The 55,191-nt window shown below is 69.7% G+C and carries 57 protein-coding genes, 1 tRNA gene and 1 pseudogene (1 of these 59 only partly in view); 27 read left to right on the forward strand and 32 right to left on the reverse strand.

From position 1 onward, the window contains the following. Positions 1-434 carry the 5' portion of a diguanylate cyclase CdgB gene (gene cdgB, locus ACIG36_RS25025; protein WP_399931880.1) on the reverse strand. It extends 1,321 nt beyond the left edge of the window, so the window shows 434 of its 1,755 coding nt (coding positions 1-434); its start codon is at positions 432-434; the stop codon falls past the left edge of the window. 450 nt (positions 435-884) lie between these two features. Here cdgB and ACIG36_RS25030 point away from each other — a divergent pair, with 450 nt between their 5' ends. Beyond that, a complete protein-coding gene (locus ACIG36_RS25030) occupies positions 885-1,385 on the forward strand; it encodes a flavin reductase family protein (protein WP_399931883.1) in 501 nt (166 codons plus the stop codon). 16 nt (positions 1,386-1,401) lie between these two features. Here the strand turns inward: ACIG36_RS25030 and ACIG36_RS25035 are convergent, their stop codons facing one another. Together ACIG36_RS25035 and arfB are read right to left on the reverse strand one after the other, a co-directional pair. After that, complete coding sequence (locus ACIG36_RS25035; protein ID WP_399931886.1) at positions 1,402-1,959, reverse strand: class I SAM-dependent methyltransferase; 558 nt, start codon at positions 1,957-1,959, stop codon at positions 1,402-1,404. A gap of 121 nt (positions 1,960-2,080) precedes the next feature. Beyond that, complete coding sequence (gene arfB, locus ACIG36_RS25040) at positions 2,081-2,509, reverse strand: alternative ribosome rescue aminoacyl-tRNA hydrolase ArfB (RefSeq protein ID WP_399931889.1); 429 nt, start codon at positions 2,507-2,509, stop codon at positions 2,081-2,083. A gap of 258 nt (positions 2,510-2,767) precedes the next feature. Between arfB and ACIG36_RS25045 the strand changes: the two genes are divergently transcribed. Beyond that, entirely contained in the window at positions 2,768-3,343 is a 576-nt protein-coding gene (locus ACIG36_RS25045) for a TerD family protein (RefSeq protein ID WP_399931891.1), read from the forward strand. A gap of 51 nt (positions 3,344-3,394) precedes the next feature. On the opposite strand, the gene ACIG36_RS25050 is transcribed toward ACIG36_RS25045, so the two are convergent. From ACIG36_RS25050 to ACIG36_RS25110, 13 genes are read right to left on the reverse strand one after another with little or no spacing between them, the layout of a single operon-like run. After that, complete coding sequence (locus ACIG36_RS25050; RefSeq protein WP_399931894.1) at positions 3,395-4,459, reverse strand: C45 family autoproteolytic acyltransferase/hydolase; 1,065 nt, start codon at positions 4,457-4,459, stop codon at positions 3,395-3,397. Further along, on the reverse strand, positions 4,456-5,070 hold the full coding sequence (locus ACIG36_RS25055; protein WP_399931897.1) for a GNAT family N-acetyltransferase: 615 nt from the start codon (positions 5,068-5,070) through the stop codon (positions 4,456-4,458). Before ACIG36_RS25055 ends, ACIG36_RS25050 begins: the two co-directional genes overlap by 4 nt. 1 nt (position 5,071) lies before the next feature. Next, the gene (locus ACIG36_RS25060) at positions 5,072-5,332 is read right to left on the reverse strand and encodes a phosphopantetheine-binding protein (RefSeq protein ID WP_399931900.1); all 261 of its coding nucleotides are present in this window, start codon (positions 5,330-5,332) and stop codon (positions 5,072-5,074) included. Further along, positions 5,325-6,866, reverse strand: coding sequence for an AMP-binding protein (locus ACIG36_RS25065; RefSeq protein WP_399931903.1), 1,542 nt, complete (start codon positions 6,864-6,866; stop codon positions 5,325-5,327). The genes ACIG36_RS25060 and ACIG36_RS25065 overlap by 8 nt, the downstream gene beginning before the upstream one ends. Beyond that, complete coding sequence (locus ACIG36_RS25070; RefSeq protein ID WP_399931905.1) at positions 6,863-8,863, reverse strand: class I tRNA ligase family protein; 2,001 nt, start codon at positions 8,861-8,863, stop codon at positions 6,863-6,865. Before ACIG36_RS25070 ends, ACIG36_RS25065 begins: the two co-directional genes overlap by 4 nt. Continuing rightward, complete coding sequence (locus ACIG36_RS25075; RefSeq protein WP_399931908.1) at positions 8,850-9,938, reverse strand: NAD(P)/FAD-dependent oxidoreductase; 1,089 nt, start codon at positions 9,936-9,938, stop codon at positions 8,850-8,852. Before ACIG36_RS25075 ends, ACIG36_RS25070 begins: the two co-directional genes overlap by 14 nt. Beyond that, positions 9,935-11,257, reverse strand: a complete 1,323-nt coding sequence (locus tag ACIG36_RS25080; protein WP_399931910.1) for a lysine N(6)-hydroxylase/L-ornithine N(5)-oxygenase family protein — start codon at positions 11,255-11,257, stop codon at positions 9,935-9,937. Before ACIG36_RS25080 ends, ACIG36_RS25075 begins: the two co-directional genes overlap by 4 nt. A 36-nt stretch (positions 11,258-11,293) precedes the next feature. Further along, on the reverse strand, positions 11,294-12,484 hold the full coding sequence (locus ACIG36_RS25085; RefSeq protein WP_399931913.1) for an acyl-CoA dehydrogenase family protein: 1,191 nt from the start codon (positions 12,482-12,484) through the stop codon (positions 11,294-11,296). Next, on the reverse strand, positions 12,474-13,268 hold the full coding sequence (locus ACIG36_RS25090) for a thioesterase II family protein (RefSeq protein ID WP_399931916.1): 795 nt from the start codon (positions 13,266-13,268) through the stop codon (positions 12,474-12,476). The genes ACIG36_RS25085 and ACIG36_RS25090 overlap by 11 nt, the downstream gene beginning before the upstream one ends. Continuing rightward, complete coding sequence (locus ACIG36_RS25095) at positions 13,265-14,212, reverse strand: 3-oxoacyl-ACP synthase (protein WP_399931918.1); 948 nt, start codon at positions 14,210-14,212, stop codon at positions 13,265-13,267. The genes ACIG36_RS25090 and ACIG36_RS25095 overlap by 4 nt, the downstream gene beginning before the upstream one ends. A gap of 26 nt (positions 14,213-14,238) precedes the next feature. Then, a complete protein-coding gene (locus ACIG36_RS25100; protein WP_399931921.1) occupies positions 14,239-15,330 on the reverse strand; it encodes a beta-ketoacyl synthase N-terminal-like domain-containing protein in 1,092 nt (363 codons plus the stop codon). Positions 15,331-15,335: 5 nt separating this feature from the next. Next, entirely contained in the window at positions 15,336-16,613 is a 1,278-nt protein-coding gene (locus ACIG36_RS25105) for a beta-ketoacyl-[acyl-carrier-protein] synthase family protein (protein WP_399931923.1), read from the reverse strand. Between the two features lie 9 nt (positions 16,614-16,622). Beyond that, on the reverse strand, positions 16,623-16,931 hold the full coding sequence (locus tag ACIG36_RS25110) for an acyl carrier protein (protein WP_399931925.1): 309 nt from the start codon (positions 16,929-16,931) through the stop codon (positions 16,623-16,625). Positions 16,932-17,219: 288 nt separating this feature from the next. Here ACIG36_RS25110 and ACIG36_RS25115 point away from each other — a divergent pair, with 288 nt between their 5' ends. From ACIG36_RS25115 to ACIG36_RS25135, 5 genes are all read left to right on the forward strand, one after another. Further along, entirely contained in the window at positions 17,220-18,209 is a 990-nt protein-coding gene (locus ACIG36_RS25115) for a diiron oxygenase (RefSeq protein WP_399931928.1), read from the forward strand. Positions 18,210-18,278: 69 nt separating this feature from the next. Further along, positions 18,279-19,250 carry a ScbA/BarX family gamma-butyrolactone biosynthesis protein gene (locus ACIG36_RS25120; protein ID WP_399931931.1) on the forward strand — a complete coding sequence of 324 codons (972 nt, stop codon included), beginning with the start codon at positions 18,279-18,281 and terminating at the stop codon, positions 19,248-19,250. A 24-nt stretch (positions 19,251-19,274) separates the two neighbouring features. After that, a complete protein-coding gene (locus tag ACIG36_RS25125) occupies positions 19,275-19,958 on the forward strand; it encodes an HAD family hydrolase (RefSeq protein WP_399931934.1) in 684 nt (227 codons plus the stop codon). A 28-nt stretch (positions 19,959-19,986) separates the two neighbouring features. Beyond that, positions 19,987-20,940 carry an NAD-dependent epimerase/dehydratase family protein gene (locus ACIG36_RS25130; protein WP_399931937.1) on the forward strand — a complete coding sequence of 318 codons (954 nt, stop codon included), beginning with the start codon at positions 19,987-19,989 and terminating at the stop codon, positions 20,938-20,940. Then, positions 20,941-22,095: an acyltransferase family protein gene (locus ACIG36_RS25135; RefSeq protein WP_399931940.1), complete on the forward strand. Its 1,155-nt coding sequence runs from the start codon at positions 20,941-20,943 to the stop codon at positions 22,093-22,095. Here the strand turns inward: ACIG36_RS25135 and nadD are convergent. Beyond that, a complete protein-coding gene (gene nadD / locus ACIG36_RS25140; RefSeq protein WP_399932312.1) occupies positions 22,077-22,646 on the reverse strand; it encodes a nicotinate-nucleotide adenylyltransferase in 570 nt (189 codons plus the stop codon). The two genes, ACIG36_RS25135 and nadD, sit on opposite strands and share 19 nt — an antisense overlap. A 40-nt stretch (positions 22,647-22,686) precedes the next feature. Continuing rightward, a complete protein-coding gene (locus ACIG36_RS25145) occupies positions 22,687-23,481 on the reverse strand; it encodes a BTAD domain-containing putative transcriptional regulator (protein ID WP_399931944.1) in 795 nt (264 codons plus the stop codon). A gap of 363 nt (positions 23,482-23,844) precedes the next feature. Here ACIG36_RS25145 and ACIG36_RS25150 point away from each other — a divergent pair, with 363 nt between their 5' ends. Together ACIG36_RS25150 and ACIG36_RS25155 are read left to right on the forward strand one after the other, a co-directional pair. Further along, positions 23,845-24,192 (forward strand): hypothetical protein, encoded by a 348-nt coding sequence (locus ACIG36_RS25150; RefSeq protein WP_399931947.1) that lies wholly within the window; start codon positions 23,845-23,847, stop codon positions 24,190-24,192. 173 nt (positions 24,193-24,365) lie between these two features. Continuing rightward, positions 24,366-24,791, forward strand: coding sequence for a MarR family winged helix-turn-helix transcriptional regulator (locus ACIG36_RS25155; protein ID WP_399931950.1), 426 nt, complete (start codon positions 24,366-24,368; stop codon positions 24,789-24,791). Between the two features lie 33 nt (positions 24,792-24,824). On the opposite strand, the gene ACIG36_RS25160 is transcribed toward ACIG36_RS25155, so the two are convergent. Continuing rightward, entirely contained in the window at positions 24,825-25,013 is a 189-nt protein-coding gene (locus tag ACIG36_RS25160; RefSeq protein WP_399931953.1) for a DUF397 domain-containing protein, read from the reverse strand. Next, positions 24,943-25,929 (reverse strand): Scr1 family TA system antitoxin-like transcriptional regulator, encoded by a 987-nt coding sequence (locus tag ACIG36_RS25165; RefSeq protein WP_399931956.1) that lies wholly within the window; start codon positions 25,927-25,929, stop codon positions 24,943-24,945. Before ACIG36_RS25165 ends, ACIG36_RS25160 begins: the two co-directional genes overlap by 71 nt. Positions 25,930-26,048: 119 nt before the next feature. On the opposite strand from ACIG36_RS25165, the gene ACIG36_RS25170 reads away from it, so the two are divergent. Next, on the forward strand, positions 26,049-26,423 hold the full coding sequence (locus ACIG36_RS25170; protein ID WP_399931959.1) for a hypothetical protein: 375 nt from the start codon (positions 26,049-26,051) through the stop codon (positions 26,421-26,423). After that, positions 26,420-26,530: pseudogene (locus ACIG36_RS25175) on the forward strand (DUF6255 family natural product biosynthesis protein); the annotation flags it as partial. The gene ACIG36_RS25170 and the pseudogene ACIG36_RS25175, both read left to right, overlap by 4 nt. A 48-nt stretch (positions 26,531-26,578) precedes the next feature. On the opposite strand, the gene ACIG36_RS25180 reads toward ACIG36_RS25175, so the two are convergent. After that, positions 26,579-26,917, reverse strand: coding sequence for a hypothetical protein (locus tag ACIG36_RS25180; RefSeq protein WP_399932348.1), 339 nt, complete (start codon positions 26,915-26,917; stop codon positions 26,579-26,581). A 140-nt stretch (positions 26,918-27,057) separates the two neighbouring features. Then, positions 27,058-27,531, reverse strand: a complete 474-nt coding sequence (locus ACIG36_RS25185; protein WP_399931962.1) for a carboxymuconolactone decarboxylase family protein — start codon at positions 27,529-27,531, stop codon at positions 27,058-27,060. A 118-nt stretch (positions 27,532-27,649) separates the two neighbouring features. Here ACIG36_RS25185 and ACIG36_RS25190 point away from each other — a divergent pair, with 118 nt between their 5' ends. From ACIG36_RS25190 to ACIG36_RS25200, 3 genes are all read left to right on the forward strand, one after another. Beyond that, complete coding sequence (locus ACIG36_RS25190; protein ID WP_399931965.1) at positions 27,650-28,294, forward strand: hypothetical protein; 645 nt, start codon at positions 27,650-27,652, stop codon at positions 28,292-28,294. An 86-nt stretch (positions 28,295-28,380) separates the two neighbouring features. Further along, a complete protein-coding gene (locus ACIG36_RS25195) occupies positions 28,381-29,898 on the forward strand; it encodes a DUF6301 family protein (protein WP_399931968.1) in 1,518 nt (505 codons plus the stop codon). Positions 29,899-30,050: 152 nt separating this feature from the next. After that, positions 30,051-30,242 carry an antitoxin gene (locus ACIG36_RS25200; RefSeq protein ID WP_399931971.1) on the forward strand — a complete coding sequence of 64 codons (192 nt, stop codon included), beginning with the start codon at positions 30,051-30,053 and terminating at the stop codon, positions 30,240-30,242. A 55-nt stretch (positions 30,243-30,297) separates the two neighbouring features. Here the strand turns inward: ACIG36_RS25200 and ACIG36_RS25205 are convergent, their stop codons facing one another. Beyond that, the gene (locus ACIG36_RS25205; RefSeq protein WP_399931974.1) at positions 30,298-30,777 is read right to left on the reverse strand and encodes a GNAT family N-acetyltransferase; all 480 of its coding nucleotides are present in this window, start codon (positions 30,775-30,777) and stop codon (positions 30,298-30,300) included. A 535-nt stretch (positions 30,778-31,312) separates the two neighbouring features. Here ACIG36_RS25205 and ACIG36_RS25210 point away from each other — a divergent pair. Both ACIG36_RS25210 and ACIG36_RS25215 read left to right on the forward strand, forming a co-directional pair. Then, positions 31,313-32,932, forward strand: a complete 1,620-nt coding sequence (locus ACIG36_RS25210; protein WP_399931977.1) for a M4 family metallopeptidase — start codon at positions 31,313-31,315, stop codon at positions 32,930-32,932. Positions 32,933-33,011: 79 nt separating this feature from the next. Beyond that, positions 33,012-33,506, forward strand: coding sequence for a hypothetical protein (locus tag ACIG36_RS25215; RefSeq protein ID WP_399931980.1), 495 nt, complete (start codon positions 33,012-33,014; stop codon positions 33,504-33,506). A 69-nt stretch (positions 33,507-33,575) separates the two neighbouring features. On the opposite strand, the gene ACIG36_RS25220 is transcribed toward ACIG36_RS25215, so the two are convergent. Beyond that, positions 33,576-34,292, reverse strand: a complete 717-nt coding sequence (locus tag ACIG36_RS25220; RefSeq protein WP_399931983.1) for a pentapeptide repeat-containing protein — start codon at positions 34,290-34,292, stop codon at positions 33,576-33,578. 221 nt (positions 34,293-34,513) lie between these two features. Between ACIG36_RS25220 and ACIG36_RS25225 the strand changes: the two genes are divergently transcribed. The 3 genes from ACIG36_RS25225 (at position 34,514) to ACIG36_RS25235 (ending at position 37,770) form a co-directional block, all read left to right on the forward strand. Further along, the gene (locus tag ACIG36_RS25225) at positions 34,514-35,524 is read left to right on the forward strand and encodes a zinc-binding dehydrogenase (RefSeq protein WP_399932315.1); all 1,011 of its coding nucleotides are present in this window, start codon (positions 34,514-34,516) and stop codon (positions 35,522-35,524) included. 88 nt (positions 35,525-35,612) lie between these two features. Then, positions 35,613-37,178, forward strand: coding sequence for a DHA2 family efflux MFS transporter permease subunit (locus tag ACIG36_RS25230; RefSeq protein ID WP_399932317.1), 1,566 nt, complete (start codon positions 35,613-35,615; stop codon positions 37,176-37,178). Between the two features lie 103 nt (positions 37,179-37,281). After that, a complete protein-coding gene (locus ACIG36_RS25235; RefSeq protein ID WP_399931986.1) occupies positions 37,282-37,770 on the forward strand; it encodes a GNAT family N-acetyltransferase in 489 nt (162 codons plus the stop codon). A 26-nt stretch (positions 37,771-37,796) separates the two neighbouring features. Here the strand turns inward: ACIG36_RS25235 and ACIG36_RS25240 are convergent, their stop codons facing one another. After that, positions 37,797-38,903 carry an aminopeptidase P family protein gene (locus tag ACIG36_RS25240; protein WP_399931989.1) on the reverse strand — a complete coding sequence of 369 codons (1,107 nt, stop codon included), beginning with the start codon at positions 38,901-38,903 and terminating at the stop codon, positions 37,797-37,799. A 310-nt stretch (positions 38,904-39,213) separates the two neighbouring features. On the opposite strand from ACIG36_RS25240, the gene ACIG36_RS25245 reads away from it, so the two are divergent. The 3 genes from ACIG36_RS25245 to ACIG36_RS25255 all read left to right on the forward strand — a co-directional run bounded on the left by ACIG36_RS25245 (position 39,214) and on the right by ACIG36_RS25255 (position 43,384). Beyond that, positions 39,214-41,379, forward strand: a complete 2,166-nt coding sequence (locus ACIG36_RS25245) for an MMPL family transporter (RefSeq protein ID WP_399931991.1) — start codon at positions 39,214-39,216, stop codon at positions 41,377-41,379. Between the two features lie 145 nt (positions 41,380-41,524). Next, positions 41,525-42,679, forward strand: a complete 1,155-nt coding sequence (locus tag ACIG36_RS25250) for a DUF262 domain-containing protein (protein WP_399931994.1) — start codon at positions 41,525-41,527, stop codon at positions 42,677-42,679. 48 nt (positions 42,680-42,727) lie between these two features. Then, a complete protein-coding gene (locus ACIG36_RS25255; RefSeq protein WP_399931997.1) occupies positions 42,728-43,384 on the forward strand; it encodes a HEPN domain-containing protein in 657 nt (218 codons plus the stop codon). A 40-nt stretch (positions 43,385-43,424) separates the two neighbouring features. On the opposite strand, the gene ACIG36_RS25260 is transcribed toward ACIG36_RS25255, so the two are convergent. Further along, a tRNA-Thr gene (locus tag ACIG36_RS25260) sits at positions 43,425-43,497 on the reverse strand. Positions 43,498-43,658: 161 nt separating this feature from the next. On the opposite strand from ACIG36_RS25260, the gene ACIG36_RS25265 reads away from it, so the two are divergent. The 3 genes from ACIG36_RS25265 (at position 43,659) to ACIG36_RS25275 (ending at position 46,202) form a co-directional block, all read left to right on the forward strand. Continuing rightward, the gene (locus tag ACIG36_RS25265; protein WP_399932000.1) at positions 43,659-44,783 is read left to right on the forward strand and encodes an ABC transporter ATP-binding protein; all 1,125 of its coding nucleotides are present in this window, start codon (positions 43,659-43,661) and stop codon (positions 44,781-44,783) included. Positions 44,784-44,985: 202 nt separating this feature from the next. Beyond that, a complete protein-coding gene (locus ACIG36_RS25270; RefSeq protein WP_399932003.1) occupies positions 44,986-45,399 on the forward strand; it encodes a hypothetical protein in 414 nt (137 codons plus the stop codon). Positions 45,400-45,479: 80 nt separating this feature from the next. Next, positions 45,480-46,202, forward strand: coding sequence for an NDP-sugar synthase (locus tag ACIG36_RS25275; RefSeq protein ID WP_399932006.1), 723 nt, complete (start codon positions 45,480-45,482; stop codon positions 46,200-46,202). 127 nt (positions 46,203-46,329) lie between these two features. On the opposite strand, the gene ACIG36_RS25280 is transcribed toward ACIG36_RS25275, so the two are convergent. The 3 genes from ACIG36_RS25280 to cysS all read right to left on the reverse strand — a co-directional run bounded on the left by ACIG36_RS25280 (position 46,330) and on the right by cysS (position 50,517). Continuing rightward, on the reverse strand, positions 46,330-47,937 hold the full coding sequence (locus ACIG36_RS25280) for a DoxX family membrane protein (protein ID WP_399932009.1): 1,608 nt from the start codon (positions 47,935-47,937) through the stop codon (positions 46,330-46,332). 160 nt (positions 47,938-48,097) lie between these two features. Then, the gene (gene rlmB / locus ACIG36_RS25285) at positions 48,098-49,048 is read right to left on the reverse strand and encodes a 23S rRNA (guanosine(2251)-2'-O)-methyltransferase RlmB (RefSeq protein WP_399932012.1); all 951 of its coding nucleotides are present in this window, start codon (positions 49,046-49,048) and stop codon (positions 48,098-48,100) included. Positions 49,049-49,122: 74 nt separating this feature from the next. Further along, positions 49,123-50,517 carry a cysteine--tRNA ligase gene (gene cysS, locus ACIG36_RS25290; RefSeq protein WP_399932014.1) on the reverse strand — a complete coding sequence of 465 codons (1,395 nt, stop codon included), beginning with the start codon at positions 50,515-50,517 and terminating at the stop codon, positions 49,123-49,125. Positions 50,518-50,729: 212 nt separating this feature from the next. Between cysS and ACIG36_RS25295 the strand changes: the two genes are divergently transcribed. After that, positions 50,730-51,863 (forward strand): acyltransferase family protein, encoded by a 1,134-nt coding sequence (locus ACIG36_RS25295; RefSeq protein WP_399932016.1) that lies wholly within the window; start codon positions 50,730-50,732, stop codon positions 51,861-51,863. A 118-nt stretch (positions 51,864-51,981) separates the two neighbouring features. Beyond that, the gene (locus tag ACIG36_RS25300) at positions 51,982-53,241 is read left to right on the forward strand and encodes an acyltransferase family protein (protein ID WP_399932018.1); all 1,260 of its coding nucleotides are present in this window, start codon (positions 51,982-51,984) and stop codon (positions 53,239-53,241) included. Between the two features lie 43 nt (positions 53,242-53,284). Here the strand turns inward: ACIG36_RS25300 and ACIG36_RS25305 are convergent, their stop codons facing one another. The 3 genes from ACIG36_RS25305 to ispD form a co-directional block, all read right to left on the reverse strand. Beyond that, entirely contained in the window at positions 53,285-53,692 is a 408-nt protein-coding gene (locus ACIG36_RS25305; RefSeq protein WP_399932021.1) for a PPOX class F420-dependent oxidoreductase, read from the reverse strand. Positions 53,693-53,828: 136 nt separating this feature from the next. Next, positions 53,829-54,326, reverse strand: a complete 498-nt coding sequence (ispF, locus tag ACIG36_RS25310) for a 2-C-methyl-D-erythritol 2,4-cyclodiphosphate synthase (protein WP_399932024.1) — start codon at positions 54,324-54,326, stop codon at positions 53,829-53,831. Then, a complete protein-coding gene (ispD, locus tag ACIG36_RS25315; protein WP_399932026.1) occupies positions 54,316-55,101 on the reverse strand; it encodes a 2-C-methyl-D-erythritol 4-phosphate cytidylyltransferase in 786 nt (261 codons plus the stop codon). Before ispD ends, ispF begins: the two co-directional genes overlap by 11 nt. Positions 55,102-55,191 lie beyond the last annotated feature (90 nt).

A 55,191-nucleotide genomic window follows, 5' to 3' on the forward strand; every position in this document is an offset into this window, starting at 1 on the left:
CCGGTCGTGTACATCGGGGCGAAGAGCCGGTCCATCGGGTGCCACTCGTCGGCGAAGCGCGGGGCGGGCCCACCGGTGTGCCACTGGGGGACGTCGTCGTCGTCGAGGACCCAGCCCTCGGTGTACGGGATGAAGCGCAGATCGCCCCAGTGGTCGCCCATCGCCAGCCGGCGCTCCCACGAGACGCGCGAGCCGACGCGGCCCGCCATCAGGGCCTCGGCGCTGGCACTTCCGGCGACGGCGGCCACGACGAGATCACCGTCCGGGCGTACGAGGTTGACGGCGGAGAGCTCGTAGCCGAGCCCGGTGACGATGCCGTCGGCGACGGTCTGCAGGGTGTCGGCGAGGCTGCGCGCGGTGTTCAGCTCCGCGATCGCCCGATGGACCTGTCGCAAGGTCGCCAGGCGGACATACGGCTCCGACTCGGTCTCCATAGCTCGCTCTCCCCCGAGACCTCGACAGCAACTCCAGGCTTCTTGTTCGTCCGTTTACCGGGCCACTGAATCACAGCGAGCTGACCACTCGGTACACAGGGTCAACAATTACTGCCATCTGTGACTCATGTCACATGATGTGATGGTGTTGCGATACTGGCGTTCGACTGCGCCTCTATGCTTCCTGAACGCAAATCCGAAGACCTGCGGGCGCGATGACGAACACTGCAACGGATGGCCGACCGACGTTGTCGCGAATGTCGATTCGAGGACTTTTCCCTGGCTTGTTCGCAGCGCTTTGAAAGCGCTGTCGATCATTTCCCGGCGCTTTCGTCCTAGGACCCGTCTGGTCCCCCAGCCCGATGCGGCCCCTCCCCCGGGGCGACTAGCGTGCTGGGCGTGTTGCAGACGACTTCGGCCACAGAGACCGGCATAGCTCATCCTGAAGGGGTGACCGCCGACGAATTCCGCGCCGCCCTCGCCCGCCTGGCCGCGGGCGTCGTGCTGGTGACCGCGCACGACCCCGAGGACGGTCCGCGCGGCGAGGACGTCGGCATGACGGCCACCTCGTTCCTCTCCGTCTCCCTCGACCCGCCCCTGGTGATGGTCAGCGTCCGCAACGGCTCCCGCATGGACGACCTCCTCGAGCGTCAGCCGCTGTGGGGCGTCTCCGTGCTCGCCGAGAGCCAGCGCCACATCGCGGGCCGCTTCGCCATGAAGGGCCGCATCAGCGACCGCCTGCTGTTCGAGGACATCCCCTACGAGCGCGGCAAGGAGACCGACGCACCGCTGGTGCGCGGCGCCCTGGCCGTACTGGAGTGCCGGACCGAGCAGCGGGTGCCTGCGGGGGACCACACGCTCGTCATCGGCCGTGTCCTGCGCACGGACACCCCGGCCACGGAGAGCGGCCCTCTGACGTACTTCCGGGGCCGGTACCGCCAGCTGGGCTGAGCCCCGGCCGTCGAGGTCAGCGCTTCCGGTAGGCCAGGCGCAGATTCTGCAACCCACGGCGGGCCCGGACGAGGACAAAGGCGCCGGGCCGCCCGTCATCCCCTGTCAGGGCGGCGAGCGCGGACCGGATGCGGCGGCGCGTCAGGGGACGCCACACGAACAGCACGAGCTGCCCGCCCGGCCGCAGCACCCGCCCGGCTTCCGCCAGCACCACGTCAGGGCCGGACATCTCCTCCAGGCTGTAGCTGAACAGCAGCGCGTCGAGGCTCGCGGACGCGAACGGCAGGGCGCGGCCGTCACCGGTCACGTGGACGGTCGTGGCGCCCGGCCCCACGGCGCGCCGGGCGCGGGGGTCGTGGGCGGCGGGGTCCAGGGCGACGAGGAGGCTGCCGGATCCCAGGTGGGCGGCGAGGTCGGCGGTGTAGAAGCCGCCACCGCTGCCGATCTCGGCGCAGCGCGTCCCCCCGGCGACCGGGGCGATCCAGTGGACGTCGCGCGACGGCCTGTCGCCCAGGGCGGCCCTGATGAGGGGGTGTCCGATGAAGGCGTAGCAGCTGGTGGGGGTCCTGACCACGGGGATTCCTTCCCGGCGCGGGGCCTGCCGTAACGGCGGGGCCGGCAGGAACCGTCCGACGGGGCGAGCCGACGGGGCCGGAACCGGGCCGACGGTGCCGGGGCAACCGGAACCGGGCCGGCTAACCCCAGTCGCGGCCCGACCGGCCGCGCTTGGTGTCGGCGCGCTGCTTCTTCTCCCGCAGCCGCCGCTCGTTGATGCCGCGCGGAATCTTCGTGGGCCGCCGCTGCTTGGGCGGCGGGGCGGTCGCCTCCGCCAGCAGCGCCGCCAGCCGTACGGCCGCGGCCTCGCGGTTGCGCCACTGCGAACGGTGCTCGGAGGCCCGTACGGTCACGACGCCGCCGACCAGCCGACCGGCCAGCCGCTCGAGCGCCCGTTCCTTCCATACCGGCGGCAATGCGTCGGTGGCGGCGAGATCGAATCTCAGCTCCACCTGACTGTCGCTCGTATTGACGTGCTGACCGCCCGGCCCGGAGGAACGCGAAAAACGCCACATGAGCTCCGCCTCGGGAAGGGAGACGGAACCGCGGATGACGTGTGGACCGGACATACGAGCCATGATCCCGCGCCGGGGGCGTGGCCGTCACCTCGATTTCCCGGCAGTCTTCCCGTCGGCGGTCCGGCCGCCTTCGCCGGCCCTCTTCGCCCGCTTCCCTCCGCTTTCCCCCGCCGGGCGTCAGGAAAGAGCAAAGAAAGCAAAGCGAGCTGGAACCCTTCCTCCCCCGATCGGCGTTATCGGGGGTGACTGCACACTTCGAGTGCGCGGGCCCACGAGCGGGCCCGTGAACCGACGAAAGGGACACATCCCATGGCTGTAAGCCTGTCCAAGGGCGGCAACGTCTCCCTCACCAAGGAGGCCCCGGGCCTGACGGCCGTCACGGTCGGCCTCGGCTGGGACGTGCGCACCACCACCGGCACGGACTTCGACCTCGACGCGAGCGCCATCGCGGTCAACGGCGGCGGCCGGGTCTACTCCGACTCGCACTTCGTCTTCTTCAACAACAAGTCCACCCCGGACCAGTCCATCGTCCACACCGGTGACAACGTCACCGGTGCCGGCGAGGGCGACGACGAGCAGATCAACGTCAACCTGGCCGCGCTCCCCGCGGACATCGACAAGATCGTCTTCCCGGTCTCCATCTACGACGCCACCACGCGCTCGCAGAACTTCGGCCAGGTCCGCAACGCCTACATCCGCATCATCAACCAGGCCGGCGGCGCCGAGATCGCCCGCTACGACCTGAGCGAGGACGCCGCCACCGAGACCGCCATGGTCTTCGGCGAGCTCTACCGCCACGGCGCGGAGTGGAAGTTCCGCGCGGTCGGCCAGGGCTACGCCTCGGGCCTGGCGGGCATCGCCCAGGACTTCGGCGTCAACGTCTGACGACCACCGACCGGGCCGGCCGCGGGTTCACTGCCGCGCCGGCCCGGGGGGTCAGCCCGCCTGCAGCCGGAAGACACGCGTCGTGGAGAGCGAAGGATCCCCGGGCCGCAGGTGCAGTTCGCCACGCTGGGGCAGCATCACCACGGCGGCCACGGTCCGCTCGCGCCGGATGTCCCCCGTGTCGGGCACACAGATCGGCGGGCGCGACAACAGGCCGAAGTAGTCCTCCGCGTCAGCGGTGGCGGGCAGTGCGGCCAGGCCCGCCCGCGCCGCCTCCAAGCGGCGCACCGAGGAATTGCGGGCGAATACGTTCAGTTCGTCGTGCGCCGCGAAGTCCGGGTCCAGGAAGTGGTTCGTGTGCGCGACCTCCGTCGCCCGCATGACCCTGAGGTCGTCACCCAGGCACTCCACCCAAGCGACGCGCTCGCGGTCGCACAGGACGAGCGTGCGTGAACTCGCCAGCTTCAGCCCGCGCAGCGTCTCCAGGGCCTCGGTCACATCGGACGACGTGTCGAGCAGGTGGCGAATGGCCAGGTACGGCGGCAGCCCCGGTCGCCATTCCCCTCCCAGTACGAGGTTCAGCCCGACCGCCAGCCCATCGCTGTTCACCCCCAGGTACCCCAGAAGGCCCGCGAAACTGAGGATCAGCGAACGGCGGTCCACTCCCGGTGCGGCCACCTCGAGGACACTGATGCGGTCGTCCAGGTCACCGTTGAGGTCAACGGTCTGGGCCAGGACCGGCTGCCCGTGCGCGGCGGTGCCCACTCTGGCGAAGGTCGTGCAGTCTCCCGCCGTGGGCACCTTCCGATAGCCCATGATCTCCCGGCGCAGCTGCAGCAGCCACGCCTCCTCCTCGCTGATGCCCGCTCCGGCGGCGAGGCCCTCGACCTCCTCGGCCAACCGGGGCACCGCGGCCGCGGTCTCCGCCCGGTAGGCGGAGATCAGGGGCCGCAGGCCCGCCACGCTGACGGGATCCTGCATGACCTTGTTCAGCCGGCAGACCGAGTCGTCGAGGAAGGACCGAAGGGGCGCGGCGAGGGCCTCGCCGTGGCCGCGCCCGATGGCGAAGGGGCTGCCGGACAGGCGGAGGAAGGCCACGTCCGCGTCCGTGGTCATTTCGCCGCGCCCGCCCAGGAGACCTTGGCGTTCACGGCCAGCTCGTTCTTCACCCGCGGCCACTCCGCTCGGAGGATGCTGTAGAAGACCGCGTCACGACGTCGCCCGCCCGGCATGTAGTTGAAGCTGCGCAGGGTTCCTTCCTCGGTGGCCCCGATGTTCCGCAGGCCCTGCCGCGCCTGTTCGTTGAGTTCGTCGGTCTTGAACTCCACGCGTTCGGCACCCAGCCCCTCGAAGGCATGCTCCAGCAGCAGGAACTTCGCCCAGCGGTTGACGCCCTTGCCCTGGAAGTCGAGGCCCAGCCAGGACCACCCGATCTCCAGCCGGGCGTCGCCCTCGGCCATGTTCCCGAAGCTCATGCTCCCCGCGACCCGGCCGGAGCCCTTGTCCACGATGACGAACACCGCCCGCCGGCCGGCTGCGTGGTCGGCGAGGGTCGCGTCGAAGAACTCCTCGAAATCGGCGTCGTTCTCGACCGCGGAGACGAAGTAGCGCCAGATCTCCGGCGCCATCGCGACGGCCCGCACCGGCTCCCGGTCCTCGGGAGTGACAGGCCGGAGCAGCACGTGATCGTTCTGCAGTACCACTGCCGCCTTCTGCGACCAGGTCATGTCAAACCGCCTTCGGGAGGTGCCGGGAAAGTGACTCGACGACGTCCCGCAGGGTTCGCATCCCGGCGAGATCGTGCTCGGTGAAGGAGGACAGGGGCACGCCGGTTCCGTCGCACACCGAGGTGAGGAAGAGGACCTTGTTCAGCGAGGTCAAGCCGTACCCGTCGGCCATGTCGGTGTCGAGGTCGAGGTCGGTAGGTGCGATCTCGTCCTCGAGCACCAGGGCGAGGTGCTCGCGGACGACGGATTCCGGTTCAGGCATGGATTCCCTCCTTGTTGTCATGGATCTCCCGCTCATAGGCCGCGAGGATCTGTTTGCGTTTGGGCTTGAACTGCGAGGTGAGCAGATCGTTCTCGATGCCGAACGGCTCGGGCGCCACCACCACCCGGGCGATGCGCTCGTCGGGCTCCGCCGCACGGTTGGCCAGGGCGAGCTGAGCGGCGATCGCGTCGTGGTCGGCGGGCACCGCGGCGGGTGAGACGACGGCCACGAGATCCCTCTGGCCGGGACAGAACAGCACGCACTCGGCAATGGCCGGACTGGCTTTCATGCGCTCTTCCACAGGCCTGGTGATGATCTTCCTGCCGTTGTCCAGCACGATGACGTCGTCGGCGCGGCCGTGGATGAACAGGAAGCCGTCCTCGTCGAGGTGGCCGATGTCGCCGGTGCGTACGACACCGTCGGGACCGAACACACGCTCGGAGTCGCCGGGAGCTGCGTACTCGTACCGCCAGTTGACCGGATGGTCGCTGCGCACGCTGATGACACCGTCCGCACCGATCAGCACCTGTTTGCCCGGGACGACCTTCCCCACGCTGCCCTCGCGGCCGGCGCCCGGGTGGTTCTTCGCCACGATGCACGTCTCGTTGAGCCCGTACCCCTCGTAGAGAGGCAGTCCCGCGTCGTCGAAGAAGCGCAGTACGGCGGGATTCGCCGGGGCCGAGCCCGTCCACAGGTAGCGGATGCGGTCGCCGAACAGGCGGCGGGCCTGCTCGCTCGTGTCACTGCCGGGCGTGCCGTCCCCCGCACGGCGCGCCCGGACGTCGATGTGCCGTCTGGCCGCCTCGAAAAAGGCGGGTACGCCCATGACGACGGTGGGCCGGGCCTTGGGCATCGTCGCGAAGGCGGCCTCATAGGTGCTGACGGTGACGTCGTGCCCGTGATACAGCGCCGAGTAGATCCAGTAGCGCTGCTGCAGCAGGGACAACGGCAGGAAGACGAAGATGTCGTCACCGGGCCCGTGCGCGAACATCTCCTGCACCGCGCGCAGAGAACTGTCGATGCTGCCCACGGTCGCGGCGAGTCCCTTGGGCACTCCAGTGCTGCCCGAGGTGAACTTCACGGTGGTCTCATCCTGCGGCGCGTAGCGCACCTCGGGCAGGGCGGCGTGACCGCCCGTCTGTCCGGCCAGGCGCCGGACCTCGCTCATGGGCAGGACGCCCTCGTCGCCGGACGGCCGGTCCGAGAAGAGCAACTTCACGCCGAAGCGTGCCGACAGGGCGGCGGACGGTTCGAACTTGCCGGGCTCGAAGCCGGCCGTCTGTGCCTTGAGCCTCAGGGCCGCCAGGTCCAGCAGTACCCACTCGAGGCAGTTGGCGGACAGGATCCCGATGCGGTCTCCGCGGCCCACGCCCATCTCCCGGAGTCCCGCCGCCACCAGCCCGGCCTGCTCGTAGAGTTCCCGCAGGCTCAGCGACTCCGTGCCCAGCAGCCGGGCGAAGGCGATCCGCCCGCCGTTTCCGGGCGGCGCGGAGACGATGCGGTTGATCACCGACGCAGGTGCGGGCGCGCTCACGACGAGACCTCGGCGTGGGCGTCCGCAGGCCGGAAGAAGACCGCGTCGGTCAGGCCGATGGGGGTCGCGGGCGGGACGAGTTCAACGGTCTCGGGCCACTGCGTGGGAGTGGGCAGTCCCAGGGCCCGGGCGAGCCTGTCCGCGAACCTGGGCATCAGGGGGGTGGCGCCATGGGCGAGTAGCCGGGCCGCCGCCAGCTCGAGCGCGACGGACGTACGGGCCTCGCTGTGCCAGGCCGCGGTGCGGGACAGCGGGTTCTCACGGCGGGCGAATGCGACGGCGTCGTCGACCAGTCCGTCGAGTTCGGCGGCCGCCTGCCGCAAGGAGAAGCCGTCCGGACCCAGGCTGTCGGTGAGCGCGGCGAGGCGGGTGCCCAGCCGGGCGAGAAAGGCCGACTGCTCAGGGGTCCAGGTGCCGGCGTCCGGTGCGGTGCCGCCGTAATCCTTGTCCAGCCGGGCGCCGAGGTCGTTCAGCCAGCGCTGCCAGGTACCGATCAGCCGCTCCTCCAAGGCATCCCTGTACAGCGCACGGCGGAAGTCCGTGCGCTCGCCCTCGGGCCGGGTCCGGCAGAGGAAGTAGCGCACCGCGTCCACGGTGTCGGCGGAGAGGATCTCCTTGCCCCAGATGGCGTGCCGGCGACTGGTGGAGAACTTGCTGCCTTCGAGCAGGTAGAACTCGTTGACGTGGTAGTCGATGTCGGGCTCCCACTCGGGAAAGGCCAGCCGGTACAGCACCGGGTACAGGACCGAGTGGTAGAAGCTGTTGTCGTAGCCGAAGAAGTGGACGACTTTCCAGTCCTGTCGAGGATCCCGCGCCGCCCAGTCCTCGCCGAGCCGTTCGCCCAGGCGCTGGATGCCGTGCAGGAATCCGTAGCTCATCTCGGGCCATACCCAGACGACCTGGCCCGCCCCCTCCTCCTCGGCCGGTTCGACGCCCCAGGCCGACGGGTGGGTGATGGGGACATCCAGGCGCGGCCTGCGCAGGAGCCGGTCGGCCAGCTCCCGCAAACGAGCCGGTACCCGTCCCGTGCGGTGGTGTTCCGTGATCAAGCCGCCGAATTCGTGCAGCGGGAGGGAGAAACGGGTCAGCTCCCCTTCGTGCGGCGTGGCGCCCGACCGGGCGACGGCCGGGTCGGTCAGGTCGGTGACGGTGTTGGGCTCTCCGCACTCCTCGCAGATGTTGCCGCTGGTCCCCGCGCCACAGGAGGGGCAACCGCCCTTGACGTCGACCTCGTAGAGGTACCTGCCGCTCTCCCCCTCGAACAGGGCGCTCCCGCGTGTCGGGGTCACCGCCCCGGAGGCGACCAGCCGTGAGAAGAAGGCGCGCAGGCCCTCGGGGTAGGAGTCGTCGTCGTTGCTGCTGGTGTACTGATCCGGGACGATGTCCAGCAGGCGCAGCGTCGCGGCGATCTCGGCGCTGTAGTGCGCCGCGGTTTCGGCCGGGTCACGGCCCTCTCGCCGGGCGGCCTCCACCACGTAGCTCTGGAAGTCGTCGCTCCCGGTCAGGTGCCAGGCCTGGGTGCCGTTCATGCGCTGGAACCGCACATAGGCGTCCGCCCCGAGGTACGGGCCGGACAGGTGTCCCAGGTGCAGATCACCGTTGGGCGTGGGCGGAGTGGAGAAGACGAAGACGGGACGCCGGCCGAATCCCTTGCGGTCCCCGGAGCGGGCCGACGTGAGCGCGCGGCCGGGATCGCGCCAGTACTGGGTCATGAACACCACGTCGACGTCGCCGGTGTTCTCCAGTACATGCGACTCGAAGGGCTCGAACAGGGCGACCACCCCTGGCTCGGCCGTATACCGTTCCCCGTCGACGATGAGCTCGCCACGACCGGATACGAACACGAAGAGCTCGGTCTCGTCGTGCTGGTGAACCATCGAGCGCTGCCCGGGGACGACCCGGCCCCAGCCGGCTCCCACGCCCAGTCCCTCGACGTCGCTCATGTCGATGCCGAAGGCCTCGGCCAGGACACTCTCGTCATACCTATTGAAGATCATTGCCATCCTTGTCCGAAGGCGTGGGGACGAGCAGGTCGACCGCCCGAGCCGCGATCGCGGGGGCGAGCCGGTAGCCGGAGCCGTTGGCGGCACCCGCGAAGATCAACCGGCCGTTGCCCTCGAGGAGGGTGATCAGAGGCTCGCCGGTGGGGCTGTAGGCATCGCAGAACACCTGGCCCGAGGCGCAGTGCTCGGCCAGAGCGGGCGCATAGCGTGACAGCACGTCCTGTGCCTCGTACAGATGGGCAGCCGACAGCGCGGGCGAGGAATCGTCGGGATCCACGTCCCATTCCCGGCAGGTGTAGCTGAACAGCCAGTGCCCCCGGTCGTACAAGGGCAGCAGGAAGGCGTCCTCGTCGTGGAAGACGACGGCACCGTCGCCCTCGGCCGGTGCCTTCTCGATGTGCAGGGCCACGACCCTCTTCACCCGCGCGCCCAGCGGCCGGACCAGGTCGCGCCAGGCAGGGGCGTCGAGCCATGGGCCGGGAGCCAGGACGACCCGCTCCGCTCGCACGGCTTCTCCGGTGCTCAAGCTCAGGACGACGCCGCTCGCCCCGGCATCCAGCGCCTTCACCTCCACGCCTTCCCGGAAGGCGACCTGCTCGCGCAGCTCCCGGGCCAGGTGCCGGGTGAGAGCGTGGACGTCCGCGTACTGACAGCCTTCTCCGGTCCAGGCCGTCGAGCCGGGCGGCAGCCGCACCACGTCCCCCGGTACGGCGGAGACGGGGGAAAGACGGGTGCTGCCGAGGTAGACCTCGCGCAACCGGTCCCCGGCGGCGGCGTCCGCCACCACGGTCATGCCCAGCTCATGGACCGGAATCCTGGGATGCTCCTTCTTCAGCCGCGCGTAATGGTCCTGGCTGTAGCCGGACATCGCGCGTACGCGCTCGGTCGCTCCCCGGGGGAAGTGCAGCCCCGCGGAACGCCGGGTGGCGCCACTGGCGACGGCATCCCGCTCCAGCAAGGCGACCGACGTCCCTGGAGCGCGCCGGAGGATTTCCCGTGCGGTCATGCAGCCGATCACGCCACCGCCGACGACGGCGACGTCCACCGCTGCCGGGCGGGTTCCGGTCATCGGTTCTCCCACGAGACCTCGGATTCCTCCTTCGCCGACCAGGCGACGAAGGAGGCCAGCTGATCGCCGGTGCGCGTGCCGCACAGCCGGTCCGCGATGCGACGGCTGCGCCAGGCGTTCAGGCTGAGGTTGGGGTCGGGCAGCCCTCGCTGCTGCCGGGCGGCGTTCTGGACGAAGATGTTGTGGTCGTTGGGTCCGTCCCACTGCACCGCGAAGTGCTCGTCGATCCGTAGTTCGTCGCCCTCCCGCTCGAGTCGGCCGTCCAGCGGAGCCAGGAAGTCCATGGCGGCGGGGCGGAAACCCGTGGCCCAGATGATGACGTCCGCGTCGAAGTGCACGCCATCGGCGGGACCGTCGTTGTGCCGGATCTCCAGGTCCCACGTTCCGGGACCGCTCCTGGTCACGTCGGCCACCTCACGGTTGGGATACAGCCCGACGACGTCGGACCTGCCCTCGACGAAGCGGAGGACGTAGACGCGTTGGTAGACCTCGCGCAGCGTGGACTCGGAAATGCCGTCACTGGACAGCACATGCCGGGCGTTGAAGGCCGAGCGGAGATCTGCCGGCAGGTTGTAGAAGTAGTCCGAATGGGAGGGCGTGTAAAAGTCGTTGGTGAACGGCGAGTCGTCGATCGGAAAGAAGTTGCGGCGCCGGGAGATCCAGGCGACCCGCCGGGGCAGCTCCGCGCCGCTCCTCGAGAGCAGGTCGAGCACGGCCTCCGCCCCCGACTGCCCGCCGCCCACGACCACGACGCGCTTCCCGCCTAGGTTCCCCGCCCTGGCCAGGTACTCGTTGACATGGAACTGGGTCGCGCCGAGATGACGCAGTCCGTGATCCGGTACCCACGGCCGACTGCCGACACCGACCACGATGTTGTCGGCCGTCACGGTGCGACGGTCGGTACGAACCCTGAAGACGCCGTCGAATCCGACCTCGACGACCTCCTCGCCGAAGGCGACGTTCTTGTTGCGCTCGGCTGCCCATGCCAGGTAATTGCGGAACTCCTGGCGCGGGACCTCCGAGAACTGGGCGTTGAGGAAATGATAGATACGGCCCTTGTCGTGCAAGTAGGACAGAAAGGAGAAGGGGTTGGTCGGCTCGGAGAGACTGACCAGGTCCTTGAACAGGGAGACCTGCAGCGTGGTGCCGGGAATCTGCTGCTCGTCGTGCCAGCCGAAGGACTCCTTCCGGTCGATGAAGAGATTCCGTACCTGCGGTCGTTCGTGCAGCAACGACGCCAGGCTCAGGTTCGCGGGGCCCGCTCCGACTCCGACGCAGCGGTAGTGCCCCTCGCTTCGCGGGGAATCCTCGTGCCGCATGTTCGGTCCTTCCTTTCGAGCGACGATTGGCATGGTTCAACCGGCACGGCGCCGGCCGAGCGCACCGGCGATGGTCATCAGCTGCACCTCCGAGGTGCCTTCGTAGATGCGCAGCGCCCTGATCTGGCGGTAAAGGCGCTCGGTGACGCTGTCCTTGACCAGACCGGCGGCCCCCAGCACCTGCACGGAGGCGTCGACGATCTCCTGCGCCACCTCGGTGGCGTGCAGCTTGGCGATGCTCGAATGCACGGCGAAGCGGCGGTTGCCCCGGTCGGTCTCCCAGGCGGCGCGCGCCACCAGCAGGGAAGCCGCGTTCAGCTTGACCTCCATGCCGGCCAGGGACGCCTTGACGAGCTGCAGGTCGATCAGACGGCCGCCGTAGGCGGGCCTGCTGCGGGCGCGGGCGAGTGCGGTGTCCGCCGCCCGGCGGGCGAACCCCAGGGCGGCCCCGCCCACCGTCATGCGGAACCGTTCCAGCAGGTCCATCGCGATGACGAAACCGCCTCCGGGCCTGCCCAGCACGCTGTCCGCCGGAACCCGGCAGTTCTCGAAGGCCAGGTGTGCGAACGAGCGCGGCGCCAGGGCATCGACGCTCTCCCACACCCGCACACCGGGGGTGTCGGCCGGGACGAGGAAGGCTGTCAGGCCCAGCGGACCCGGCCCCTCGCCCGTCCGGGCGATGACGCAGTACAGGCCGGCGATGCTCCCGTTCGCGACCCAGGCCTTGTGGCCGTCGAGGACATAACCGTCCGTAGCAGGCTCGGCGCGCAGCCGCACCGCGCCCAGGTCGGAGCCCGCTTCCTCCTCGGAAGCGGCGAAGGCGCCCACCAGCGTCCCCCGCGCCATTCCTGGTAGATAGCGCCTTTGCTGTTCCGGGGTTCCGAAACGCATCAGTGGCGTGGCTGCCAGCGCCTGGATGGAGAAGGCGAAGTCGGCCAGATCCTCCGTATAGGCCAACGCCTCACGGACCAGGCACAGCGAGCGGTAGTCGCCGGGGTTCACCGCCCGGTCGTCGTCACCGGGAGACAGGTACGAGAACCAGCCCGCGGCGCCCAGCTCCCGCACCAGCTCCAGCCCGGCCTTCTCCGGCGTCTCACGACGTAACGCCTCCCAGTCGTCGGAGCGTTCGCGGCACCAGGCATCGATGGCGTCGGCGAGCTCGCGGTGTGCCGTGTCGAAGAACGGAAGCTGCAGAATCTGCGGGTCGAAGCTCGTATCAGCTGGCATGACCGGCCTCCATGGGCTGTGAGGACTGTGCGGATCGGAGGGAGACCGCGCGCACGATCGGCCGCAGCACGTCCGTCACGGCGGACGGCCGCTGATCGAAGTAGAAGTGGCCGCCTTCCACCCAGTGGCACTCGGGAACGTCCGTGGACTCCAACCGCCAGGGTTCCAGGGCCGTTTCGGTGATGGTCCGGTCACCCCGGCCCGCGATCAGGGTGAGCGGCACAGCCAGGGGCGCGGACGACCGATAGATGTATGCTGCAGCCATACGGAAGTCCGCCCGCAGGCCGGCCAGCAGCAGCTCCTGGAGCCCCTCGTTGGCGATGACCTCGGGTGGCAGACCGCCGAAGACCTCCACGGCACGGGTGAAGTCCGTGCCCGTCAACCGTGCTGTTTCCCGGACCTTTTCGGACGGCAGGAGCGACGGGGCGGAGGCGGCAGAGGCGATCACGTGCCGGATCAGTGGATGGCCGTCGAGCCGCCGGGCGGTCTCGAATGCCACCACGGCACCGAGGCTGTGGCCGAACAAGAGGAACGGCTGGTCCGCCGTCGCGGCGATCTCCCTGGCGACATCGGCGGCCAGGGCCGTCAGGTCCGCGGCGGAGGATTCCCTCCCCCGATGAGCCCGTCCGGGCGGGCAGACGGCGACGATCTCGGCATCGTCCCCCATGTGATCCTGCCATTTCAGGAAGAGGCGCGGATTTCCGCCGGCGTGCGCGAAGCAGTAGACGCGGGGAACGTTCCCGGTGGCCTTGCGGGACGTCAGGAACCAGGTGGAGCCGGTCACGAAAGTCGTCCGTCCTTTCCATTCTCTGTGACCTTCCGCAGCAGAACTCCCAGGCGTGACCCGGCAACGCTCGACGCCAGCATGTAGTGGCCTCCGCCGCGGACATGGCCGGCCGCGGCCCTGTCGACCAGGTTGATGAGCGGATCCGCCGCGAAGCAGTGTCCGATGCGTTCGATGTTCTCGGTGTAGATCTGTGCCGGGGTGAAGCCGGCCAGTCGCTCCTTCATCGCGACGAGGGGCTTGAACAGGTTCGCGTGCATCAGGCCGGAGACGTCCTCCAGCGTGAGACCCAGAGGCCCGAGCAGGCGGTCGTTCACCAGCCGGGAGAGGTCGGCGCTGATCTCGTTCGCCCCGTCGAGCTCCGAAGGGGTCTGTGCCGTCGCGCAGGCAAGGACCTCGTAGGCCTCGTCGCTGTGCTCGGCTGCGACCACACAGCTCGCCGCACCATCACTGAAAAGCGCGAACTTCTCCATACGTACGGACTCGTCGGCGATGCGATCGGTGGTGACGACGAGAACGTTCCGGTACCGGCCGCTGCGCACGAAGGCATCGGCGACATGCACGGCGGACAGCAGGTTCGTGCAACGGTTCAGCGTGATACCCATGAACGCGGCATCGGCGAGTCCCATGCCGGTCATGACGGTCTCCATCATCCGTCCGTGCAGGTCCACTTCCGAGGGGAACCGGGTCGAGCAGAGGATCAGCAGGTCGATGGAGGACGGCGCGATCCCGGCGCTGCGCAGCGTCCGTGACCCGCTGGCGATCGCCATCTCCTCGAGGGTCTTCTCCGTGCGGCGTATCCTGCCCCAGCCCCAGAGACCGGCCTTCAGCGGAATGCGTAGCTCACGGGCCCGGGAGGACAGGTTCTCGATGGCTGTGTGGGCCTCTTCGATCTCTCCGAGGACATACTGCGGAGCCTTCAGGTATACGGCGTTCGGCGTCATCATCCACTCCCACTCGGCACGAACGGTCACCGGTCGCCGGGCGCGACACGCAGCAGGGCGCAGCCGACGAGCCCGTCCGCGTCGAGGGTGGTGACGAGCGCCACCCGCCCGCGGGCGTCCGGGTCCTCCTCGGCGGCCTCGAGCAGAGCCGTGATCTGGAACGTGGTGGAGGCTGCGCAGGTGTCCCCGACCAGTGGCGCACAGGACACCCGTGCGACGTCCCGGTCGCCGAGCACCGCGCGCAGGGCGACCTCCTCTTGATCGCCGCGGGCGCCCGGCTCGTCGCCGGCCGCGACGGCCCATACGTTCGCGGCGTCGGTGCCCGACTGCCGCAGTGCCCGGCGGAGGCAGCGCGCGAGTGCCTCGGCGGCATCCTCCTCGCGCGGCGCCAGACCGGTCTCCACGGCCAGCACTTCGGCCAGGGCGTTGCCGCCGGCGGACCGTCCGGCATCGAGCATGAGGACCGCACACCCCTCGCCCAGTGGTGCGACGGCTTCCTGTCCGGCCGGACGGCTGTGCCAGGCGAGCCATGCCCGCTCGGTCGAGAACTCCTCGACCCCACCGCACACGATGCGCCGGGCACGGCCGGAGCGCTGGAGCCGACGGGCGTAGTTGAGCGCGAGCAGGCCGGCTGCCCGCCCGCCCGCGACAGTGGCGTTCGGCCCCCGCAGCCCGTGCCGGATGGCCACCTGTCCAGCCGCGCAGTTCATCACCGTGTTGGGGAACCGGCCGGGATTGACGCGGTAGGGCCGATCACGGGTGAGCGCGTCCCGGGCGAAGCCCATGAAGTCGGCGACGCTGCCGGCCGAGGTGCCCAGGACCACGCCCGTCCCGGCCTCGCGACCGGTGGTTCCTGTCTCCTCCCCGATGAGGGATCCGACGGCAGACACGGCCAGTGCCGTGGCGCGGTCCATGGTTCGCGTCCCCGAGGGGCCCAGCAGCTCCCTGGCGTCGGCCACCGGTACGACGCCCGCCCGCTCCACGGGGACGTTCCACCGTTCCCGGTCCAGCGCGGTCACGGCGCTGCGGGCGTCACGAAGACCGTCGGCGAAGGCCCTCGCCCCCACGCCGAAGGCCGAGACCGCCGACCAAGCGGAGATCACGGTCGGTTCCGTCACGGTGTTCACCGCTCACCCCCGGGAGCCGTCGCGGGCACGGGACGGCTGCCCCGGCCGCTGTCGTCGGGGATGCCCAGGATCACCACGGCGTTGTTCCCTCCGAATGCCAGCGCGTTGTTCTGGACGATGCGCACGTTCATGTCGACCGCCGCATTGGGCACGCAGTCGACGGCGCACTCGGGGTCGGTCTCACGGTGATTGATGGTCGGGGGCGCGAACCCCTCGCGGATCGCCAGCGCACAGGCCACGGAGGCCAGCGCGCTGGCGGCCCCCATGGTGTGGCCGATCATCGACTTGACCGCCACGGTGGGAGGCGGGTCGCCGGCGAACACCCGGTTGATGGCGCGCGCTTCCGTCACGTCATTGGCGGGGGTGCCGGTGCCGTGCGCGGAGATGAGGTCGACGTCCCCCGGTTCGATCCCGGCATCCTCGAGTGCCAGACGCATGCAGTCCGCGAAGCTCTCCTCGTCCGGTGACACAGCGTGGGTGGCGTCGCAGTTCAACCCGTAGCCGAGCACCTCCGCGTACACCCGTGCGCCTCGGCGCCGCGCGGATTCCAGGCTTTCGAGCAGGAGCACTCCCGAGCCCTCGCCCGGCAGCATTCCTTCGCGGTCCCGGTCGAACGGCCGGCAGTGGTCGGAAGCGACCACCCCGAGGCGGGTGAACCCGGCGAGCGTCTTGAGGCACAGGGCATCCGCACCACCGCACAGCGCGAAGTCGACGTCTCCGTTCCTGATGGCGTCGAGTCCGTGTCCGACGGCGTAGTTGCCGGCCGCGCATGCGGTCGTCATGGTGACGGCCTCGACGTCGGTAAGTCCGAGCTCATATGCGACGGCGACGGACAGACGGCCCGCGGGCACCCGGCGGGCCAGGCCGGGATCCAGGTTCTCGAACCCACCGGCGATCTCGAGCCGGACGAGGTCCTCCAGGTCGCGCGACTCGCCGTCCGTGGTGCCGATGGCGACCAGCGACCGCGCGTCCCGCAGGTCATCGAGCCGCATTCCGCCGTCCTCGACCGCCATACGGGCGGCCGCGGCGGCGAAGCCGCTCGCTCGTCCGAATTCGTCACGCGGCAGGTTCCGAAGGAACCGGTCCGCCTCGAAGTCCGTTATCTCGCAGCCCTGGGCATGCACAAAGCCGGTCGTGTCGAAGGAGCGAATGGGCTTGGCGGCGTCACGACCCGCCCGCAGGCCGGCCAGAAATTCCGTCACACCGAATCCGATGCTGGTCACCGCGCCAAGGCCGGTGACGACGACCCTGCGTTCCGGTACGGGCGAGGACAATTCTTCTCCTTACTGAGAATCCACGGCGTTCGCCAGCGCGGTGTAAACGCCGTCGAGGTCGACCATGCGCGCAATGTCGTGCTGGGCGACGGTCACCTCGAACCGCTCTTCCAGGGCGGCCAGGATCTCGATGGCCCGCATGGAATCGGCGCCATGGTCCTCCTTGAATCTGTCAGTCGATTCCAGAATTCCGGGATCGATCTCAAGGATCTCCGCGACGATCTTCTTGGCCACGGCTTGCACTTCGGCATCCATCTGCATGGCATCTCTCATCCGGTGGAAAGGAATCCGGCGGTTGCCGATCTCCCACAGGAGCATCGGCGAGCGCTGCGTGAACCCCTGCCGATCAGGGCTTGCGCGGCCATCACGCTAGGGGTCTCCCGGAAGCGGGTCAACCTCGTTCCAGCTGCGGGAGAAGCGGTTCGACGCAATTCTCCAGCTCACACCGAAGCCAATCAAAGCTCAATAAAATTGATTCATCCGGAGCCGCCGACGCATGGGTTTACAGCGCTACCCGGATGACCTACGTTCCTCCCGGACGGGGGTTACGTGGAGCTTCCTCGGTGATAGTTCCCTGCCCACTGACCCGGACACTGAAGGACTGTCATGAGCAGTAATGCGGACCATTCGGCCACCCCAGCGCTTCCACCACACGATCCGAACGATCCGGTGGAGAACGCAGTCATCAGGCGGCTCGCCGGGAATTGGCACCGGAGGGCATCCGTAAAACGTGAGGAGCCGGACCTGGACGACCTGTTCCAGCACGAGCGACCGGACTATCCGGAAGCACTTCTACCCTTTCACGACCACCCTACGTACCAGGCACTCCCTCCGGAGAAACGCAACGAACTCCTCAGTTGGGGCTGGATAGCCTTCAACCGTCATACGGTCATGGTCGAGCAGAAACTGGCCAATCCCGCCTTCGCGCTCGTCGTCGAGGGCGAATATCCCGACATTCAGGGCGAGGCGATGAACACGGCCCTGGCGCAGGCAATGGTCGACGAGCAGTACCACACGCTCATGCATCTCAACGCGAGCGCGGTCACACGTCGGCAGCGCGGTGGCGGGCTGCGCGACTCCGACCTGCCGATGCCCCACCTCGTGCGCGAGCACCAGCGGCTACGGGATTCGGCCGAGGAGCGGTGGCAGCGCTCCCTGACCACCCTTGCCTTCGCGACCGTGACCGAGATCTCGATCGTCGCCTACCTGAGCCTCATCGTCGACAACCCGGACATCCAGCCGATCAACAGCACCACTGTCAAGATCCACAATCGTGATGAGTACTGCCACTCCTCCATCACGGCGGAACTGGCGGAGATGGTCCACAGCAAGCTGAACGCGGCCCAACGACGCTTCTTCCTCGACCATTTGGCCAAGGGGCTCGACGGCTTCGTCACCAACGACTACGCGAGCTGGGACCGTGTGATGGACCTTTCCCGGATCGAGGGGGGTCACGAGATGCTCGCCGACTGCCGGGCGGAGTCGAGTCGGCAGCGCCTGGTCTGTGACTACTCCGGCCTGCGCGGCCTCGCCGAGCGGCTGGACGTCGTCGAGCAGCTGGACATCGACTGGTCCCAGTCCGTCGCCACCGGCTGAACCTCGCACAGCTTCGGCGCCACGCGCCCACCCACTTCTCACCGGCCTCCGTCGACCGCCTGGAACCCCATGCCTCATTGCCCACAGCAGCCCCTCTCCTTCTCCTCGACCGTGCCTCGCGAGGCGGTGCACCGCGCCGCGGTCAGCGAGGTGTTCCTGACCGACGTGCGGCGCGTCTCCGATCAGGAGTTCCTGGCCGCCGCCCAGCTCCCGCGCAATCACGCCTACTACAGCGACCACGACACGGTCGTGCCCTCGTACGACCCCCTGCTGGTTCTCGAGGTATTCCGGCAGACCTTCCTCTACCTCGGCCACGAATTCCTGGACGTCCAGCCCAGCCACAAGTCCTTCCTCGACGGCGCGGAGCTCACCATCACCGACCCGGCCGCCCTGCGCGTCGGTCCGCACCCGGGGCACATGCTCGTCCGGCTGCACACCGGCGAGGAGCAGCGCCGCGCGGGCCGTCTCACCGGTCTCACCGTGGACATGCGCGCCACGGTCGACGACCGGGAGGCCGTCATGGGAAGGCTGGCCTTCGCCTGGACGACCGCTTCGGTCTGGAACACGTTACGCAGCCGGGGCCGGGCCGGCCTCCATCTCGATCCGGCCCGGCCGTACCTGTCCGCTCCCGGGTTCGATCCTTCGGCCGCGGGACGTCTCTCCCCCCGGAACGTGCTGCTCGCCGGCGTCCGGGTCCAGGACGAGGAGGTGGTCGGACAGGTCGCGGTCGACCGGTCCCACCCCTCTCTCTTCGATCACCCCCTCGACCACATACCGGGGGCGGTGATGGTGGAGGCGTTCCGCCAGACCGCGCTCCTGGCCGCCCACACCGTGCTCGGCCTGCCGCCGCGCGAACTGTCGGTCACCCGACTGTCCGTGGACTTCACACGTTTCGCCGAATTCGAGCTGCCGACCGATTGCCGGGCGGTCCTCCTCGACACCGCCGACAACGGCTCCACGGCCGTCTTCGCCATGGCGGTCCTGCAGGAGGGCGTGGAAACGGCCGTCGGCACGATCGTCCTCTCCCGCATCCTGCCGTGACCCCCTGCCCGTAGCACGTGACCCGTGACCGTGACCCCAGTGAAGGACGCCATGCGCGACGCCATGATCTGGTTCGACTTCGGCGGCGTTCTCTCGCCCCCGATGGACGAGCTGTACCGCTCCTACGAGGCGAAGACCGGAATCACCGGCGAGCGGCTGAAAGCCGCCATCGCCAAGGTGACCGGAGAGTCGGCAACCACCGAACATCCCCCGTTGTACCGCGGTCTGATGAGCGAGGCCGAGTGGGGCGGCAGGGTGGCCGACGCACTGCGCGCGGCAGATCCGGACACCGACCTGTCGAAAGCCCGGCTGAAGCATTTCGGGCAGCAGTGGTTCGAGGGCATCACCGCGAACCCACAGATGGTGCGGGCGGTCCAACGGATCCGGGAAGGCGGACTGCGGGTCGGCATCCTCTCCAACAACGTGGCCGAGTGGGAGCCCCACTGGCACGCGATCATCGCACCGGCCGGCGACTTCGACGTCGTCATCGACTCATCCCGGGTGGGGCACTGCAAGCCCGGTCAGGAGATCTTCGCCCTGGCGGAGCAGACGGCCGGGGTGGGCGCCGAGGACTGTGTCCTGGTCGACGACCTCCCGCGGAACTGCGAGGCCGCCCGGTCGCGGGGGTGGCGTGCCGTGCATTTCCGCGACAACGCCCAGGCCCTCGAGGAACTGGCCTCCGTCACAGGCCTGCCCGGCCTCCTGTGAACCCCGCGACCGAAAGGGAGGAAGCCGCGTGCTCCCCACCATCATGATCACTGGTGCCAGTGGTTTCATCGGCAGTCGCGTGGTCCGTGCGGCCGCGCGCGTGCCCGGTGTGCCGTCTCTGAGGCTCATGGCACACCGCCAGGCCTTGCCGGAGGACTTGTCCGGCGCGGCCCTGCGGATCGACGCCGATCTCGCCGTGCCCTCGTCCCTGCGGGGAACGTGTGACGGCGTGGACGTACTCCTGCACTGCGCGTCCGTGGTGAGCGGCCCGCCGGAACTCTGCGAGGACGTCAACGTACGCGGCACACAGGCACTGCTGGAGGAGGCACAGCGCGCGGGCGTCTCGCGCGTGGTCCATCTCAGCACCGCCTCCGTGTACGGGCGGGGCGTCTACCGGAACGCCCGTGTCGCCGATCTCGAGCCGGCCCCCCGATCGGCGGTCAGCCGGACCCGGGAACAGGCCGAGCGGCTCGTCCTGGAAGCCGGCGGGACGGTCGTCAGGCCCTACCTGGTGTACGGCGAGGGCGATGTCTGGTCCATCGCCGGCCTGCTGGACCTTCTGCGCACCCTGGGCTCCCCCACCGAGGGCTGGCATTCCCGTCTCTCCGTGATCGACGTCGACGATCTGGCCCGTGCCATGGTCCACCTGGCACTCATGCCCCGGGAGCGCCTCGGCGGTGCGGTCTACCACGCGGCCCATCCCGAGCCCGTCTTCTGCTCGGACTTGATCGAGACCCTAGCCACCATCGTGGACCTGCCGACGACCGGCCCGGCGCTCACCTATGCGGCGGCGCGGGAGCGGCTGCGGGCCGCCGGACTGTCCACGCACTTCGTGGACATGGTCGCCACCGACCACTGGTTCGACTCCGGCCCCTTGTGGAGCGACATTCACTGCGACCCGGGCCCCGGCTTCAAGAGCAACATCCATCACCACGCCCACTGGTACCGGCAGAGATACCAGTCTCCCCAAGAGGTGGCATAAATGGTCGCGCAACTGAATCCGGAGAGCCGGAAGTCCCGGCTCCCGACCCTGACCGGCATGAGGTTCATCGCCGCCCTCATGGTGTTCGCCTTCCACCTGTCGATCATGAGCCCGATCAAACGATCGGGCCCGGATCACGGCCCCTTCGTCTTCCTCGCGAAGAACGGCGGCTGGATCGGCGTGTCCTTCTTCTTCATGCTCAGCGGGTTCATCCTGACGTGGTCCGCCCGCGACCGGGACACCGTGGGAACGTTTCTCAGACGGCGCCTGGTGAAGATCTACCCCAACCACCTGGTGATGTTCGTCATCACGATGGCGCTCTACGCTGCGGCCACCGCCGGGCTCGCGCAAGCCGTGCCCAACCTCCTGCTCCTCCAGGCGTGGCTGCCCCGGGAAAGCATCGTCTTCAGCGTCAACATCCCCAGCTGGTCGCTCTCTTGCGAGCTGCTCTTCTACCTCGCCTTCCCCTTCCTGCTGCGCCTGGTGCGGCGCATTCCGGAGAACAGGCTGCGCTGGTGGACAGCGGCGGTCGCCGTAGCGATCGTGTGCGTCCCGCTTGTGGCCCGGCTGTTGCCGGAGGGCACGCCCTTCGCGCACGTGAGCGACGCCTCGTCGCTGCACGGCCAATCGGTGACGCAGGTGTGGTTCACCTATGTCTTCCCGCCGGTGCGACTGCTCGATTTCGTCCTCGGCATCCTGCTGGCCCGGCTGGTACTGACGGGCCGGTGGACCGGCCCTCGTCTGCTCCCGGCCGCCGGCCTTGTGATCGTGTTCTACCTCGTCGGCCTGTACGTACCGCTGCTGTTCCAGCTCAACGCCATCACCGTCGTCCCCCTCGCCCTGCTGATTCCCGCCGCCGCCACCGCCGACGCGGCCGGGCGGCGTACCGCGATGAGCGGCCCTCTCTGGGTGTGGCTCGGTGAAGTGTCCTTCGCCTTCTACCTCGTGCACCAAGTGCTGCTGTCCGACGCGGAGGAACGATTCCACCTCAAGCACCAGGCACCGGTCCCGACGGCGATCGGTCTTGGACTGCTCGCGCTGGCGCTGAGTCTGGTCGCCTCATGGCTGCTGCACGCGGCCGTGGAACGTCCGGCCATGGCCCGCTGGGCCCGGCGGGCGGCACAGTCGCGCCCGGTTCAGCCCTCCGCTCGGTAGAGCCTCCGCCGTTCGACGTAACGGGCCACCCCGTCCGGTACGAGGTACCAGATCGGGTGGCCCCCGGCCACTCGCTCGCGACAGCCCGTGGAGGAGATCGCCAGGGCGGGCACCTCGACCAGGGACACACCTCCCTCGGGGAGACCCGGGTCCTGCAGCTCGTGCCCCGGCCGGGTCACCCCGATGAAGTGGGCCTGGGAGAAGACCCGCTCGACGTCGACCCAGCTGAAGATCTGCGTCAGCGCGTCGGCACCGGTGATGAAGAAAAGATCGGCGTCGCTGTGCTCGGCGCGCAGATCCCGGAGGGTGTCGACGGCGTAGGTGTCGCCGCCACGGTCGATGTCGACCCGGCTCACCGAGAACTTCGGATTGGAATTGGTGGCGAGCACCGTCATCAAATAGCGATCCTCCGCCGGAGTGACCCGGCTTCCTGCCTTCTGCCACGGCCGTCCCGCGGGAACGAAGACGACCTCGTCGAGAAGGAAACGGTGCGCCACCTCACTCGCCGCCACCAAGTGGCCGTTGTGAATGGGGTCGAACGTACCCCCCATCACGCCCAGCCGCCGCTTCACGGGGCCACCTTCCGGACGGTCACGAGACACGGGAGAGATGGCGATCACCCTTCGGCAGAGAACGTGACATGAATTCCGCGACGGACGCACCGAAAGGAAGCCGGGGCACGCCCATGCCGGAAAGGATCTCCCGCTGCAATTCCTGCAGTTCCCGGCAGGGTTCCAGCCCGAGCTCGTCCCTCAGCGATCTGCGCAGGCCGTCATAGGCGAGCAGCGCGTCCGCCCGCCGGCCGCTGCGGATCAACGCGGTGATGTACTGGAAGTGCAGGGGCTCGTCCAACGTGTGCGCGGTCATCAGTCCCTGCAGCTCGACGACGACGCGGCCGTGCCTGCCGAGCCGCAGATCGGCTTGGATCCGCTGCCGGAGTGCCCGGGTCCGTATCTCCCGGAGCTGCCGGACGTGGCCCTCCAGCAGCTGGCCGCGTGCGATGTCGGTCAGGGCGTCGCCCCGCCACATGTCCAGCGCCTTGGTCAGGACCCAAGCCCCCTCGGTCAGACGTCCGACCTCCATCAGGTCCTCGCCCCGCCGCGCGAGCCTCCGGAAGGACTCCACGTCCACCTGGCCCGGCTCCGCGCGGAACACGTAGCCGACTCCTCGGGTTCCTATGAGGTCGGCGGCCGCTTTTTCGCCGATTTCCTTCCGCATGGCCTGGCGCAAGTGATAGAGATGAGTACGAATTGCCGGGAGGGCCGTCCTGGGCGGCTCATCACCCCACAGCTCCTCCATGATTTCCGCACAGGAAACCACCTGATTGGAGCGAAGGGCCAGCAATGCCAGGATCTTGCGCAGCTTGGGCCCCTCGGGCACGGTCACACTTTTCCCTCGACGCTCTAATTCAAACGCCCCAAGAAATTTGAATTGCAACACCAACACCCCCGTGTTGATTGATGTCCACAAACTCAGGGAAGGCCGCAGCGGCTCACCGTGCGAGACACTCACAGAACCACATGAAAGCTGGATAAAAGCGGGACCGGGGAGAACAGGCGGCGGACCGGCCGCCACAAACACCACCCGTCCGGATACTACGCGGAATAATATGCGGTCCGTTATTTGACCGTCGGTCTCCTCGCCCCACCGGCCTTGGCGCGAGGACGCCGCGGATCATTTCGCCGGGGGCCGGAAACTGAGTACGCGCACGGATGCGCGGCAGCCGCGCGCTCGGCGATGCTGGTGGTCATGACCCACGGAGAAGAGAGCAGAAGGCCCTACATAGTGGCCATGCTCGTCCTGGCCGCACTGTTCCTGGCCCCTTGCGTATGGGTCTGGACGCTGCAACTGCACGTCGTCCAGAACCCCTCGGGTTCCGACTGGCGGGGCAACCACGAGGCCAACGTCCACTTCGCCCAGCTCACCGGCATCATCGCCGGGGCCCCGTCGGCGGGCGCGATGGTGGGTGCGCTCGTGGCGGCGGCCCGCCGCCGTCACCCGGGAGCCGGCGCGGCGACGGGCGCGTTCCTGGGCGCGGCGGCCCTGCTCGCGTACGGGGTCTACGCCTTCCTCGTAGCCTTCGAGCTGTCGTCCTGACGCCCCTGCCGGACACCGGGCCTGCGGCGCGGCGCGGTTGCTGTATGTCAGGGCGATCACACTTGACCTGGACCACAGTTGAGGTCCTACGTTCGGACGGTGTGTCGGGCGAGGCCGACCGAGGAAGAAGGTGGCGTGACGTGATGGAGTACTCACACGAGGACCGAGAGCTGGTGAACCAGCCGATCGGGTACTGGACGTGGGCTGCGAACAAGACGCTGATGGCGTACGTCAGGGGACGGCTCGCTGCGATCGGAATCACGCAGCCCCAATGGTGGGTGCTGCACCAGGTGCTGCACAGCGAGAACGGTGTCACCCGGGGCGAGGTGATCAGTGCACAGCAAGCCAACTTGGACGTCGGCGCCGGCATAGCTCCCGACATCGATCTTCTGTTGGAGCGGATGCTGATCGTCGCGGACGCGGACGGCCGGCTTCAGATCTCTGACGAAGGCAGGGCGCTGCATCAGCGCGCTGCCGAGACGCAGCGGACCAGCCGCAACCATGTGCACGCAGGCATTCCGGACGAGGAATACCTGATCACACTGAAGGTTCTGCAGCGCATGATTCGCAACGCGGGCGGAGAGGTTTCACCGGGCTGAGTCAGCGACGATCACGCTTCAAGGAACGAGGCCTCAGCCCTTGACGTCCGCGATGAAGGCCGCCCAGGCGGGGGCGCGGAAGGTGAGGGTGGGGCCGTGGGGGTTCTTGCTGTCCCGGACGGGGACAGCACCGGGTATGTTGTCGGCGACTTCAACGCAGTCGTCGCCCCCGCCGCCCGCTCCACCACTGCTGTACGAACTCTTGCGCCACACGGCGGCCACGACGCGGTCGCCGCCCTGGCCGTTGCTGTAGCCGCTCTTGAGCCACATGCCGCTGCTCAGGTCGCGCGCCGCATTGCTCATCTGCGAATTCCTCCGCTACTGACTGGATCAAGGCCAGGGACGCATCCGGCGACATGGCGTCAGCCCTGAGGAGATCGTAGGACCGTTGGCAGATCGCAACCATTGCCGGATCGTCCATGAGACGGCCGCTCACAGCCCCTTCCGTGTACGCCACCGGAGGAGCGTCGTCGAAGGTCATCAGCTTCAGCATGGCGCCTAGGGCAGGAGCACCGACACTGATCGGCATCACTTGGAGGACGATGCGGCGCTCACGAGCGAGCATTGCAAGGTGCGTCAGCTGTTCACGCATCACCTCCGCGCCTCCGATAGGGCGGCGAATGGCGCTCTCGTCGAGAATCACCCACAGCAGGGGCTTTGTTGGTTGCTTGACAATGTGCTGGCGAGCAAGACGGGCGTCCACCCAGGCGTCGATGTTCTCGTTCGGCTCCAGCGGGAAGCCCGCCTTGAAGACCGCGCGTGCGTAAGCCTCCGTCTGGAGCAGGCCCGGTACGAAGAACGGCGCATAGGCGAGGATGGAAGCCGCCAAGCCCTCCAGGTAGGCCACTCCCACGAAGTGGTTGTCGAATGGAGCATTGTCGATCAGCTCCTTGCACATTCGTGCGAAGAACCCGTCCGTCTCCAGCTCTGCATCAATCCGCTCCGCGACATCGTGCTGCGGCTTGCGCACGCCCGTCTCGAACTGGCCGATGTACGTGCCCGAGCAGAAGACCCGTCTGCCGAGCTCTTGCTGCGTCAGCCCGGCGGCCTCTCGCCGCCGCTTCAGCTCGGAGCCGAAGAATTCCCAGCCGACCTTCGACTGTCCGTACTTACCGGCCCGCCCCGAATCCTTGGCCACGGCGTAACTCCCCCTGACAGCAACAACTTTGCGGGCACCTGCCCGCTCCCGCAGCCTAGCCCCGCACGGTCACCCTCTCTGTACAGCCAGTGAGAAACCCTCGAAGGGAACGGTCCGCCGTGCACGACACCCCCACCCCACCCGACGCCATGACCTACCGCGTCGGCGCGTACGTCATCGACACCCGCAGTGCGACGCTCGCCCAAGTCATGGGCACCGTCGACTGCCACGTGCTGGTCAGGCGCCCCGACGGCGGCCAGACATGGGACGTGCCGCCGCAGGCGCTGCGGCTGGCGTCGCGGAAGGAGTGCGCGGCGGCGGGGGTGGGCGCCGCGGTCGCCGGATGCGGGCGGTGCGCGGAGTTGCTGGCGACGCAGCGGCGGGCCGTCGACAAGGGCGAGCGGGAATTGGCGATCGCCGCGACGATCGCCGTGCGCGCCCACGTCCGTAAGGCGCACCTGTGCGGAAGCGAAAGCGGAGGCGGCGCGTCATGACCTCGTACGTCACCGGACGGCTGGTGACCAACTGCCGTCACCGAGGCGGCTGGACCCACGCCGAAGGCGTCTCGCGCTGTGACGGATGCGGCGTCCAGCGGTTCAGCGAGTACGGGGCGCTGCGGCCGCCCGGACTGCCGCAGGCCACCGCCGGTTCAGAAGACCAGCCAGTACACCAGGAAGCCGACGACCGCGATGAAGGGCGATGCCAGCAGCAGGTACCACAGCACAACGGCCGCGACCCAGAGCACCTGGGCGACGTCGCCGATCCGCTCGATCACCGTCTTGCGGTCCCGCGGGTCGTCCTTCCGCCGGACCGACGGCGTCCGTGGCGGCGCCGGCATCGCCGCCCGGCGTTCCCGCTCGCGTTCGAGCTCGTAGAGCCTGATGCCCTCGGCGACCGCCTCCTTCATCTCGCGTCTGTTGCCGCGTCGGGAACGCTTGATGCCCTCCGCGATCGCACGCTCAAGGTCACGCCGTTCGCTCCGGTCCATTCGCCGATCCCCCACTCGTGCGCCCATACGACCGTACGGGACCGCACGGTAGCGGCGCCGGCCGCCGCGTCCAACCGGAATTGTGGCTCCCGGGACCGCGCCGCCGGGGGCGCGGCGGGCCGGCGCATCGCGTGGAGTGGCTATATGTGCTGGCCGGGCTGGTAGTCGCCGGCAGGCTGCTGGGTGATGACGTTCAGGCGGTTGAAGGTGTTGATGATGGCGATGAGGGTCACCAGGGCGGCGAGCTGCTCCTCGTCGTAGTGCTTGGCGGCGTTCGCCCAGACCGCGTCGCTGACGCCGCCGGCCGCGTCGGCGATGCGGGTGCCCTCCTCCGCCAGCTCCAGGGCGGCCCGCTCGGCGTCGGTGAACACCGTGGCCTCCCGCCAGACCGCGACCAGGTTCAGGCGCACCGCGCTCTCGCCGGCGTGTGCCGCGTCCTTGGTGTGCATGTCGACGCAGTAGCCGCAGCCGTTGATCTGGCTGGCGCGGAGCAGGACCAGTTCCCGCGTCGTGGCCGGCAGGGTCGTGTCCGCGATCGCCTGGCCCACCGCGACGAAGTGCTTGATCGCCTTGGCCGCGAACGGGTTCTCGAGGAGGTTCAGACGAGCTTCCATGGTGCACTCCTTGCCGTTGTCGTTGCTTACACCCCTTGGACGGAACGGCTCGGGCACGGCGTGACATGGAGCGAATGTGACGTGCGTCTCGCCCGGGACGTCGTCGTACGCTCGCCCGATGACCAGCTTCGCGACGCATCGGCTGCGGGTGCACGACACGAGCCTCCCCGCTCACCGCCGACTCTCCGCCCTGCGCACGTGTGTCGTGAGCTTCGCTCCCTACGGTTTCCGGGCGACGTACCACCACCTGTGCCGGAGCGCCCGGATTCCGGTCCGGCTGACCGACGATCCCGCGTCGCTGGTACGGGCGGTGGAGGAGCTGCACGCGGCCCGCGGGGTCTGGCTGGTGGACGAGGCGGCGTTCGTCGAACGCCGCCGCCGGGAGAAGGCGCGCGGGCTGCGCGAGCGGCGGCCGGACGGCGGTTGGCGGGACCAGGGGCGGGGGTGGGAGGGCAGTCTCGCCTTCTGCCCCGATCCCGGGTCGCACCCGGATGAGCCGCTTCCGGTCGTGGTGGAACGTATCCTCCGCTCCTTCCTCCCGTCGTCCGCGTCGGTGTCCGCGTCCTCATCGGCGCTGGAGTGCCGTGTCTGCTCGGGCGACCACGGGACGACCGCCTGGCGATCCGCCTACGACGCTTACCGGTTGTGCGCGCGGTGCGGGGTCGCGCTCAGGCGCAGCCCAGCGGCGTTCGACCCGGCCCTCGCGGCAGCCGAACGGCGGCGCTGGAAGGCGATCTGGAAGCGGACGTGGGACCACGTTTGACTCACCCACCGGGCCTGATCAGGCCTCGCGCCTGATCGGCACCCGCGCCGACCGCCGATGTCAGTGCCCCCTGCCATGCTCTGCGCATGAACAACGGGGCCACCGCCATCACTCACTCCACCGATCCCGCCTCCGCCGCCCGGCTCGTGCGGACCCTGCACGACGTCAGCTGGGGCGATTGGAGCCGCGCGGAGATCGACGCGATCGTCGCCGCGCAGCCGGGGTGGCGAGTGCACCGCGAGTTCACCGACGGGGTGGTCATAGGAACGGACCCCGCGCGCGGCTCGGCCGGGCCGGAGCTGTACTTCCGGGCGCGGACGAACAAGGGCTCGCACTACCGGATGGTGTCCGTCGGGCTGCTCACCTACAACAGCGCCCCTGTTGCCGAGCGCCGGAAGGCGCTGCACGAACTGGTCGACGCGCTCGCCGCCGTCGGTGAGCCGACCCGTCATCAGGTCATGTCCGACGGGCCGGGCCTGCGCTGGCGCAACGCCGACCGGACGATGATCCTGCAGGGCAGCGAGCAGCGCGTGTGGCTCGCCATTCACCCCGTCCGGGAGCGTTTCCCGGCGGTCGGCGAGGTCGCGCACGTGCTCCACGACCTCGATTCCGCCGCCTGGGCGCAGGCGGACATCCGCCGGATCGTCGCCGCTCGGCCCGGATGGGACGTGCGGTTCGACGACGCCGCGGGCTGCGCCCGCGTCACCACCGACGACCCGGACGTGCCGGAGCTGACGTTCCTGGGCTTCGACGCCTCCCGGGACGCCGCCGGCCTGCCCCGGTACGACTACGTCGGGCTCACCGAGGTCCGTCCCGGCAGCGGGCTGCGCGAGCGCCGCGAGCTCGCGGCGGGGCTGCTGGGCGCGCTCGTCGACAGCATCGGCCAGCCGACCAGCTACGGAGGCTCCGGCGCGGGCCCGGACGTCCGCTGGCGCAGCGCGAACCGGGTTCTGCGGCTGCTCGGCGACGGGCGGAGGTTCTGCCTCCGGGCCGATCCGGCCGAGGAGCTGGAGGCAGACGAGATGGCGACGTTCGAGCACGGCGGCCCGTCCGGCGGCCCCGACGGGCCCTCGGACTTCCCCCGGCTGCCCTACGCGTGGCAGCTGCACCGCTACGGACCCGGCGAGGAGCCCGTCTACCTGCCGGGCGGCCGGCTCGCGCTGACCATGGAGCACCTGCGGGAGGCCCTGGAACTGCTCCTGCCGGCGTGGGCCGAGCAGATACCGGCCCAGCTGGGCGAGGACCGGATGTCGGTCACCCTCGTCAACCACAGGGACCGCAAACGGACCATGGCCATCAGCTATGACGTGAAGAACGGCATCGACATCCGCGTGGGCGGGCGCTCCGGGGACGACGCGGAGGCGGCCGACGCCGCGATGCTCGCGGCGGGCTGGCAGCGTCACGGCAAGCGGTGGAAGGCCGTCTTCAAGGACCCGGACGACGCCTCGGCCGTGGCGGCCGCCCGCCTCCTCGTGGCCGAACTGCGCGTGCGCGGCGTGACGGACCCGATGCGCGACCTGAGCGTCAAGTCCTACGGCTGCGGCTCGGTCACCTACGGGACGCAGGGCTTCCTGCGGCTGACGGGGCTGGGCATAGGCCGCTGACGCCCGCCGGGTGCGTCCCGGGCTTCCGGGGCGGCCGCCGGGCCCACGCCACGCGCCCCCCGGTGGCCTCCGCGCGCCCCCGCCCTGGGATGCGGCGGGGGCCGAACGCGGCGATCCTGAGGACGTCAGGCGTTCCCACAAGGAGGACAACCATGTCCATGCTCGACAAGCTGAAGGGCCTGCTCAAGGGCCACGAGGACACCGCTAGGCAGGGAGTGGAGAAGGCCGGCGACGCCTTCGACGCGAAGACGCAGGGCAAGTACCAAAGCCAGGTCGACACCGCCCAGCAGAAGATCAACGAGCAGTTGGGCACGCAGCAGAAGCGCGACGACCAGCAGCCCTGATACGGCCGTCGGCCGAACCAGGCAGGCCCGCCCGTCACCACCGCAGGCCCGCTCGTCACCAGAGTCTGTCGATCTCGCCCGGGTGGAGTCCGATGCGGCTGTGCCGGAAGGCGGCCGCGTTCCGCTTCGCCCGCTCGGTGAAGAAGGCGGCCATGGTGACCTTGTCGAACCCCGGTTGGTCACTTGGGAAGGGGGCTTCCGGCGTACCGCCGATGAGCACTGCCCCGTCCAGCACGCCCCACCCCGCGCTCTCGTAGAAGGCCCGCAGCGGACGGTCGCAGGTGAAGAGCGCGAGGTCCACGCTCCGCGCGAGCGGACGTGAGCCGGGCCCGGCAAGCGGAAGCGAGCCGAGGCCGGCATCCGCACCGCTCCCCGCGATCAACTCACGGGCGGCAGCCACGAGCTGCCGCCCGTTTCCCTTGCCCCGGTGCCGGGCGGCCGTGACGACAGCGCTCAGACCTGCCGCCCGGTAGGTGTGTCCGCCGTGCGTGACGTCCTTGGTGAGGATGTCCAGCACCGCCACCACTGCGCCCACTTGACCCACTTCACCCACTGCGCCCACTTGACCCACTCCACCCACTCCACCGGCTCCGCCCTCTGTCGGAGCGGGTGTTGTCAGTAGTACCGTCACGGGTCGCAGCGCAGGGTCGTGCGCGTCTCCGCCCGTCCCCGGCCATGCCTCCTCGTGCAATGCCGCTCTACGGGCCCGGAGTTCATCCGGAATCTCCGCTTCCGAATACACCCTGATCTCCAATACCGAACCCTTCCTCTCCACCGCCTCCGCCGCCCGTTTGCTACTGATTTGCCGCGCCCGGAAACCTTCCGAATCGTTTCCGCGCCCCCAACTCCCGTCGGCGAACAGTTGAACACATCTTCGAGTCCGCCCAACTCACCGCATAGCGGACTCAATCCGCCGGTCACCGGTTACCGACAGATCAAATCCTTGTTGCGCCCCTGTCAAAGTCGACCAATCGATGGCACTCTCTCCTCAATTCACTCCTGCACAACTCCTGCACCAGCGGGCGACCTCACTCCAAGGCCGCTCGTAACCCCCCTCATAGGAGACTGAGTTGAGAAGCATCACCGCCACCTCCCGCAAGAACTCCCTGCGTGCCGCCGCCCTGGTCGCCTCCGCCACCATGGTCGTCATCGGTGTGCAGACGGGCTCGGCGAGCGCCTCGGCCGACAAGAGCGACGGCGGGCAGCAGCTCGCGCTCTCCGCCGGGCAGCGGGCCTCCGCGATCAAGGACGCACAGGGTTCGGCCTCCTCCACCGCCTCGAAGATCGGCCTCGGCGGCAAGGAGAAGCTGGTCGTCCGTGACGTCGTCAAGGACGCGGACGGGACGGTGCACACGCGCTACGAGCGCACGTACGACGGCCTGCCGGTCCTCGGCGGCGACCTGGTCGTGCACCAGAAGAAGAGCGGCGCCCGCGACGTCACCAAGGCGACCGACGCCGACATAGCCGTGCCCAGCACGAGCCCCTCGCAGGCGCCCTCCGCCGCGAAGAAGACCGCGCTCAGCGCGGCCGCCGACCAGAAGACCGCCAAGGCCGACGCCGGCAAGGCGCCGCGCAAGGTCATCTGGGCCGCGCAGGGCAAGCCGGTCCTGGCGTACGAGACGACCGTCACCGGCGTCCAGAAGGACGGCACGCCGAGCAAGCTGCAGGTCATCACCGACGCCAACACCGGCAAGAAGCTCTTCCAGAACGAGACCGTGCACACCGGCTCGGGCACCAGCACCTACAGCGGCACCGTGCCGCTGACCACCACGCAGTCCGGCTCGGGCTACACCCTCACCGACGGCGCGCGCGGCGGCCACAAGACGTACGACCTGAACCAGGGCACCTCCGGCACGGGCGCGCTCTTCACCAACTCCAGCGACGTCTGGGGCGCGGACCGGCAGAAGGCGGGTGTCGACGCGCACTACGGCGCGGCCGTCACCTGGGACTTCTACAAGAACACCCTCGGCCGCAGCGGCATCCGCAACGACGGCAAGGGCGCCTACTCCCGCGTCCACTACGGCAACGGCTACGTCAACGCCTTCTGGGACGACGACTGCTTCTGCATGACCTACGGTGACGGCGAGAACAACGCCAACCCGCTGACGTCGCTCGACGTCGCCGCCCACGAGATGACCCACGGCGTCACCTCCGCCACCGCCAACCTGCGCTACAGCGGCGAGTCCGGCGGCCTGAACGAGGCCACGTCCGACATCTTCGGCACCGCCACCGAGTTCTACGCCAAGAACTCGACCGACAAGGGCGACTACCTCATCGGCGAGAAGATCGACATCAACGGCGACGGCACCCCGCTGCGCTACATGGACAAGCCGAGCAAGGACGGCTCGTCGCGCGACTACTGGTCCTCCTCCCTCGGCAACGTGGACGTCCACTACTCGTCCGGCCCGGCCAACCACTTCTACTACCTGCTCTCCGAGGGCAGCGGCAGCAAGGTCATCGACGGGGTGAGCTACAACAGCCCCACCTACAACAACTCCAAGATCACGGGCATCGGCCGGGACAAGGCCACCAAGATCTGGTACAAGGCGCTGACCACGTACTTCACCTCCACCACCAACTACAAGGCCGCGCGGGCCGCCACCCTCAAGGCCACCGCCGACCTCTACGGCTCCACCAGCACCGAGTACAAGACGGTCGCCAACACCTGGACCGCGATCAACGTGAAGTAACCCCCTGACGGGTCTGCTCCCGGTGCCCCCGCCGCCCCTGTGGCAGCGGGGGCACCGCTGTCGTACGTACCATCGAGGCGTGATCGACCTCGGCTACTCCCTCTCCCGCCGCTTCCCCGACCCCCCGCAGACGGACTACCGCACCGCGGACGTCCACGCGCTGCGGCACGACCTCTTCTGCGGCGACGTCTACCTCGCCGACGTCAAGGCGGACCGGGAACTGTCCACAGCCTGGGGATGGGTGCCGGTGCTCGACTTCGCCTGGGCGCTGTGCGACGTCATCGAGCTGATCGACCAGGACCCCCGCGGCAACCGCTCGGCCACCACCCAGTTCGCCGAACTGGACTTCACCGAGTCCACCGACTGCATGGTCTTCGAACGCCGCTTCGGCTGGGTCGACGTCACCGCCGACTGGGCACCCGACGAGCCGCCGCTGACCTTCAACCACCGCGCGCTGCGCCGCGAGGCCCGCGACTTCCTGCACGACCTCATCGCCGACCTGGCCGACATGCACGAGGGCCTGGCCGACAACCCCGTGATCTGGGAGCTGCAGAGCCGCTTTCCCCGCGTGTGAGCCCCGGCCCGAGCGGGCCGGCCCCACCAGGCCCGGCCCCACCGACCTCGGCCCGCGGGCGGAGCACCCTCATTCCGTCGGCGGCGCCTCCACCCTGACGCCTATCGCGGCCGCGAAGGCCGGAGCGAGATCGATCAATTGTGCCGGGCTGACGACCGCCCCCGCCAGCCGCTCGACGCCCCGCGCGATGTCCAGCTCCGCGACGGCGCGCAGGTCGACGTCCTTCATCCGTGTGCCGCGGAAGTCCGCCTGGCGCAGCACGCAGTCCCGGAAGACGACCCGCTCCAGGCTCGCGTCCCCGAAGTCGGCCTCGGAGAGCACACAGCCGTCGAAGGTGACGTCCTTGAGCTCGGCCTTGCGCGCGTTCAGGTAGTCGATCTTGCCGCCTTTGATCACCACTCGTTGCAGGACGGCGGCGTGCAGCTGCACGCCGCCGAACCGCGCGTCACGCACCTCCACATCGCGCAGCCGTGCCTCCGCCAGGTCCGTGCCCACCCCGCGCACGCCGTCCAGCACGCAGTCGACGAACCGCGCCCGGCCCAGCCGGGTCTCGTCCAGCGTGCAGCGGTACAGTCCGCAATCCACGAAGTACGCGCCCGTCCCGTCCCGGCCCGCGAAGTCCGTCCCCGTGAACCCGAGCCCGTCGTAATCCCCCTCGGGCTCCAGCTCCGCCCCTTCGTACGGCCGCAACGCGGGCAGCCGCACCTCGGGCAACCGCGCCACCGGCCCCGTCGCCTCCACCGCCCGCCGCCGCTGCCCGCTGCGCGCTCCCCGAGCCGTCGCCATCACAACGCACCACCTTCCGCCACCTACGCCACGTCCGCATCCCCGTGCACACGGCCAGCCGGCACCCGGACGCCGTCACTCTCCGCGCACACCCACCGTGGCACACGCCACTGACAACCCACTCTTGACCTCAAGTCCGCTTCAGGTTGAAGACTCAAGGAGTCAAGGAGTCACGCCCCTCACACACCACGCCTCGCACCCGGGAGACCGCCGTGTCCACCATGTACGCCGTCCGCCTGCACGCCTTCGGCCCCGCCGAGAACCTCGTCCACGAGCGGACCGACGCCCCCTCCCCCGCCCCCGGCCAGGTGCGCGTCGCGGTTGCCGCCGCCGGCGTCCACCTCGTCGACACCGCGCTGCGCGCCGGCGACCCCAACGGTCCCTACCCCCTCCCCGAGCTCCCCGGCATCCCCGGCCGTGAGATCGCCGGAACCGTCGAGGCGCTCGGCGAGGGCACCGACCCCCGGTGGCTGGGGCGGCGCGTGGTCGCCCACATGGGCCCCGCCAACCCCGGCGGCTACGCGGAGCTCGCCGTCGTCGACGCCGACCGGCTGCACGAGATCCCCGACGGGCTCGGCGACGACCAGGCCATCGCCATGATCGGAACGGGCCGCACCGCGCTCGGCATCCTCGGCTTCACCGAACTGACCGGCGAGGACGTCGTGATCGTGACCGCGGCCGCCGGCGGCATCGGGTCGCTGCTCGTGCAGTACGCGAAGCGGGCCGGGGCCACCGTCGTGGGCCTGGCGGGCGGGCCCGCCAAGGTCCGGCACGTCCAGGAGCTCGGCGCGGACATCGCCCTCGACTACAACGACCCCGCCTGGGCCGAGCGGGCCCGCACCGCGCTGCGGGGGCGCGCGGCCACCGTCGTCTTCGACGGGGTCGGCGGACCGGCCGCACGGGCCGCCGTCGACCTGCTCGGGCCCGGCGGCACCCACCTGGTCTTCGGCTGGTCGGCACAGGGCATCACCGGCGGCGGACCGCTCGAGCTCGACGCCGACGAACTCGCCGCCCGGTCCGTCACGTCACGGAGCGTCCTGGGCCCGGCCATGCTGGAACGGTTCGGCGGCGGTCAGGTGGGCCTGCGTCGTCTCGAGGAGGAGTCCCTCGCCCAGGCCGCCGCGGGCAACGTCGTCCCGGCCGTGCACCGCTTCCGGCTCGCCGAGGCCGCGGCCGCGCACCGGGCCCTGGAGACGCGCGGAACGATCGGCAAGGTCGTCCTGATCCCCTGACGGCGCGCTCACCGCCGACAAAAAGGCACCTTTATCGCCCAACAAGCGCATATCACCCATCAGGCCTACGCTGGACCGCGTGTCCCGTATGTCCCGCGCACCCCGCGTGTCCACGGACTCCGCACCCTCGCCCCACCCACCCGGCGCAGATCCGCGCCGCTGGTGGGGGCTGGTGGTCATCGCCCTCGCCCAGCTGATGGTCGTCCTCGACGCCACCATCGTGAACATCGCCCTCCCGTCGGCCCAGCACGAACTGGGCATGTCCGACACCAACCGGCAATGGGTCATCACCGCCTACAGCCTCGCCTTCGGCGGGCTCCTGCTGCTCGGGGGCAGGATCGCCGACCTCGTCGGGCGCAAGAGCACCTTCGTCATCGGCCTCGTCGGCTTCGCCGGCGCCTCCGCCCTCGGGGGCGCCGCGCACGCCTCCGGCCTGCTCTTCGCCGCCCGCGCGCTGCAGGGGGCCTTCGGGGCAGTCCTCGCCCCGGCGGCACTGTCGCTGCTGACCACGACCTTCACGGACGTCAAGGAGCGCGGAAAGGCCTTCGGCATCTACGGCGCCCTCGCCGGCGGCGGCGCGGCCATCGGCCTCATCGCGGGCGGGCTGCTGACCGAGTACCTCGACTGGCGCTGGTGCCTGTACGTGAACGTGCCCGTCGCCCTCGTCGCCGTGCTCGGCGCGGTCTGGCTGCTGCGCGACCACCGGCCCGCCCGGGACGCGCGGCCCCGCCTCGACCTGCCCGGCGTGGTGCTGGGCTGCGGCGGGCTGGTCGCCATCGTCTACGGCTGCAGCGAGGCCGAGCCGCGCGGCTGGGGCGATCCGTTCGTCCTCGCCCTGCTGTGCGGCGGCGTCGCGCTGCTGGCGGCGTTCGCCTGGTGGCAGAACCGGGTCCGCAGCCCCCTGCTGCCCCTGCACATCATCCGCGAACGCAACCGCGGCGGTGCGATCACGGTGATGGCCCTGGCGGTCGTGGGGATGTTCGGCATGTTCCTGTTCATGACCTACTACATGCAGGTCGTCCTCGGGTACTCCCCGCTGCGGACCGGTCTGGCCTTCCTGCCGATGACCGGCGCCATCGTGTTCTCCTCCACCCAGATCTCGGCCCGGCTGCTCAAACGCCTCCCACCGCGCCTGCTGATCACGCCCGGCGCGCTGGTGGCCGCCGGCGGCCTCTTCCTGCTGACGTTCCTGACCGTCGAGCCCGCGTTCGTCACCCATGTGCTGCCCGCCGAACTCCTCGTCGGCACCGGCATGGGCCTGATCTTCATGCCCGTCATCGACGTCGCCACCAGCGGAATCGACCCACGCGACGCGGGAGTCGCCTCCGCCACCGTCAACACCGCGCAGCAGGTGGGCGGTTCCATCGGTACGGCGCTGCTGAACACCATCGCCACCTCCGCCGGCACCGGCTACATCGCCGCCCGCCTCAGGACAGCGGCGGCGACCGGCGGATTCGGTCCGTCCGTACAGGAGCGGATCGCCAAGGAGGGCGTCGTGCACGGCTTCGGCGTCGCCATCGCCTGGGGCGCCGGGATCATGCTGCTCGCGGCCGTCGTCGGCTGGACGATGGTCACCGCCCGAGCCCCCGGACGCCCGCCCGCCGACCCCGACCGCGCACCGGCCTACGACCCGCACCGCATGCGAGCCGTATGAGCCGAGCGGAACAGAGAACAAGGGAACAGAAGAGAACAAAGCGTTCAACTGCGCGAACGAAATCCGGTGGCGCACCCCACCGACCGTCGCCATGCTGGCGCCCATGCACATCAGAACCGCCACCCCGGACGACTGGGCCGCCGTCTGGCCCTTCTTCCGGGCCATCACCGCCGCCGGGGAGACGTACACCTACCCTCGCGACCTCACCTTCGAGCGAGGCCGCGACTTCTGGATGCTCGACGCCCCGGGCCGCACGGTCGTGGCGGTCGACGACGACGGAACCGTCCTCGGCAGCGCCAAGATGAACCCCAACCAGATGGGCCCCGGCGCCCACATGGCCAGCGCCAGCTACATGGTCGCCCCCGAGCACGCCGGCCGCGGCGTGGGCAGAGCCCTCTGCGAACACACCCTCGAATGGGCGCGTGCCGAGGGCTATCGCGGCATGCAGTTCAACGCCGTCGTGCAGACCAACACCCGTGCCGTCGCCCTCTGGCGCTCCTGCGGCTTCGACGTCATCGGCACCGTACCCGAGGCGTTCCGCCTGCCCGACGGCTCGTACACGGGACTGCACGTGATGCACCAGACACTCTGACCCGCTGACTCAGCCGGCCCCACCGCTCACGTCACGATCCGCATCTCCCGCGACGTGTTGTTCAACCGCCGGGCCCCCGACTCCGTACAGGCCACGATGTCCTCGATACGGACGCCGAAACGGCCCGGCAGATAGATCCCCGGCTCGATCGAGAAACACATCCCCGGCACCAGCGGCAAATGCTCACCCTCCACCATGTAGGGCGGTTCGTGCGTCGTGACGCCGATCCCGTGCCCCGTCCGATGAATGAAGTACTCCCCGTAACCGGCCTTCCGGATCACCTGCCGTGCCGCCCGGTCGATCTCCTGGCACGCCACGCCCGGACGCACCGCCTCGAACGCGGCCTGCTGCGCCTCGCGCACCAGGTCGTGCACCTTGCGCTCCTCGGACGAGGGCTCGCCGACGTGCACCGTCCGGGTGGTGTCCGAGCCGTAGCCGTCCTTCAGGCCGCCGAAGTCCAGGACGACCATGTCGCCGTCCTCGATCACCCGTTCGCCCGCCTCGTGGTGCGGATTGGCGCCGTTGGGGCCCGAACCGACGATGGTGAAGTCGACCTGGCTGTGTCCGTTCTCCCGCAGCAGCCGCGCCAGGTCCGCCGCCACCTCGTTCTCCCGGCGCCCGCCGAACCGCAGGTCGGTGATCGCCTCGAAGGTGGCGTCCGCCGCCGCCCCCGCGGCCGCCAGCCGCTCCAGCTCGTAGGCGTCCTTCACCGCCCGCAGCATCGGCAGCGCCTCGGTGAGCGCGCCGTAGGACGCGCCGGGCAACGAGCGTTGCAGCGCGAGGAGATGCAGCGCCCAGGCGTTGTCGGAGACGCCGAAACGTCCCTGCGGCTCCAGCCGACCGGCCGTCTCCGCATACGGATTCTCGCCGTCCGTCCATCCGGTGATCGTCAACGCGCCCGCGCCGGGTGCCTTTTCGGCGTCCGGTCGCTCGAGCTGAGGGACGACCAGGAGCGGCTTGGCGCCCGGCGTCAGCAGCAGCGCCGTGAACCGCTCGGTGACGGCGGGCGGCTCGTAACCGCACAGCCATACGAGATCGGGGCCGGGCGTCACCACCAGCCCCGACAGGCCCTCCTGTACCGCCGAACGGACGGCGCGGTCCATGCGCGCGGCATAGAAATCGACATCGCTCATGGGGGCAGGGTAATCCCGGTGAAGGCGGTCGGCAGGGCGGTCTCTACCCCACGGGTGAGAAGGTCCTCCTCCCCAGGGCTGAGAGCGCCCCCACCTCAGGATCGATTTACCCCTCGTTCCCCCGGAAATCGTTGTGCGCGCGGAACTCGGCTGCCTAGCGTGTTCATGCCTGTGCTGCACACCCGTACGACCGACGACCCGTGTCCGTACGGCCGATGACCATGCCCGTACGACCGATGACCCACGTCGTACCGGCCGATCACCCAACGCCCGTCGCGGCGTGATTGACCCTTGGAGTTGAAGGAGCACCATGTTCCGACGAGTCGGGCGGTTCGCCGTCCACCGGCCCTGGCTCACGATCGCGGGCTGGATCATCGCAGCCGTGGCACTCGCCATGCTGGCACCCGGACTCAAGTCCACCACCGACGAAACCGAATTCCTGCCCTCGCACTACGAATCGGTACGCGTCGGGAACCTCCAGCAGAAGGCCTTTCCCCAGACCGAACAGCCCGCGGCCATAGCCGTCTTCCAGCGCTCCGACGGTGGCAAGCTCACCGACGCCGACCTGCGCGACGTCACCAAGGTCACCACCGGCCTGGACGGCAAGCACCGGGAGAAGATCTCCAAGGTCGTCACCTCGCCGCAGGCGGTCTCCCCCAACAAGCAGATCGCGCTGGCCAACGTCATCGCGGACACCAAGAACGCCTACGACGAGAAGCTGCCCCAGTCCGTCAAGAAGCTGCGCCAGGATGCCAAGGAACTGCTGAACGGCACCCAGTTGAAGGTGGGCTTCACCGGTCAGGCGGCCACGAACCTCGACGCCAAGGAGTCGTCCGGCGACACCGACGCGATGATCATGATGGCGACGTTCGTCCTGATCATCGTGCTGCTGCTGGTCATCTTCCGCAGCCCGCTGATCGCCATCCTGCCGGTCCTCATCATCGCGGTCGTCTCGGTGGTCGCCACCGGCCTCATCGGCACCGCCGCCGAGCTCGGCGGGCTCAAGGCCGACGCCTCCATATCCGCGATCCTCATCGTCGTCCTCTTCGGTGTCGGCACCGACTACATCCTCTTCCTGCTCTTCCGCTACCGCGAGCACCTGCGGGCCGGGCAGCAGCCCAAGGAGGCCCTGGTCGACGCGGTCGCCAAGGTCGGCGAGACCATCGCCTCGGCCGCCGGCGCCGTCATCGTGGCCTTCCTCGCGCTGCTGCTGTCCACCATGGGCATGATGCGCGCGATGGGCCCCTCCCTGGCCATCTCGGTCGCCGTCACGCTGGTGGCCGCGCTCACGCTCGTCCCCGCGGTCTTCTCGCTGCTCGGCCGGGCCGCCTTCTGGCCGTCCAAGGCATGGAAGAAGGAGCCGAGGAATCGTTTCGCGAACGGCGTGGGCGGGCTCGTCGCCCGCCGCCCCGGCATCGTCGCGATCCTGTCCACCGCGGTCCTCGCCGTGCTGGCCGTCGGCGCCCTCAGCTTCAAGGCCGAGTTCGACACCAGCAGCCAGATGTCGCAGAAGCTGGAATCCGTCCAGGCCATGAAGGACATGCAGCGCGGCTTCTCGGCCGGCCAGTCCGACCCGGCCATGGTGTACCTGAAGTCCAAGGACGGCTCCCCGCTCGACAAGGCCGGCCTGGAGACGTTCCGCGGCAAGCTGGAGACCGTCGACGGCGTCGCCAAGGCCGCGCCCGCCGTCACCAACCCCGACGGCAGCGTCGCCCAGTACAGCGTCGTCCTCAAGTACGCCCCGTCCAACGAGAAGGCCATCGAGCTCGCCGGCGGCGAACTCCGCGACAAGGCCCACGCCGCCGCGCCCAGCGGCAGCGAGGCCCTCGTCGGCGGCACCTCCGCCGTGCTCTCCGACATCCAGGACGCCGTCGGCCACGACTACCGCGTCGTCTTCCCCGTCGCCGGCCTCGCGATCATGATCATCCTCGGCCTGCTGCTCCGCAGCCTCGTGGCGCCGCTGTACCTGATGATCGCCGTCGCCCTGGGCTTCGGCGCCACCCTCGGCTCGACCGTCTGGCTCTTCCAGGACTACAAGGGCGAGAGCGGCCTGCTGTTCATGCTGCCGGTCATCGTCTACCTCTTCGTCGTGGCCATCGGCACCGACTACAACATCCTGATGGTCGCCCGCCTCCGCGAGGAGGTCCGCCGCGGCGTCCCGCCGCGCGAGGCCATCCGCACCGCGGTCGCCCAGTCCACCCCGACCATCTCCGCGGCGGCGATCATCCTCGCCGGCACCTTCGGCGTCCTGATGCTGGCCGACAACTCCATGCTCCAGCAGATGGGCTTCGCGGTGGCCTTCGGCATCCTGCTCACCGCCTTCGTCATGGCGATGCTGCTGGTGCCCACGGTCACCTCACTCCTCGGCCACAAGGCCTGGTGGCCGGGCCACCAGGACGCGCCGCGGGCGGATCGGACCCCGGCGGACAGCGCCGCGGCCGCCCAGTGGCACGAAACCGAGCACGCGGGACGCTGACCGCGCCCACCACAGCGCGCGAGCCGCAGGCCCTCCGAGGCCTGCGGCTCGCGCGCTGTTCGCATTTCCGGAAACGAGGTGCCCGCGGCCGTCCGGCTCCCCTAGGATTCCCGACCAGAATCCACGGAGCCAGAAAGGCCCTCGCATGCCCTCCGCAGACGAAGAAGCACGTGACAGAAAATTACGGATCCACCAGGACATCGAAGGCCTTCAGGAAGAACCCGAGCCGTCGGACGAGCCGGACCCGGTCGGTTTCTGGGAAGCCAAACAGCGGGACCTGCTGACCAGCGTCCTCGACTACAACCTGAAATCCCTGACCGATCTCGTCGTCAGCAACAAAATCGATCTGTCGCCGAGTTATCAGCGCCGGAACCGCTGGAACACCATTCGGAAATCCCAGCTGATCGAGTCGTTCCTCATGAACGTCCCGATCCCCAACGTCTTCCTCAACGAGGACAAATACGGCCACTACTCCGTGATCGACGGGAAACAGCGGCTCACCGCCGTCAGCGACTACCTGCAGGGCCGCTTCCGGCTGCGCGGGCTCACCGTGTTCCCCGAGGCCAACGGGCTCTCGTTCAAGGAACTCCCGGCGACCCTGCAGACCATCCTCGAGACCCGGGCCAACCTCAGGGCCGTCATCATCCTGCGCCAGTCCGATCCCGACATCAAATACCAGGTGTTCCGGCGCCTGAACACCGGCGGCATCCTCCTCAACCCCCAGGAGATCCGCAACAGCGCCTGGCCCGGCCGGCTCAACGAGATGATCCTCGAAGAGTCCGCCTCGGCCGAGTTCCACTCCCTCCTGGGTATCCGGGACAAGCACCGGTCCGCCATCTACCGCGAGATGCGGGACGCCGAATTCGTCCTCCGCTACCTCACCTTCCGGACGAACTGGGCCACCTTCTCGGGTGGAATGGGCAGAAAACTCAACACCTACATGGGCGAGAACCACGACCTGCCCGTCGATGACGTCGAAAACCTGCGCCACGAGTTCCGCACCGCCATCCGACGAGCCCGCGCCGCCTTCGGTGACCACGCCTTCCAGCGCTGGTCTCCGGAGAAGGAGACCTGGCGGAAACAGGTGCTGGCCGCGCTCTTCGACGCCGAGATCTTCTCCCTCTCCGATTTCACCGTGGAGGCGCTCGAGTCCCGCCAGAAGGAAATCCTGCAGGGAGTCAAGGAGCTCTTCAGTGATCCCGACTTCCGGGGAGTCGTGGACGCGGCCACCAACACACCTTCGTCCTTCCGCAACAGGATCACCATCATGAGGGACATGATCGCGCGGACGATCGGCTGAACAACCATGTCCTCCGCCTTGGTGACGCTCGACTCCAGTCTGTTATCGGTGCGAGCACTTATCTCCGCTGAATCCGTCTACCAGGATCCCCCGGCGCAGCGAGAACTGCCCATCGTTTCCGGCCTGCGGGGCGCCTGCACCGTGCTGACCGTGGCGGCGTTCGAGAAATTCCTGCGGGACCTCTTCGAGGAGGAACTGGACGAGATCCGCAAGCACGGCATACCCGTCTCCGCCCTGCCGGCCAAGTTGCGGACCGAGGCGGCCATCACCTCCCTCGAGCTGGCGATCAAGGGCGACCGTTCGAGCAGGGGAGCCGACCGCGAGCAGCGATTCGACGGCATCCTGGCCGCCGTCGAACTGCTCTCCCGGGACAGCTTCAACCCCAAGGCCCTTGCCGCCACGCACAGCAACCCCGACTCCGCCTGCGTCAAGCGGATGTTCAAGGCGGTCGGCATGGCCGACGTCTTCCAGAAGGTCAGCCCGAGATTCCTCAAACTGTGGGGCCGACCGGAGGTCTCCGGCTTCGAGGCCCAGAAGCTCGACGGCCTCCTGGACTCCCGGCACCAGGTGGCCCACACGGCCCAGGCTCTCCACATATCCCGGCAGGAGCTCACCTACAACGTGCGCTTCATCGAGGTCCTCGCACAGTGCCTCCAGGAGGCACTGGCCGACTACGTGACCGAGATCATCGGCAGCACCACATGACAACGGCCCTCCGGGATCACTCCCGGAGGGCCGTTCGCCGAGCCGACTGTCGGGTTCGAACCGACGACCTTCGCTTTACAAGAGCGGTGCTCTACCAGCTGAGCTAAGTCGGCGTGCGTCAGGCAGTCTACCCACACCCACATCGTGACCCAACGCCTACTGACAACCGCCCCGCGCCCGGGTACCGTCACCAGCACTCCAGCCCGATTGGACTGGACCACTCCCTCTACTCGGATCGTCCGGCACGTTCCTGCCGGTGAAGGGATCAACAACCATGGCCACGGTCACGTACGACAAGGCGACCCGCATCTACCCGGGTGCCGACAAGCCCGCCGTCGATCAGCTCGACATCGCCATCGAGGACGGCGAATTCCTCGTCCTCGTCGGGCCCTCCGGCTGCGGGAAGTCCACCTCGCTGCGGATGCTGGCGGGGCTCGAGGACGTCAACGGCGGGTCCATCCGCATCGGGGACCGGGACGTCACCCACCTGCCCCCCAAGGACCGGGACATCGCGATGGTGTTCCAGAACTACGCGCTCTACCCGCACATGACCGTGGCCGACAACATGGGCTTCGCCCTGAAGATCGCGGGCGTCAACAAGACGGAGATCCGGCAGAAGGTCGAGGACGCCGCGCGCATCCTGGACCTCACCGAGTACCTGGGGCGCAAGCCCAAGGCGCTGTCCGGCGGTCAGCGGCAGCGGGTGGCGATGGGCCGCGCCATCGTCCGCGAGCCGCAGGTCTTCCTCATGGACGAGCCGCTGTCCAACCTCGACGCCAAGCTGCGCGTGCAGACCCGCACCCAGATCGCCGGGCTGCAGCGCCGCCTGGGCATCACCACCGTCTACGTCACGCACGACCAGGTCGAGGCCATGACCATGGGTGACCGGGTGGCCGTGCTCAAGGACGGGCTGCTGCAGCAGGTCGACTCGCCGCGCAACATGTACGACCGGCCGGCCAACCTCTTCGTGGCGGGCTTCATCGGCTCGCCCGCGATGAACCTCGTCGAGGTGCCGATCACCGACGGCGGCGTGAAGTTCGGCAACAGCGTGGTGCCGGTCTCGCGCGAGGCGCTGTCGAGCGCGGGCGACAAGGGCGACCGCACCGTCACGGTGGGTGTGCGCCCCGAGCACTTCGACGTCGTCGAGCGCGGCGGCTCCGCCGGCTCGCTCAGCAAGGACGCTCCGGCGGGCCTCGCCGTGACCGTCAACGTCGTCGAGGAGCTCGGCGCCGACGGATACGTGTACGGGACGGCCGAGGTCGGCGGCGAGCAGAAGGACCTCGTGGTCCGGGTCAACGGCCGCAACGTGCCGGAGAAGGGCTCCGTCCTGCACGTCGTGCCGCGCCCGGGTGAGCTGCACGTCTTCTCGACGACCTCCGGCGAGCGCCTGAGCGACTGACCCGGGAGGGCTGCGGCAAGGCGCCCGCAGAGCACTGAAGCGGCTGACGCACGGGAGCGTCCCGGGGTTTGGCGAATACCCCGACACACCCCTCTTTTCGACTCCCGTGCGTCAACTTCACCACCGCATCAGCCGCCCGCGGCATCACTCGACTGGGTGACTAAATGTCGCCGCGTCATTACCCCTCGCTACCATCTGCGGCATGAACCAGGCCGCCCGCCGCATCGGCAGAACCCTCGCTCTCGTCCTTCCGGTCGTTCTTGTGCTCTCGGGGACTCTCGCGGTGACGCGCGTTCCCTGGGCGGCGCCGAACGCCGAGTCCCAGGTGCTCACCGCATCGTCCAACAACGCCTCGACCGTCGCCACCGCGCGCGCGCCGCACGAAGTGCTGCGCGACCGGCTGCTGACCGAGCTCCAGGAGAAGAACCCCGGCGTCGCCCTGACGCACCTGCAGGAGGCGACCAACGGCCGCCCCTCGCTGGCCCGTTACTGCGTGGACATCGCCCGCACCCTCGGGCAGGCGGCAGTCCGCAAGCTCGGCCAGAAGAAGGCCCAGGGCTACGCCCGTCCCGTCTGCGACACCGCGTACGCCACCGGCGTCGTCCAGGGGCACTAGGCACACCCCGGCAGCCCCCACGGGCCGGGTTCCGCCCGCTGGTCGCACCTCCGCCCGCGGCACCGCATATCGTGCGGAGCATGACCGGCACCCAGCCCTACCCGTACCCCGCGCAAGCCGTGATCCTGGCCGGAGGCCAGGGGTCACGGCTGCGCCCGTACACCGACGACCGTCCCAAGCCGATGGTCGAGATTCCCGGCACGGGGGTCCCGATCATCGGCCATCAGCTTTCCTGGCTGGCCGCCGAGGGCGTCACCGACGCCGTGGTCTCGTGCGGCCATTTGGCCGAGGTGCTGCAGGACTGGCTCGTGTCGGCCGATCTGCCGCTCCGGGTGACCACGGTGGTCGAGAAGGAGCCGCTGGGCCGCGGCGGCGGCCTCAAGTACGCGGCCGCCTCGCTCCCCCGGCCCGACGAGCCCTGGTACGCCACCAACGGCGACATCTGGACCCGCTTCTCGCTGCGCGAGATGGCGGCCTTCCACCACGAGCGCGACGCCACGGCGACGCTGGCGCTGGCCCGGCCGAGGATCCCTTGGGGTGCCGTCGAGACCGACGAGTTCGGGCACGTGCTGGACTTCATCGAGTCGCCGCCCTCGCCGTACCTGATCAACGCGGGCGTGTACGTCTTCTCGCCGGGCTTCACCGATCTGCTGCCCGAGCGCGGTGACCACGAGCGGACGACGTTCCCGCGGCTGGCGCGCGAGCGACGGCTGGCGGGCTTCCCGCTGCCGCAGGGCGCGTACTGGCGCGCCATCGACACCGCCAAGGACCTGACCGAGGCCGCGAAGGAACTGGCGCGGTAGACGCCGCGGCACACAGCGCACAGCCGACGGTGGGCACCAGCGCACACCACAGCTCACGGCCAGTGGCCCGTTCCCCGGCACTTCGGGGAACGGGCCACTGGTCGTACTGCGGGACGACGGACGGCGCTCAGCCCAGCAGGCCGCCGAGCGCCCCGCCGCCCGTCGAGCCGCCCGAGGAGCCGCCGGACGAGCCGCCCGAGCCGCTGCTCGTGCCGCCGCTGGTGGAGCTGCCCGTCGAGGAGCCCGAGGAGCTGCGCGGCGGGACCGCGGGGGCCTGGCGGGGGCTCTGCGGGGCGGGACGGACGCTGCCGGTGCCGCTGCTGGACTGTCCGGCGCTGCCGGCCGTGGCGGCCGGGGTGCGGGCGGTGCCGGCGGGAGCCGACGGCGTGGCGCCCGGGGCGGGCACCTTGCGGTTCGAGGCGCTGGGCTTCGGGGTGCCCGCCACGGCCGGGCCGTGGGAGCCGCGGGGGGTGGACGAGGAGGGCTTCTGCGGGAGGGGCGAGCCGGGGAGGCTGTTGGCGGGCGGGGTGGGGACGCCGGGGGCCTCCGCGACCCGGGAGGACCGCACGGCCCCACCGAGCATCGAGCCGGTGATCAGGGAGAGGCCGATCAGGACGGTCGCCATGACCGTGCCCCGGCGCAGGACGCGGCGGCGCAGCTGCCGCAGCTCGGCGCGCGGGCCCAGCCGCCGCCAGGCCTCGCCGGCCAGTCGTCCGTCGACGGAGTAGAAGGGGGCCCCGGCGATGACGAGGGGGCTCCAGGCGGCGAGGTAGATGAAGTCGGGGGCTTCGTAGACGGGGACGGTCCGCCAGCTGACGGTGACGATCAGGACGGCGGAGAGCAGGACGCCGATGGAGGCGGCCAGACGCTGCCAGAGGCCGAAGATGGTGAGGATGCCGACGACGACCTGGAGGAAGGCGACGGTGAGCCCGGCGCCGACGGGGTGGCTCAGGGCGAGGTCGCGCAGCGGGGACGCGGCGGACCAGGGGTGGAGCTGGGTGAGCCAGTGGACCATGGAGCCGCGCTTGCCGCCGTCGAAGTAGACGGGGTCGCAGAGCTTGCCCATGCCGGCGTAGATGGAGATCAGGCCGAGGAAGATGCGCAGGGGGAGCAGGACGACGCCGAGGTTCATCCGGCGGCCGGGGTAGTAGGCGTGGCGGACGGAGTCGCGGTTGCGGCCGGCCTCGTCGTCCTCGTCCTCGCCGTCGAAGCCGTCGTGCTCGTCGTAGGCGTCGTACGCGGCGTCGGGGTCGTCGTCGTAGGCGCCGCGGGCGGGGCGTACGCCGTGCAGGAGGGGGGTGCGGGCGCCGCCGGCCTCGGCGGGGCCGCGGGGGCCGATGACGGTGGTCGGGGGGCCGTCGTCGACGCCGATGCGCGGCAGCACCTGGGTGGCGCCGGCGTCCCCGCCCCCGGCGGTGCCGCCGGAGTCTCTGACGGCCGCCTGCAGGAGCTGGGTGGAGGCCGAGTCGCCGGGCCCGGTGCGCCCGCTCCACACCAGTGGGGCGCGGCGCTTGGCCGCGCTCCTGACCGTGGGCAGCTGGGCCGTGTCCGCCGCGCCGGCGTACTGCCGGCCGGCACGTGGGGGCCGGGCGAGCTGCACCCGGAAGCTCAAGTGGTTGACGATGACCTGCGCCGGGTCCGAGGGGACCTTCACCGTACTCAGCGCGGGCTGGTCGTCGTACCCGGAAGAGCTTCCCCCCGTAGGTGTGCGGGGTGTTCTGGTGTCCACACTCATCTAACCGAGTGACCGGAGATTAGGACACTGCCTTGACCGGTTCGATGTGTCCGAGACCCGTCAAGATCATCAACGGGCGGACCCGGCGGCCGGGGGCGAAGACGGCCGGTGGCCGGGGTGTGTCACCCCGGCCACCGGACGAATCAGTACACCTCGGGCGTCACGCGCGGCGGCGGGCCGCCTCGTAGAGGACGACACCGGCCGCGACACCGGCGTTGAGCGACTCGGCGCCGCCCGGCATCGGAATGCGCACCCGGAAGTCGCAGGTCTCGCCGACCAGGCGGGACAGGCCCTTGCCCTCGCTGCCGACGACGATGACGACCGGGCCCTCGAGGGCCTCGAGCTCGTGCAGCTCGACGTCGCCGTCCGCCGCCAGGCCGACGACCGTCAGGCCCTCCTTCTGGTACGCCTCGAGCGTGCGCGTCATGTTGGTGGCGCGGGCGACGGGCGTGCGGGCGGCGGTGCCGGCGGAGGTCTTCCAGGCGCTGGCGGTCATGCCGGCCGCGCGGCGCTCGGGGACGACCACGCCGTGGCCGCCGAAGGCGGACGCGGAGCGGACGACGGCGCCGAGGTTGCGCGGGTCGGTGATGCCGTCGAGGGCGACGATCAGCGGGTCCTCGCCGTCGTCGAAGGCGGCGGCGGTGAGGTCCTCGGGGTGGGCGTAGTCGTACGGCGGCACCGACAGGACCAGGCCCTGGTGGTTGAGGCCGTTGGTCATGCGGTCCAGCTCGGGGCGGGGGGCCTCCATGAGGTTGAGGCCCTTTTCCGTGGCGAGCTGCAGCGCCTCGCGGACGCGCTCGTCGTTGTCCAGGAACTGCTGGACGTAGAGCGTGTTCGCGGGGACGCCCTCGCGCAGCGCCTCGACGACCGAGTTGCGGCCGACGACCAGCTCGTTCGTGCCCTTGGGGCCGCCGCGGCGGGGCGCCGGGCGGCGTGCGGCGTGCTTGGCCTGGGCGTTGGCGACACGGTTCTTCTTGTGTCCCTTACGCATGGACGCGGGCGGGGTCGGGCCCTTGCCCTCAAGGCCTCGGCGCCGCTGGCCGCCGCTGCCGACCGTCGCGCCCTTCTTGTTGGACGTGCGGCGGTTCCTGCGCTGGCTGTTGCCGGCCATGGGGTCACCTATCTCTTTACTGCTCAGAACCGCATGGGGGGCGGCTCAGTAAACGTACGTACGAAAAGTGTCCCTCAGGACAGGGACCAGCGGGGTCCGGACGGGGTGTCCTCGATGGCGAGGCCCGACTGCTGGAGCTGGTCGCGGATGGCGTCGGCGGTGGCGTAGTCCTTGCGCCCCCGGGCCGCCTCGCGCTGCTCGAGGACCAGCCTGACCAGCGAGTCCACCACGCCGTGCAGGTCCTCGCCGCGGTCGGCGCCGGAGCCGGACCACTGCTCGTCCAGCGGGTCGAGACCCAGCACACCGAGCATGGCGCGCACCTCGGCCAGCCGGGCGACGGCGGTTTCCTTGTCGTCGGCGGTCAGGGCGGAGTTGCCCTGGCGGACGGTGGTGTGGAGGACGGCGAGAGCCTGGGGGACGCCGAAGTCGTCGTCCATGGCCTCGGCGAAGGCCGGGGGGACCTCGGGCGCGGGCTCGACGGGCCCGGCCTTCTCCACGACCCGCTGGATGAAGCCCTCGATCCGCGCGAAGGCGGACTCGGCCTCGCGCAGGGCCTCCTCGCTGTACTCGATCATCGATCGGTAGTGCGGGGTGCCGAGGTAGTAGCGCAGGACGATGGGGCGCCAGTGCTTGACCATCTCGGAGACGAGCACGGAGTTGCCCAGCGACTTCGACATCTTCTCGCCGCTCATGGTCACCCACGCGTTGTGGGCCCAGTACTGCGCGAAGTCGTCGCCGAAGGCCTTGGCCTGGGCGATCTCGTTCTCGTGGTGCGGGAAGATCAGGTCGAGGCCGCCGCCGTGGATGTCGAAGGTCTCGCCCAGGTACTTGTGGGCCATGGCCGAGCACTCCAGGTGCCAGCCGGGGCGGCCGCGGCCCCAGGGGGTCTCCCAGGACGGCTCGCCGTCCTTGGCGGCCTTCCACATGGCGAAGTCGCGGGGGTCGCGCTTGCCGGTCTCGCCCTCGCCGGAGGGCTGCAGGAGGTTGTCCAGCTCCTGGTTGGAGAGCTTGAGGTAGCCGGGGAAGGAGCGGACGTCGAAGTAGACGTTGCCGTCGGCGGCGTAGGCGTGACCGCGCTCGATCAGGCCGCGCATCATCTCGATCATCTCCGGCACGTGGCCGGTCGCGCGCGGTTCGACGGTCGGGCGCAGGCAGCCGAGGGCGTCGTAGGCGTTGTTGAACGCGCACTCGTTCTCGTAGCCGATGGACCACCACGGGCGGCCCTGGTCGGCGGCCTTGTTGATGATCTTGTCGTCGATGTCCGTGACATTGCGGACGAACGTCACGTCGTAGCCGCGGTAGGTGAACCAGCGGCGCATGATGTCGAAGTTCAGGCCCGACCGAATGTGCCCGATGTGGGGTGCGGCCTGCACGGTGGCGCCGCAGAGGTAGATCGAGACGCAGCCCGGAACGATCGGGGAGAAGTCGCGGATCTGCCGGGCGCTGGTGTCGTACAGGCGAATGGTCACGGGACAAGGGTAGTGGGCCGGAGGGGGTGCCCACGGCAGTCGTCGGGCCCCAATCCGTCCCCATGGGCGGAGAGCACGGCTCCATATACCGTCCCCGCGGGGCACCGCGGCGCGTTTTGCCCCTTATTTGCTTTTTGCACCATAAATACAATCACTTCTGGTAGCTTCCCCGGCACACCTCGACGACGCCGCGGAACCCCAGGAGGGGCGCGTTGCACTCCACTCTGCCGCTACAGCAGGAGCCCCCCGAACAACGCCCCGCCCCGGCCGCGGACCGGCCGCGGGACGGCGGGCCGGGGAGCAGACTCGCGGCGCTGGACGGGCTGCGGCTGCTGGCGGCGCTGATGGTGGTGGCCTATCACTACCTCGCCTTCGACAGCGGCGCCTGGGACGGGCCCGCGCGCGAGGTCTTCCCGGTGGCCCACCTGCCCGCCTCCTACGGCTGGCTCGGGGTGCAGCTGTTCTTCCTCATCAGCGGCTTCGTCATCTGCATGAGCTGCTGGGGCAAGAGCGCCGGGGAGTTCGCCCTCGCGCGCGTGGCCCGGCTCTACCCCGCGTACTGGTTCGCGGTGCTGGCCGTCGCGCTCGTCGTACGGCTGTGGCCGGTGGTGAGCGACGCGCCCGCGCTGCGGAACGTGGCCGTCAACCTGACGATGCTCCAGGACCCCCTGGGGGTGGAGCCCGTCGACGGGGTCTACTGGACCCTCTGGGTCGAGCTGCGCTTCTACCTGCTGTTCGCGCTCGTCGTGCACCGGGGCCTGACCTACCGGCGGGCGGTGGGCTTCTGCGTGGCCTGGGCCTTCGCCGCGGTGATCGCCGAGGCGTCGGGGAACGGCACGCTGACGCAGATCCTCATGCCGCACCACTGCTGGTACTTCATCGCGGGCATCGCCTTCTACCTGATGCACCGTTTCCGCCCGAACCCGGCGCTCTGGCTGCTGGTCGCCGGCAGCCTGCTGATCGCCCAGCACGACCTGCTCAGGGCGCAGGCCAGCGCCGAGGGCCACATGGGGCACCAGGTGCCGCAGTGGCCCACGGCGGTCCTGGTGACGCTCTTCTTTCTCGCGGTAATGGCGATCGCCCTCGGCTGGACGCGGCGGGCGAACTGGCGGTGGCTGCCGGCCGCCGGAGCACTGACCTATCCCCTGTACCTGCTGCATGAACGCATCGGCTGGACGGTCATCAAAGGCGCCGACGGCCATGTGCCGCGCTGGGTGCTGCTGCCCTGCCTCGTCGCCGCGATGCTGCTGGCCGCGTGGGCGGTGCACCGCTGGGTGGAGCGTCCACTCGCCGGGAAGGTCAAACACGGTATGCGACGTGCCGCGCGGGAGATCCGTAATGGGTGAGATGGAGGAATTCAAAAGAAAAACGGACCGGAAGAGAGAACCGTCACGGCCCGCAGGCCGCAATTCTGTGTCAGCATGCCTGCGCGAAGGCCCCGCGTAGGATGAGCCGACTAGGGCAATGGGAGAGGACGACATGCGCTTCGCCAGACGAGGTGACCTCGATGGCGGCCGGACAGCCGTCCGGCAGAAGTCGGCAGCCAGGCCCAGACTCTACGTACTGGACGGTCTGCGTCTCCTCGCGGCCCTGATGGTGGTGGCGTTCCACTACACCGCCCTGCGCGGCGGCTGGGGCCGCAGCCCCAAGGAGGTCTTCCCGGGGCTGGAGATCGTCACCCGCTACGGCTGGACGGGCGTCGAGGTCTTCTTCCTCATCAGCGGCTTCGTCATCTGCATGAGCACCTGGGGACGGACGCTCAGCGACTTCGTGGTCTCCCGGGTCACCCGGATCTACCCCGCCTACTGGGTCGCGATCTTCCTGACGGCGGGGGTCGTGGCGCTGTGGCCGCAGGTGCGCAGCGTCAAGAACTGGGACACCGTCCTGACCAACCTCACGATGCTCCAGCAGGGGCTGGGCGTGTGGGACGTCGACGGCGTCTACTGGACGCTGTTCGCGGAGCTCAAGTTCTACGTACTCTTCGCGGTCGTCGTGGCCACCGGCGTCACGTACCGCAAGTGCGTCCTGTTCTGTGCCGTGTGGACGGTGGCGGCCGTCACCGCTCCGTCGGTCGACAGCGAGCTGCTGTCGATGTGGGCCATGCCGCTGTTCGCGCCCTACTTCATCGCCGGTATCGCGTTCTACCTGATCCACCGGTTCAAACCCACGGCGCTGCTGTGGGGCATCGTGGCGATGTCCCTGCTGCTCGCCCTGCACACCGTGCCCAAGCGGGTCCACGACAACGCCGAGGGCGTCGTCCCGACCTGGCCGGCCACGCTGATCGTCTTCATCGCCTTCGTGCTGATGGCCCTGATCTCGGTGGGCGCGTTCGACCGGGTGCAGTGGCGCTGGCTGGCGACGGCGGGCGCGCTGACGTACCCGCTGTACCTGCTGCACCAGTACATCGGCATGACGATCATCTATGCGCTGCGCGAGCGGATGGCGCCCGGAGTGCTGGTGAGCGCGCTGATCGTGGTGATGCTGGGTGCCGCGTACGTGATGAACCGGTGCGTGGAGCAGCCGCTGGGCAAGAAGCTGCGGGGCGCGCTGCAGAAGGGCGTGGAGGAGATGCGGCGGCACTCGGCGACGCCGGAGGCGGCCGGGCGGAAGCCGGCCGGGGCGCCGCGCGAGAAGACGCTGCCCCTGCTGCAGGACGCGCGCCGCTACGAGCCGGCGGAGCCGGACCGCGTGGGCGCGGCGGCGAAGTCCTCGGACGGCGTCTAGACGTCCTCGGGCCGGGGCCCGGCACGCCGCCGGCCGCCCCGGCCTACAGCCCGCCGACCGCCTTGCGCGGCGTGACGCGCACGATCACGCGCTGGGCGTCCTTGCCGGCCGCCGGGTTGAAGTCCGCGTAGGCCTTGCCGGTGTACTTGCGGGACAGCTCGTCGATGAGCTCCTCCGCGCCGTCGAAGATCAGCTGCGCCGTGCCGCGGACCTCGACGTAGGTGTACGGCGCGTTCGGCGGGTTGATCATGACGGTGATGCGGGGGTCGTTGCGGAGGTTCTTCTCCTTGCGGCGCCCCACCGTCGTCGAGATCAGCAGGTCGTCGCCCTCGCGCTTGATCCAGGTGACGGAGAGCTGGGGGCTGCCGTCGGGCTGGATCGTGGCCACGGTGGCGAAGACGGGGTTGTCGTCGATGTACTTCTTCAGGTCGTCGGAGAGCCCGGTCGGCATGATCGCTTCCTTCCCTCGGCGGCGCGTCCCCTTCGCACCGTACGCCGCCCGAGCGTTCCGCTCGCAGTGAAGTCAGGCGGCCGCGGGGTCCGTGGCCGGTCGCGCGGTTCCCCGCGCCGGGCTCCGAAAAGCCCGCTCAGGCGGTCACCGAGCGGTGGACCAGGGCGGTGGCGATGGCCGCCAGGCCCTCCGCGCGGCCCGTGAGGCCCAGTCCGTCGGTGGTGGTGCCGGAGACCGAGACGGGGGCGCCGACGGCCGCCGAGAGGGCCTTCTGGGCCTCCTCGCGCCGCTTGCCGATCTTCGGGCGGACGCCGATCACCTGGACGGCGACGTTGCCGATCTCGAAGCCGGCCGCGCGGACGATGCGGGCGGCTTCGGCCAGAAGGGTGACGCCGGACGCGCCCGACCACTCGGGCCGGTCGGTGCCGAAGTGCGCGCCCAGGTCGCCGAGGCCGGCCGCGGAGAACAGCGCGTCGCAGGCGGCGTGCGCGGCGACGTCGCCGTCGGAGTGGCCGGCCAGGCCGTGGCTCTCGCCCTCCCACAGCAGGCCCGCGCACCACAGCTCGCGGCCCTCCTCGAAGGCGTGCACGTCGGTGCCGATGCCGATCAGCGGCATGACGGGGCTAGAAGCCATCGTTGGCCCTCCTGCGGGCGAGTACGGCCTCGGCCAGGACGAGGTCCAGGGGCCGGGTGACCTTGAAGGCCTCCTCGTGGCCGGGGATGAGGACGACCTGGACGCCCAGGCGCTCGACCATGCCGGCGTCGTCGGTGGCGCCCTCGCCCTCGAGGGCGGTCTTCTCGTGCGCCTCGGCGAGGACGCGGCGGTCGAAGCCCTGCGGGGTCTGCACGGCGCGCAGCAGCGAACGGTCAGGGGTGGCCACGACGGGCTCCGGCTCGCCCGCGAGCGCGCCGGTGCGAGGCTCGACCTGCTTGACGGTGTCCGCGACGGGCAGCGCCGGGACGACCGCCGGGGCGCCCTCGCGGACGGCGGCGACGACGGCGTCGACGGTGTCGACGGGCACCAGCGGGCGGGCGGCGTCGTGGACGAGAACGGTGGCGATGCCGTCGGGCAGGGCCGCCAGGCCCAGCCGCACGGACTCCTGGCGGCTCTCGCCGCCGGGCACGACCACCACGTCGGTACGGGTGCTGTCGCGGTCGGCGAGGGGATACTCGTCGAGGAGGTGACGGACCTCCGCGGCACCGTCCGGCGGGGCCACGACGACGACGAGCGAGACCGCGCGGGAGGCGGCCATGGCGCGCACGGCGTGGACGAGCATGGGCGTGCCGCCGATGGCCCGCAGGGCCTTGGGGGCACCCGGGCCCAGCCGTACGCCCCGGCCCGCGGCCGGGATGACGGCGGCGGTGCGGGAGGGGGCCGCGGTGTCCTGCGCGGCACCTCGATCAGACATTGGTTTGGCGTTCAGGTTTGCTTCCTCGGCCGAATTGGGTATGGCCTCAGCGTGCCGGGCACGATGCCCCGACCAGCCCCTTCCGTGACG

This window comes from Streptomyces sp. NPDC053048, from assembly GCF_044547045.1.
In the GTDB taxonomy this organism is placed as follows: Bacteria; Actinomycetota; Actinomycetes; order Streptomycetales; family Streptomycetaceae; genus Streptomyces.

Bases quoted from the DNA above. Each gene is read 5' to 3' on its own strand.
- ispF (WP_399932024.1), bottom strand. From the start codon at position 54,326: ATGGCTTCTAGCCCCGTCATGCCGCTGATCGGCATCGGCACCGACGTG.
- ACIG36_RS25275 (WP_399932006.1), top strand. From the start codon at position 45,480: ATGACCGGCACCCAGCCCTACCCGTACCCCGCGCAAGCCGTGATCCTG.
- ispD (WP_399932026.1), bottom strand. From the start codon at position 55,101: ATGTCTGATCGAGGTGCCGCGCAGGACACCGCGGCCCCCTCCCGCACC.
- ACIG36_RS25150 (WP_399931947.1), top strand. From the start codon at position 23,845: ATGACCCACGGAGAAGAGAGCAGAAGGCCCTACATAGTGGCCATGCTC.
- ACIG36_RS25080 (WP_399931910.1), bottom strand. From the start codon at position 11,257: ATGCGGCACGAGGATTCCCCGCGAAGCGAGGGGCACTACCGCTGCGTC.
- ACIG36_RS25220 (WP_399931983.1), bottom strand. From the start codon at position 34,292: ATGGCGACGGCTCGGGGAGCGCGCAGCGGGCAGCGGCGGCGGGCGGTG.
- ACIG36_RS25300 (WP_399932018.1), top strand. From the start codon at position 51,982: ATGGGAGAGGACGACATGCGCTTCGCCAGACGAGGTGACCTCGATGGC.
- ACIG36_RS25240 (WP_399931989.1), bottom strand. From the start codon at position 38,903: ATGAGCGATGTCGATTTCTATGCCGCGCGCATGGACCGCGCCGTCCGT.
- ACIG36_RS25280 (WP_399932009.1), bottom strand. From the start codon at position 47,937: ATGAGTGTGGACACCAGAACACCCCGCACACCTACGGGGGGAAGCTCT.
- ACIG36_RS25200 (WP_399931971.1), top strand. From the start codon at position 30,051: ATGTCCATGCTCGACAAGCTGAAGGGCCTGCTCAAGGGCCACGAGGAC.
- ACIG36_RS25305 (WP_399932021.1), bottom strand. From the start codon at position 53,692: ATGCCGACCGGGCTCTCCGACGACCTGAAGAAGTACATCGACGACAAC.
- ACIG36_RS25045 (WP_399931891.1), top strand. From the start codon at position 2,768: ATGGCTGTAAGCCTGTCCAAGGGCGGCAACGTCTCCCTCACCAAGGAG.
- ACIG36_RS25225 (WP_399932315.1), top strand. From the start codon at position 34,514: ATGTACGCCGTCCGCCTGCACGCCTTCGGCCCCGCCGAGAACCTCGTC.
- nadD (WP_399932312.1), bottom strand. From the start codon at position 22,646: ATGGGGGGTACGTTCGACCCCATTCACAACGGCCACTTGGTGGCGGCG.
- ACIG36_RS25190 (WP_399931965.1), top strand. From the start codon at position 27,650: ATGACCAGCTTCGCGACGCATCGGCTGCGGGTGCACGACACGAGCCTC.
- ACIG36_RS25115 (WP_399931928.1), top strand. From the start codon at position 17,220: ATGAGCAGTAATGCGGACCATTCGGCCACCCCAGCGCTTCCACCACAC.
- ACIG36_RS25070 (WP_399931905.1), bottom strand. From the start codon at position 8,863: ATGATCTTCAATAGGTATGACGAGAGTGTCCTGGCCGAGGCCTTCGGC.
- ACIG36_RS25235 (WP_399931986.1), top strand. From the start codon at position 37,282: ATGCACATCAGAACCGCCACCCCGGACGACTGGGCCGCCGTCTGGCCC.
- ACIG36_RS25245 (WP_399931991.1), top strand. From the start codon at position 39,214: ATGTTCCGACGAGTCGGGCGGTTCGCCGTCCACCGGCCCTGGCTCACG.
- ACIG36_RS25180 (WP_399932348.1), bottom strand. From the start codon at position 26,917: ATGGACCGGAGCGAACGGCGTGACCTTGAGCGTGCGATCGCGGAGGGC.
- ACIG36_RS25265 (WP_399932000.1), top strand. From the start codon at position 43,659: ATGGCCACGGTCACGTACGACAAGGCGACCCGCATCTACCCGGGTGCC.
- ACIG36_RS25230 (WP_399932317.1), top strand. From the start codon at position 35,613: ATGTCCCGCGCACCCCGCGTGTCCACGGACTCCGCACCCTCGCCCCAC.
- ACIG36_RS25120 (WP_399931931.1), top strand. From the start codon at position 18,279: ATGCCTCATTGCCCACAGCAGCCCCTCTCCTTCTCCTCGACCGTGCCT.
- ACIG36_RS25085 (WP_399931913.1), bottom strand. From the start codon at position 12,484: ATGCCAGCTGATACGAGCTTCGACCCGCAGATTCTGCAGCTTCCGTTC.
- ACIG36_RS25195 (WP_399931968.1), top strand. From the start codon at position 28,381: ATGAACAACGGGGCCACCGCCATCACTCACTCCACCGATCCCGCCTCC.
- ACIG36_RS25185 (WP_399931962.1), bottom strand. From the start codon at position 27,531: ATGGAAGCTCGTCTGAACCTCCTCGAGAACCCGTTCGCGGCCAAGGCG.
- ACIG36_RS25055 (WP_399931897.1), bottom strand. From the start codon at position 5,070: ATGACCTGGTCGCAGAAGGCGGCAGTGGTACTGCAGAACGATCACGTG.
- ACIG36_RS25060 (WP_399931900.1), bottom strand. From the start codon at position 5,332: ATGCCTGAACCGGAATCCGTCGTCCGCGAGCACCTCGCCCTGGTGCTC.
- arfB (WP_399931889.1), bottom strand. From the start codon at position 2,509: ATGTCCGGTCCACACGTCATCCGCGGTTCCGTCTCCCTTCCCGAGGCG.
- ACIG36_RS25050 (WP_399931894.1), bottom strand. From the start codon at position 4,459: ATGACCACGGACGCGGACGTGGCCTTCCTCCGCCTGTCCGGCAGCCCC.
- ACIG36_RS25075 (WP_399931908.1), bottom strand. From the start codon at position 9,938: ATGACCGGAACCCGCCCGGCAGCGGTGGACGTCGCCGTCGTCGGCGGT.
- ACIG36_RS25270 (WP_399932003.1), top strand. From the start codon at position 44,986: ATGAACCAGGCCGCCCGCCGCATCGGCAGAACCCTCGCTCTCGTCCTT.
- ACIG36_RS25250 (WP_399931994.1), top strand. From the start codon at position 41,525: ATGCCCTCCGCAGACGAAGAAGCACGTGACAGAAAATTACGGATCCAC.
- ACIG36_RS25110 (WP_399931925.1), bottom strand. From the start codon at position 16,931: ATGCTCCTGTGGGAGATCGGCAACCGCCGGATTCCTTTCCACCGGATG.
- ACIG36_RS25095 (WP_399931918.1), bottom strand. From the start codon at position 14,212: ATGACGCCGAACGCCGTATACCTGAAGGCTCCGCAGTATGTCCTCGGA.
- rlmB (WP_399932012.1), bottom strand. From the start codon at position 49,048: ATGGCCGGCAACAGCCAGCGCAGGAACCGCCGCACGTCCAACAAGAAG.
- ACIG36_RS25135 (WP_399931940.1), top strand. From the start codon at position 20,941: ATGGTCGCGCAACTGAATCCGGAGAGCCGGAAGTCCCGGCTCCCGACC.